This is a genomic window from Acidobacteriota bacterium (assembly GCA_009838525.1).
In the GTDB taxonomy this organism is placed as follows: domain Bacteria; phylum Acidobacteriota; class Vicinamibacteria; order Vicinamibacterales; family UBA8438; genus VXRJ01.
This window is the reverse complement of the sequence record VXRJ01000027.1, coordinates 30954-88624: the sequence shown is the minus strand read 5'-3', so window position 1 is coordinate 88624 and position 57671 is coordinate 30954. Positions and strand designations below refer to the sequence as shown.

Sequence of the window (57671 nt, the reverse complement as noted above, 5' to 3'; positions counted from 1 at the left end):
ATTATACCGGCCCGTACGGGCCGGAAGGGTCAGCCCATGAGACGCCCGATCACCGCCGTACCACTTCTCCCGACCGTTCCGGCAATGGCTATTCTCGCCACAACGGTCGTCTCCGGTCCGGCCTGGACGACACCCGCCGGTGCACAGGAACGAACGCTCACCGTCGCCGACCTGTACGACCCGGGGGGGCGTATCGACGTGGGCGGCAGTGCGGCTCGGGGCGCGTGGATCGACGACGCACACTACGTCGAACGGACTGCTCCCGGCGGCGCCGGCAGCCCCCTTGCCCGGGTGAACGCACTGAGCGGAACGCGCGAGGCGCTGTACGACACTGCAGCTTTCGAAGCGGCGATAGCCTCGCTCCCCGGCCTGACCGACGACGACGCGCGCGACATCGCACGGCGAGCGAACCATGTGATGAACGGCACCCGTACCGCACTCGTGTTCAGCTTCGCCGACGATCTCTACCACTACCGGCTGGAAACCTCCGACGTCCGCCGTCTGACACGGACGCCGGAGACCGAGATCGAAGTGTCGTTCAGTCCGGACGGCACGCTGGTCGCGTTCGTCCGCGACGGCAACCTGAACGTCGTCGACATCGATGGACAACGGGAGGTTCCGCTGACCACCGACGGGAGTGAGCGGGTTCGCAACGGCGAACTCGACTGGGTGTACCAGGAAGAAATCTACGGCCGCGGCAACTTCCGCGGCTATTGGTGGAGCCCCGACTCGTCACGCCTCGCGTACCTTCAACTCGACGACCGCGACGTACCGATCTTCACCGTGCTGGACCACATCCCTTACCGGCCGGAGGTGGAGGAGTGGGAGTATCCGAAGGCGGGCGACACCAATCCGACGGTCCGCCTCGGCATGGTTCGCGTGGCGGGCGGCGCCACCACTTGGGCCGACCTCGCACGCTACGCCACGGACGACCCGTTGATTGTCGAGGTCGGCTGGACCCCCGACAGCAGTCGAGTCGTTTTCCAGATCCAGAATCGGGAGCAGACCTGGCTCGATCTCGATCTGGCCCACCCGTTGGACGGCTCGGTTCAGCGCATTCTGCGTGAGACTTCCGAGGCGTGGGTGAACGTCACCGGTGCGCCCAGGTGGCTCGACGACGGCACATTCCTTTGGCGGAGCGAGCGGACCGGCTGGGCGCACCTCTACCACCTGGACCGCGACGGCAAGGTGCTGAGCACCGTCACCGGGGGAGAGTGGGAGGTTCGCGCCGTCCATGGGGTCGACGAAACGGCGGGCATCGTCTATTTCTCGGGCACCGAACGGAGCCCGATAGGTCTCGACGTCTACCGCGTCGGTCTCGACGGAACCGGGCTGCGCCGCCTGTCCGAGGCGCCGGGCACGCACAGCGCCGCCTTCAGCCCGGGGTTCACCCACTATCTGGACACCTGGAGCGACATCAACACACCGCCGCAGGTACGGCTCCACGCGGCAGCGGACGGCGCGGAGCTGCGCGTCGTGGCCGCGCGCGAAGCGCGCGCGCTCCGGGACTACGCTCTCCCCGAACCGGAGTTCGTGCAGGTGGAGAACCGCGACGGCTTCGCGATGGAAGGGTTGCTGATCAAGCCGCCCGACTTCGATGCTTCCCGGCAGTACCCGGTGTACCAGCACATATACGGTGGTCCTCACGTCCAGCGGGTCCGGAACGCCTGGAGCCGGGAGACGCTCTGGTGGCAACTGCTGGCCCAGCGCGGCATCGTCGTCTGGGTGCTCGACAACCAGACGGCGAGCGGCAAGGGGGCGGTCTCCGCCTGGCCAGTCTATGAGCGCTTCGGCGAACTGGAGCTGAAGGACCAGGAAGACGGACTCGACTGGCTGATTGCGCAGGGCTTCGTCGATCGGGAGCGCGTCGGCATTGAGGGATGGAGTTACGGCGGCTTCATGGTGAGTTACGCCCTCACCCACAGCGACCGCTGGGCAATGGGGATAGCCGGCGGGTCGGTCACTGACTGGCGCGACTACGACACCATCTACACCGAGCGCTACATGCGGATGCCGCAGCACAACCCGGAGGGCTACCAGCGCAGCTCACCCCGCTTCAAGGCGGACAGTCTCAGCGGCGCGCTGCTCCTGGTCCACGGCTCGATGGACGAGAACGTCCACATGCAGAACACGTTGCAGTTCGCTCATGCTCTCCAGCAGGCCAACAAGCCGTTCGAGATGATGATCTACCCAAGGTCGCGCCACCGCCTGGGCGGGGCCGACCTCGAACACCATCGCCGCGAGCTGATGCTCGACTTCGTTCTCGAGCATCTGCGTCCGGGTCATGCCGGCGCGGCGTCACGCTGACCCGACTCATTCACGCACCCACTGACACCAGGAGATCCCGATGCGCAACATGCTTCCCTTTGTTCTCGTTCTGGCGCTGGCCGCCGGTCACGGCGTGGCAGCCGCCCAGTCGATCGATGGCGGCCGCGGCGCCCTGCCGGTCACCGTTCCCGACAGCTACACCGGTGATACTGCTGCGCCCCTCATCGTGCTGCTCCACACCTACGGCCGGACCGGCGCGGTTCAGAACGAGTACATGGGGCTCAGCGACTTGGCCGACGACTATGGATTCATCCTGGTGGCGCCCGACGGGACACCCTCTCCCGCGCAGAACAACCCGCTCTACTGGGATGCCTCCACCGCGTGCTGCAACTGGACCGGTCCCGAGCTGGACGACTCCGGGTACCTCTCCGGCCTGATCGACAAGGTGAAGGCCGACTACCGGATCGATCCAAAGCGGGTCTACGTCATGGGCCACTCGAACGGCGCCTTCATGGCCTATCGCCTGGCGCACGACCACTCGGGGGCCATCGCGGCGATTGTCAGCATCGCCGGCGCTGACCAGTCGGAGGAGCGTCCGGCCCCGCCTTACCCGGTCCACGTGCTGCAGATCCATGGCGACGCGGACACCGCGATCGCGTACGACGGCGGCGAGATCCAGGGGGCGGCCTATCCGGGGGCGCGCGAATCAGCCGAGAACTGGGCGGCGCGGAACGGCTGCGACAGCAACGGCGAGGACGTCGCCATGCTCGATCTGGACCGTTCGATCGACGGGATGGAATCGACCGTGACCCGCTGGACAAGCGGCTGCAAGGCAGGCGGATCGGCCGAGCTCTGGACGATCGCCGGAGGCGCCCACATCCCCGAACTGTCGCCCCACTTCACGCGGCTCGCAGTCGAATGGCTGCTCGCCCACCCGAAGCCGTAGGGACGGAAGACGACTCAGCGAGGCGCCGCTTCCGCCTCGGCCTTGCGGGCGCCGGCCAAAATGTTCGGCATGGCGTAGTTGCCCTCGTGGCAGGCGTACTCGAACACCTGCCCGTCGAGCGGCCGCAAGGTCTGCACGGCGGTCCAAGGTGAGGTCCAGACGGTCGGGTCGTCGATCGTGAACGTGTACTCCAGGATGTCGGGGCTGACCCGCCGGAAGCGTTCCACGAGGCTCCGCGCGTTCGCACTGGCGCCAATGATGGTCAGCCGGCGACTGAGATTGGTCGTCTCGACCACCAGCGTATCGCCCTCCCAGCGGCCGCGCGAATCGCCGAGCGGCTGCCGGATACCCGTCGGAGGCCGGTCATCGAGTGGGATAATCCGGATCGATCCCATCATCTCGACGTACATCGCCACGTGATCGGGGGTCTGGAAGATCTGGACGTTGTTGTTGTACGCGGTCGGGTAGATGGGGAGCGCCATCGTGCCGATGCATCGGTCGAAGGAGTTGCGGTCGAGGTAGGTGTCGGGCGGCGGTTCCTGCCCCCAGGCGGGCGTGTTGCGCGCCGCCTCGATCGCCTCCGGGGTCATCGGGGGCCGGCGGCCATTGGGCGGATCGACGATGAGCGACGTGCGCCGGCTCTCGACTACCTGCGTGCCGAAGTCCATCCAGAACCAGTTGTAGGCGCCTACTGAGCCGCCCGCCTCGGTTCGTTCGGCCGGCTTCTCGTCCATCGCCCGATCCCGCTCGGCCGCTTCCTGCTCCCGGGCCGCCGCCTCTTCCTCGCTCAGGAATTCCTGATCGCCGAGTTCCTCGGGGCGCTCCAAAGGCGTGATGGTGCGGAAGTCCCAGACGCCTCCCAGAGCCGGATCGCCCCAGGACGTCACGGGCGGCTCCGCGGCGCCTCCCTGCGCCGTCGCGGCTACGGGCCCGAACAACGCCACACCGATTGCCAACGCCAAGAGTTGTTGCCGCATCAAGCTGCCTCCCGGGTCCGTTCCGTCACAGGTAGACCGGCACACGCGCCCCAGCATCAGGACCAGGTCAGGGCGCTGGTGCTCTGCGCAAACGCGTCGGTTTCCACGCCCATGTTCTGGAGCATGGTGACGAACAGGTTGCAGAGTGGCGCGTTCTCTTCGCCCTCGTGGACGATGTGATGGCCGTGGTTGAAACCGCCTCCGGCAAGGAGGATCGGCAGGTCGCTCGCGGTATGCGCGTTCGCGTTACCGAGATTGCTCCCGAAGAGGACCATCGTCGAGTCGAGCAGGCTGGCGCCGTCGGCGCCGGTGCGGCTCCGCAAGTCGGTCAGCAACTCGCCAAATGCGGAGACGAGTTCCCTCTCGATCAGCTTGAGCTGGGCAATCTTCGACTCGTCCTGCCCATGGTGCGAGAGGCCGTGCTGGTCGATGCTGACCCCGGGCACGTTCAGGACAGTGCCGTGGTCCTGGATCATCAGGCTCACGACGCGCGACGAGTCGGTCTCGAGAATAAGGGGAATCAGCCGGTACATCAGCTTGACACGGCCTACCAGGTCCGCCGCGTTCGGCAGGTCCTCGGGAGGTTCCTCCGCCACCACGGGCTTCGGCCGCTTCTGCCAGGCCTGCACCTCAGCCAGTTCCTGCTCGGCGGTGCGTACAGCGTCGAAGTAGGCGTCAAGCGTCCGCTGATCGGTCGAGCTGACGCGTCCCCGCAGCGCCGTGGTCTGCGACTGCAGACGATCGAGAATGCTGGCCCCCGCGTTCAGGCTGCGGGTCTCGCGTTCCACTTCCTCCGGCGTACCCTGCAGGAAGAGCTGCTTGAACACGCTGGCCGCGCTGGATTCGGCGGGCACCATCGCTCCACTGCTGGTGTACGACTGGCTCTGCGGCGTCGCCGTGCCGAGCACGACGGAGGGGAACCGCGTCACGTAACCGAGGTGGTTGGCCGCGACCTGGTCCACCGAGATGCTGTTCCGGAACCCATCAAGCCCCGGACGCCGGGCCGCCGTCAGCCAGGTGATCTCCGAGTTATGTGGTTGGCGGCCGGTCTGCTCTTCGTGCGAAAAGCCACTAAAGAGAGTGTACTGCTCTCGGTGGTGATCGATGAGCGACAGGTATTCGGTCGCCTCGTAACCGGCACCCGCCGCGGTTGGGAACCACGATGACGAATACAGGCCGAGCGTGTTGCAGATGTTCAGCATCCGCGGCGGCGCGGTAGCCGAGGCGCGCACCAGGGCCGGCGTCATCGACTCGAGCCATGGCAGGGCAAGCGCAACACCCGAAGCCCGGAGAAACGTCCGGCGGTCGAGCGGTCGGGGCAATGTCATGGCTACTGTCTCCTGAAGAGGTCGCTCCCGACGACCTCGTGAATCATGCTCCGGATCGGATATCCCTGATCGCGAAGACGGGCGACGATCTGATCCACTGCATCCCTGTCCGCGAACTCAATCTCCGCACCCGTCGAGAAGATCAGCAACTGGGACGCAAAGTGCCGGGCCACTTTATCAAGTTCCTGCTCGAGCAGGATCTGCTTGTACTCCACGATTCCGTCGAAGCGGTCGCCTTGGGGCGTCACTCCGGTCGTGTCGACGGCTGGGCCCTCGGCGAAACCACCGAACCTTCCCGTACCGCCGGAAACCCGGTAGTTGTTGCGAAATCCACCGATCGGATCGAACGACTCGAGCGCAAAACCGGGCGGATCTATGGACCGGTGGCAACTCGCACAGACGGGGTTGGCGCGATGCGCCGTCAACTGCTCGCGGATGGTCGTCGTGCCGCGAGTGTCCGGCTCGAGTGAGCCGACATCGGCGGGTGGTGGCGGCGCAGGTGTTCCGAGCAGGTTCGCCAGGACGTAGTTGCCGCGCGGGACCGGGGAGGTCGTCGTGCCGTTGGCGGTGATCTTGTGAATGCTCGCCTGCGTGAGAATTCCGCCACGCGGGCTGTCGGCCGGCAACTCCACCCTTCGCATGTACTGTCCCGTCACGCCTTCGATACCGTAGTGCTCCGCGAGGCGGCGGTTCACGAAAGTGAAGTCGGAGTCGACCAGGTGATCGACCCCGAGATTCCCGGCGACCAGTTCCTGCAGGAAGAGCTCGGTCTCCAGGCGCATCGCCTGCCCGAGACGATCGTCGTACTCCGGGTACAGGCTCGCGTCCGGGCTCGTCTGCCGGATCTCGTAGAGGCGCAGCGCCTGGCCGGCGTAGTCGGTTACGAAGCGCTGGCTCTTCGGGTCGTCCAGCATCCGGTCGACCTGCGCCGACAGCACCGCCGGATCGGTCAGCCGGTCTGCATGCGCCAGATCCGTTAGCTCGGCATCCGGCATGCTCCGCCAGAGGAAGTACGAGAGCCGGGTCGCCAGAGCGAAGGCGTCCAGGCCTCCCGCGCTACTCGCGTGGAAGAGAAACGGCGGTGCGGACAGGACGGCGCGAAGCGGTACCCGTATCGCCTCGCTGAACGGCTGGCCATCGCCGAGGAACGGCTTGGCCAGCCCCGCGTAGGCCTCCAGCTCGCCCTCGACCAGCGGCCGGCGGAACGCTAGCGGCGCGAAACGCGCCACGATGTCCTTGACGTGCTCGTACGGCTCCTTCGTCAGCCGTATTTCGCCTGTGTCATCAAAGTCGACACCCGTCAAGAGTTGCCTCGTGCTCTCCGGCGGCCAAGTGTCAAAAAGCGGCCCCTCGATCGTCAGAGACCTGAGCGCGATCCCTTCGCCCATCCAGTTGTCGACGTTCTGATCCGGCGCGAAGTGATTGGGAGGGGGAGCGTCGACCGGGGGAAGCAGTTCCGCCACCGACGGCGCGATCAACTCGCCCGGGCGCATGAACGTCTCCAGGATGATGGTACGACCCGCTTCATCGAGCAGATCGAAGACACCGATCAGGTTGTCCAGCGACGCCGTAATCCCTGCCATCTTGCCGCGGTACACGGTAAGCGTGACCGGCGTGCTGGCCTGGTACGCATACGCATCCAGCGTGACGCGGTACCGGCCCGGAGACGGCACCCCATAGCCCTCGCTGGCGCTGTGCAGCGTATAAGTGGACCCGGTGTCGTAGAACGCGACGTACGCGTCATCGAGCTTCTTCACGATCCCCGCGCCCAGGAACTTGCCGGAGCTGATCATGTGAAGGTACTCGGAGGCCGCGTAGTCGATCCGGCGGGTCTCGGACACCGGGCGCGGCCCGACCTGGAGCGCCGCATCAAGGGCGCGGTCGGCCGCGTCGAGATAGCTCCGCACATGCAGCGACGACATGGTCTGATTGGCCGCCACCGTATCGAATCCCCCGGAATCCGCCTCGGCCGGCAGCATCTGTCCCAGGTCGCGGGCGACGTCTTCATCGATCCCCAACAGGTCTTGCAGGGTGTAGGCGTACTCGAGCCGCGTCAGCCGCCGCAACGGTGTCCGTTGCGGACCGCGGGCGGCGAGACTGGCGCCGACGAGACCGCCGCGCAACGCGTCAAGCGCCTTCTCCGCGATCGCGGGATCCGGGCGCGGAGCGCCTCGCGGCGGCATCTCGCCCGCCTCGACCCGCTCGAAGACCCGCTCCCACTTGCGGTGGGTCTCGCGGTTCGTCAGATCGAAGTCGATTTCTTCGAAGTTGAGGGGCGTTACGGTGCGCGCACCGTGGCAGGCGATGCAGGATCCCTGGACCAGCGCCCTGACATCGGCTTCGATGGGCTGGGCGGACGCCAACGCCGGAACGAGCGCCAGCGCTGCCACCGCGATGGCACGCATGTTGAGCATCGTCTTAGTCCCCTGCCACGCTCCGTGTGCCGGTCGACCGGTGCAGCCAGGGGCCGCCAGCGGCGGCGCCCATAAGTTAGTGACTACTAACATGCCTACGCTAACACAGCGGATACACCCATTGCAATGCGAAAGCCGGAGGTCGTTTCGGGCACGCTACCGAACATGCCGGCCACCATCGACGCGGACCGTCTCACCCGTAACGAAGTCGGATCGGATGAGGTCGAGCACCGTGCTGGCCAGCGCCTCAGGCCCTCCCCAACGGCCGAGCGGCGTAGCCGCCTCAACCGCCGCCACCTCTTCGGCATCCAGTTCTTCCGGAGGAAGCAACGGACCCGGAGCGACCGCATTCACGAGGATCCTGTCTCCTGCGAGTTCCAGCGCCAGCGCTTCGGTCAGGGCGATGACGCCACGTTTGGCGACATAGTAGGGCAGGTAGCCCGCGTATCGGGGCCGGCCGCTAGCCGCAGTCCAGTCGGAGACGGTGACGATCCGCCCGCCGCCCGCCGCGCGAAGGTGCGGCACCGCGGCCCGCGCCAGGCGGAATGCGGCCGTGAGGTCGATGTCGAGCGCCTTGGACCAGTCGTCGTCACCCAACTCGTCGAACGGCGTATGACGGTACGTGGAGGCAAGGTGGACCACTATGTCCAGGCGACCCAAAGCGGCGGCGGACCGATTCACCAGCGTGGCCGCAGCCGATGGAGCGGAAAGGTCTGCTTCCAGAGCGATTCCCTTCCGGCCCTTCTGCCGCACTGCCTCCGCGGCCTGATCCGCTTCTTCGCGAGATCGTCGGTACGAGAAGGCCACATCGACGCCAGCGGTCGCGAGGCACGCAGCGAGCGCCACTCCCATACGCCGGCCGCCGGTGAGGAGCGCGGCCTTCCCTGTGAGATCCATCAATCCTGCGGTCGCCGGCATGCGCGCCGGCCACCACCGCAGCTAGGTCTGCTGCGGCTCTGTGGATCGATCGGGCGGTGGCGGAACGTCAGCCGGAACTCCAGGCGCAGGCTCAGGCTGCACGTGCGGCGCCTGTGGCGCGTCCGGACGGAGCATCTCGTCCACGAGGAATACGTCGGTCAGCAACGCCCGAACGTGAATCATGCCGTTCAGGTTATCGACCATCTGTGACGTAATGCCGGGCTGCGCCAGCACGAGGTCGACCGCAGCTCGCGCCGATTCCGCGTCGCGCCGAAGCACCTCGATGAATCGCCGGTAATCTCCCCGGCGCGACTCGTCCCGTTCGCCCGCCAGGTTCAGAAAGGCGTCGCTCAGTTGCGGAAGGGCTTCCGCCAACTGCTGTAGCTGCCTGCGTACCTGCGTGTCGCCGGCCTTGGCCATCTGCGGAGTGACTCCGCGGGCCGCGTACGCAAGACAGAACTCGTAGCTTTCTTCGACGACGTCGACGAGCGCCTTGAGGGTAACGGCGCTCAACTCTTGGACGAGTCCCGCGACACGACCCAGCGGTCGGGATCGTGGTGCGACAAATAGTTCTCACGATCGACCGAGCCGAAGATCATGGCCTTCGTAAGCCACAGCTTGTCAGGTCGGACCGCGAAGTAGATGTGCGTGATCGTCAGCATCACGAACAGCACGGCACCCAGACCGTGGAGCACGTACATCAGCCCCCAGGTCTCTTCAGCCAACAGGTACGCGTTGTGCGCCACCAGCGGGTTCTCGATCCGGAACATCATGACAAGCCCGGTCGCTATCACGGCGAAACCCGCCAGCATGACCGCAGTGTGATACAGCTTGTGATCGAGCGGGTACTTGCCGTGCTTCGGTACCGGTCCCGCATCCTGCCCCAACTGCCGCTTCACCCGGGCGATCGCTTCCTGCAGGTCAGCCGGCAACAGCCAGATCGACCAGAAGTCCAGAAAGAACGTCGAATGGATGATGTGGTAGAGGATCGAGATCGTCAGGACGACGCCGGCAATCCAATGGATCGTGACCCAAGGGAACTGAATGCCGACAATCGGGAAGAAACCCGTGACGAGCAGCACGAGCATCGCGACCGCCATGATCCAGTGAAACAGCCTCGCAGCGAGCGTGTGCCGCTCGATCTGGGCCGGTACGGCTCCGCCTCCCGCGCTACCACCCGCATCGCCACCGTTCGCGCGGGCGAGTTTCGGCAGCCATACAGCCGCGTAGGCGACGTGAAAAACGCAGAATGCGACGCCGAGCCAGAAGGAGAGATAGAGCAGGTCCCAGGAGACCCTGATCAGGATCTCCTGGCCCCAGGGGTTGGTACCCCACTGAAACAACTGCATCTACGCCTCGACGCCTCGGACTGACCGCACGACGAGGTTGCGCAGCAGCGTCACCTTGTAGCCGTTGTGCGCCAGCGGACGAACCCCGTTGATGGCGATCTCGCCGGCACGCGACGCCGTCGCTTCGCTCACCTGCTGTCCACGCACCGCGTTCTCCGCGGCGATGAAGCGGACGGGATACGGTGCGACGCCGTTGGCAACTATGCGGATGTCCTCGATCGTTCCGTTGCTGACTCTCGCCGCCGACGCGACGTTTGCCAGCGGGAAGTCCCAGACCGCCCGGTCGCGCGCCTTCTCGAAATAGAAGCTCGCACCCGCGAAGGTCGACGGGATCCGGATGGACGTCAGAATATCGCCCGGTTGCAGCGCGGTCATCCGCATGATGTCGACGGCTGGACCGATGAAGAAGTCCTGCGCCGGGATGACCCGCTCGCCGCCGCTGTTGCGCACCACCATCTCGGCGTCGAGCGCCACCAGCACGGGCGCGGTGTCCGAGGGGTTGACGGCGACGCACCGGCTCGCGCCCAGGATCGCATGCTCGCGATTCATGGCAGTCGGTGTGTCGGCATAGCAGATGTTGCCGCCAGCTCGGTAACAGCTCCACCCGTCACGGTAGTACCAGCAACGAGTGTCCTGGACAACGTTGCCGCCGATCGTCCCCTGATTCTGAATCTGGGGCGACGCGGCCTGCGACGCCGAGTCGGCCAGCATGCTGTACTGACTCGCCACCTCGGGGTGCCGAATGACCTCGCGCAACGTGGCCATTGCCCCGATTTCAAGTCCGTCACCGGTGGAGCGGATCTCCCGCAGCGACTCGACGCCGCCCAGGTCCACCACCGCCGCCGGCTTCTTGACGCGGTCCTTGAGCCAGTCCCAGGTGTCGAGTCCACCTGCAAGCACCCACGCCTCGGCTCCATACTGATCGAGCACCCCCAGCGCCTCTTCCGTGCTGGCAGGCTGGAAGAGCTGGAATGCCGGCATCTTGTCGCGAATCACGGCCATTGGATCTTCTCCCTCTCCAGATGTTCCAGTTCGGCGCTACACGTGCGTCGTCAGCTTGTTGTGGGCCTCGGTCAGCTCAGGATTGAGCTTCGTGAGGATCATGTCGCGCATGATCGGCGAGCGATTGAAATCTACATCGCCACCCAGGGCATCCGAAATGGCGTTCAGCACCGCGCCGGTGCCGGCGCCGACGGGCGCCTCACCGATACCCTTCGCCCCGATCGGGGAGAACGGATCCGGCTCGTCGGCATTGAGCCACCCCATCTCCGAATCGTGTGGAGAATCCAGAATCGTCGGCGGACGGTTCGAGTAGAACCGCTTGGCGACGTGCAGCCCCCACTGCGGGTCCATGACCCACTTCTGTCCAAGGGCCACGCCGAAGCCCTGGATGCCACCACCGTGCACCTGGCCGCCGAAGTTCTGCGGATGCAGGATGGTCCCGGCGTCCGAGGCCACCTTGTAGTCCTTCAACTCCACCGCCCCGGTCTCGATGTCCACCTCGACCTCGGCGAAGCCGATGCAGAAGGAGATGTTCCGGCCGCCGGTCTCGAAGTTGTCCTTGGCGGCAACCACGAGACCCTGCCCCTGCAGCCCAGTTGCGGACCGGGTGGTCATCTCGTTGAGGTCCTCCGGCAGAACCGAGCCGTCATAGACGCCACCCATTTCGATGGCGCGCTCGGACGCCTGGGCGAAGGTCATCCCCTGACCCCGGTTGCCACGCCGGTAGACGCGGCCGTCCGACACCTCGAAGCTGTCGGGCGATCCGCCGAACCGGTCTGCCGCAATCTCCTGGAGGCGCTTCTTCGCCTCGAGGCCGGCGGCCCAGTTCGACCTGGTATGGCCATGGGTCGTCTGGCTGCCACCCTGAATGGCGCTCCAGGGAAGGTGCTTACTGGTGTCGCCCCAGACCACTTCGGCCTGCTCCCACGGCGTGTCGAGCGCCTCCATCGCGGCGCGCGACGTGTCGGAGAACGACTCGGTGCCGAGGTTGCCGACGCCGGTATGAATCTCCACCATCCCGTCGGGACGGATGACCAGCAGGCCGTCGACACCCGATGTGCCGGCCGAGTAGGAACTGATGGCCGCACCGATGCCGGTCACCTTGGTGCCGTTGCGCTGACCGCTCCGCGCCATCATGCCTGCCCAGTCGAACTCGGTGCGAGCCTTCTGGATGGCCTCCTTCGGGAAGGCGCCCGAGACGTTGCTCTGCTGTCCCTGCCGCGGACGCCCGAACAGGGCCTGGCCCTCCGGCGCGTTCAACTCGATGATGTCGAGCCGGTCCACACCGAGTTGCCGGGCCGCCTTGTCGACGATCGGGGCATACATCGCCACCGCCTGCACACCGCCCGGCGCCCGTTGCGCCCCGCGTGGCGGCGTGTTGGTGTAGACGGTGATGCCGCGAACCCGCGCGTGCTCCGGCATATACATGAGCGACGCCTGATCGGCGCATGACATGTAGTCGCCCGAACGCCCGTAGGGACCGCCATCCTGAACGAGGGCCAGATCCATCGCCAGGATCCTGCCGTCGCTCCGGAAACCGAACTTGGCGCGGCACTGGATACCCGGTCGCGCGCGACCGAAGAAGTTCTCTTCCTGCCGCGTCACCCGCATCATGACGGGCTTGCCGATCTTGCGGGACAGCAGCGCCGGGATCCGCGACTGAATCGACGCGGCGATCTTGCTGCCGAAGCCCCCGCCACAGTACTCGGTGAGGAGCACCAGATCGGTCGGGTCGACGCCTATCCAGCGAGCCATGCCGGCCTCGGTCCGGGCGGTGCTCTGGGTCGAGGCGTGCATGTAGCACTTGCCGTTCTGCCAGTAGGCCATCGCCGTCCGGGTCTCGAGCGGCTGGTGCGACAGCGACGCCGAGAAGACCGTTTCGTCAAGCACCAGGTCCGACGCCGCGAAGCCCGCCTCCACGTCGCCCACCTGCCACTCGTCGGTCATCTCGCCGTTGGTCGGCAGGATGCCACGGTCGATCTCGCTCCAGTCGACGTTGTCCCACTTGATGGTCGACAGGTCGCGACCCACCATCGTGTTGCCGTCGAGGCGCGCGTTCGGACCGCCCGGCCGCAGGCTCTCGAGCGGATCGAGAACGAACGGCAGCGGCTCGAAGTCGATGTCGATCGCTTCGATAGCCTCGGCCGCGGTCTCCTCGTCGACCGCCGCAACAGCGAGAATCGGCTCGCCCTCATAGAGCGGCTCGTTGGTGAGACCCGCCTCCTGAGGAGCTTCCGCCGGCTCGAGGTCGTCGGCCGTCAGGATGCCCTCGACTCCCGGCATCGCCAGCGCCGCGCTGGTGTCCATCCGCCGGACCCGCGCATGCGGCATCGGGCTGAGGAGCAGCTTCGCGAAGACCATCCCCTCCGCACGGAAATCCTCCGCGTACTTCGCCCGTCCCGTCACCTTGGCGAGAATGTCGGGCGTCGTGTAGTTCTTGCCGATCAGCTTGAAGTCAGCCATCGTCAGCTCCTCATCCCGTTACGCGTGTACTCGCACGCCTTCTCTGCGACGTTGAGGATCTTGTTGTAGTCGATGCACCGGCAGATGTTGCCGGCCAGGTGGTGGGCCGCCTCGCCACGCGTAGCGTTCGGGTTCTCCTCGGTGAGCGCGACCATGTTCATCACGAACCCCGACATGCAGAACGCACACTGGAAGCCCTGCAAGTCGACCACCGCCTGCTGCACCGGGTGCAGCGTCCCATCGGCGCTCTCGAGGCCCTCGATCGTCAGAACCTCGCGCCCGCGCACCTGATGAGTAAGCGTCGAGCAGGAGTACTGCGGGACCCCATCGACCAGAACGGTGCAGGCGCCGCACTCGGCACGGTCGCAACCGATCTTCGTGCCGGTGAGCCCCAGCTTGTAGCGCAGTGTCATCGCCAGCGTTTCCTGCGGCATGACGTCGACGCGCCGCTGCTGCCCGTTGACGTTGAGCGTCACGAGCCGCTCGACCGCGCCCGGCGCCTGCGCCAGCACAATGCCGTTGTTCCGCAGGACGTAGCCGGACGCCGACACGCTTGCGCCGGTCGCGATAACGCCCTTGATAAAGCCCCGTCGCGAGACGCCCGGCTGTTGGGCCTGGCACTCCTCACTACTCATGTGCGTGTGAGCCGCGTCTCCCATGAGACGACCTCCTCAGTGGCGCGACCATCGCGCCTGGAACCAGCGGGAGAAAGTCCTCCCGAGGTGGTGAGTGTATCACCAGACAACGTCGATGCCAAGCCCCGGCACCAAGTTTTCTAGACTCCGGCGGCTCTCCCATAACTCACTTTTTTTCAACAACTTATAGAGACTGGTGCCGGATTGTCCAGTGTCCGGTAACTACTTGGCGAGAAAATTCCCGCGGGCCATCGCCCAGACAGGACCACGAGCTCTCCAAATACGGGGTTGAACTTCCCCGCGACTCCAACGTATGATTGAAACAACTGTTTAATCATGGCAACCGGCACCAAGGAACGGATCCTGGACGCGGCGGAGCGACTGTTCGGCGAGCGGGGCTTCGCCTCGACGTCGCTTCGCGACATCACCGCCGGGGCGGGCGTCAACGTCGCCTCGGTGAACTACCACTTCGGATCCAAGGAGGCGTTGCTGGAGGCGGTGCTCGAGCGGCGGTTCCGGCCAATCAATAGGGAGCGCCTCGCGATGCTGGACGCCGTGAATGCACGCGCGGGAGAAGACCCGCCGCCAATCGAAGAAGTGGTGCGCGCGTTCCTGTTGCCACCTTTCGAGCGGCAGCGCGCATGGAGCGCCGACGCGCAGGTGTCGTTCCTCCGCCTGGTGGGGCGGATTCACGCCGAGACGAACGAGGCCTTCCGCGCGATGCTGGTGGAACAGTTCGATGAGGTCCGCCAGCGTTTTCAGGCGGCCCTCCAGCACGCGCTGCCCGACCATCCCGACGTGAACTGGCGGATGCTCTTCATGATCGGCTCCATGTCGTTCACGATGTCGTGGGGGCCGATGCTCATCGGGCGGGAAGACGCCGGGCACGTTCCCGAGAACGTGCTCGAGTCGCTCGTCCGGTACACCGCCGCCGGCATGACGGCGGCGTCTTCCCATGCCGCGGCGCCGGCCCGGGTGGTTGCCGGCGCGGGTGCGAGGCGATGATGATCCGAACGGCGCTACGGCTCTTCCTGTTTGCGGCCGCAACGCTCGCGGCGGGGTGCGCCATCACCGCGCCTCCGGTCGAACGACCGGAGATAAGCGTGAGCCTGCCCGACGACTGGACCGCCGGCGAGATCCCGGCCGGCCAGGTGGCGCCCGACTGGTGGACGGCGTTCAGCGACGAAGAACTCTCACAAGCGATCCACAATGCGCTCACTCGCAATCTGGACCTGCAAGCGGCGGCCGCGCGCCTCGAGATAGCCGCGGCGGACGCCCGCGCGGCAGCGAGCGCACTGAACCCCAGCCTGCAAGCTTCATACAGCGGCATCCGCCGGAAGCAGAACTTCATCGGGTTCCCAATCCCGGGAGCTGGGGATCGCGTCCTGAGCACCGTCTTCACGAACCACGGAATCTCCCTCGACACGGTCTGGGAAGTCGATCTCTGGGGTCGCCTTCGCACTTCCGAGCAGGCGGCCCTCGCCGACCTGCAGCGCGTCGGCGCCGATCTGCGCGGCGCCCAGCTGTCGCTCGCGGGTCAGACTGCCAAGACCTGGTTCGCGATCGCGGAGGCACGCCAGCAGGTACTGCTGTCAGAGGCAACCGTCGACAGCTTCCGCGAGTCGGTCGACGTCGTTCAGCAACGTTTCGAGGCGGGCGTACGTCCCGCCCTGGATCTCCGGCTGGCCCTGCTCAACCTATCGAACGCCGAAGCGCAACTCGCGGAGCGGCGGCGGCAGCTCGATGCCTCGCTGCGCCAGCTCGACCTCCTGCTCGCCCGGTATGCGTCGGGGGACATCACGCCGCCGTCGGAACTGCCCGCGATGCCGCCGCCGGTGCCGGGCGGCGTACCAGCGGACCTGGTGGCGAGGCGTCCCGACCTCGCCGCCGCCGAACGGCAGGTGGCCGCTTCCGAGGCCCGGCTGCATGTGGCGCGGCGTCAACTCCTTCCCGGCATCAGCCTGACCGCAAACACCGGCACCGCCACAAACTCGCTGCTTTCCCTCCTGAACGGCGATTTCGGCGTCTGGGGCATCGTGGCGAACGTCGTCGCGCCACTCTGGCAGGGCGGCCGGTTGCGCGTGGACATCGACCGTGCTGAGGCACAGGTGGCCGAAGTGCTCGCGAACTACGTCAACACGGCACTTACGGCGTACAGCGAAGTGGAGACCGCGCTCGCGGCCGAGGAGTACCTGGCGGACCGCGTCACCCACCTCGCGACCTCCGTCGAGCAGTCCCGCGCCGCGGAACGCCTTGCCGACGAACGGTACCGGGCCGGTCTCGACACCTACATCACCGTCCTGGACTCGCAGCGGTCGGCCTTTCAGGCGGAGTCGGAACACATCGCGGCCCAGCGCCTCCGCCTGGAAAACCGTGTGGATCTCTACCTGGCCCTCGGCGGCGGCTTCGAGCAACTCGAGGCGCCGGTCACCATCGCCAGCCGCGGCGACAGCACCACCAGTGAGCCGGAAACGGCATCGAATGGAATAGCCCCATGAAACGCCTACACCTTCGCATCCTCCAGGCCCTGCTGCCGCTGATCATCCTTGCCGCGGCCGGCTTCATCGCGCTCACGATGTACTGGAATCGGCCTCCGGTGGAAACACTGGCGCCAGTGGTGACGCCGCCGGGCGTTCGCGTCCACGAGGTCGCCCTGACCGACGCGCCGCTTACCGTCATGAGCCAGGGAACGGTCCGGCCACGTACCGAGAGCCAGCTCGTTTCCGAGATCGACGGCCGCGTGATCTGGGTCGCGCCTTCCTTCGTCGAGGGCGGGTTCTTCGAAGCGGATGACGTGCTCGTTCGGATCGACCCGTTCGACTACGAACAGCAGCTCGTCAGCGCACGGTCGCAACTCGCGCAGGCACGTCTTCGCCTTGCCGAAGAAGAGGCCGAGGCGGAGGTGGCGCAGAGGGAATGGGAAACGCTCGGCCGTGGCGACCCGCGCGAACTGGCGTTGCGCAAGCCGCAGCTCGATGACGCACGCGCGGCCGTGGCGGCGGCGGAAGCGGGTGTCGAGCGAGCCGTACGCGATCTCCAGCGGGCCGAGATTATTGCGCCGTATGCCGGCCGCATGCGAGCCAAGAACGTCGATATCGGCCAGTACGTTCGGAGGGGCGACTCGGTCGCCACCGTCTATGCGGTCGATTTTGCGGAAATCCGGCTGCCGCTTCCCGATGACGAGCTCGCTTATCTCGACCTTCCACTGTCGTATCGCGGCGTCGAACAGCAGGCGCAGCCGCAGGTGACCCTGCGCGCGACGTTCGCTGGCCAGACACACTCGTGGAACGGGCGCATCGTCCGCACCGAAAGCGAGATCGACTCGGTGAGCCGCATGGTCCACGCCGTCGCCGAGGTCGCGGATCCGTACGCCCAGGGCGCGAATCCGGACCGCCCCCCGCTTGCGGTCGGTATGTACGTGGAGGCCGAGATCAGCGGGCGCACGGCCCGCGGCGTTGCCGTGCTTCCGCGCGAGGCCCTGCGCGGCCGTGACCGGATGCTGGTGGTCACGCCTGACGACCGGCTCGAGTTCCGCACCGTCGACGTGCTCCGAACCTCGGCGGAATCGGCGATTGTGGAAACTGGACTGGTGGCGGGTGAACTCGTCGTAGTCTCACCGCTCGACGCGCCGACCGACGGAATGCTGGTGCAGCTTGCCGCTGCGGATCCCGCCCTGCTTGCGCGAAGGAACGGAGCGGCGATGGACGCGCGACCGGCTTCCAGTGCTGACCCTCCGGCCGACGGGGCCGCGCCCGCCGCCGTCACGGCTCCGGACCGCGCGGAACCCGCAACCGGCGCTGCGGCGCCGACGGCTGCTCCCGCGGCGGCCCCGGCCGCCCCGGCCGCCCCGGCCGAAGGATCCGACCAGGAATCAGCCCGCGTTGAGGCACTGCCGCAATGGCTGGAAGCGATCCTGGATGAGACCCCGCCGGCCGGAGCAAACGGCCGTCCAGCGAGGAACGAACGGGCATCCGCATCCGCACGAGAAGCTCCGTCCGTTGATCGGTCCGTCGACCCGGGAGAGGTGGCGGCCCGCGCGGAGACTGTTCCTGCTGCGCCAAGGGACACGGCGCGAGACCGGCGGCGGGCCGCAGCATCGATCAGCGCGCTCTCGGTGTTGCCGTTCGATGACCTGAGCTCGGGTCGAGAGGCGGGACTGGACGTGGACCTCGGTGTCGTCATCACGGAGGCGGTGACGGCGCGACTCGCGGCGCTGCCCGGGGTCGGGGTGATCGCGGGTGGCGACGACGCGATGTGGGTGGTTGGTGGCGGCATCCAGCGCATCGGGTCCATGCTCCGCGTGACGGCGCGACTGACCGACGCGCGTAACGGCGCGGTCATCTCGGCCGTCAAGGTCGACGGCACGGTTGAGGCACTGGCCGATCTTCAGGAGCGCGTCGCGGACGCGATGGCCGACAGCGTGCGAGACGCGCTAGCCAGCGAGGCGGGGCGGGCCAGCGGCGGAGGCGCGGATGCCGCCGCTCCGCGTCGGGATGGGGGGCAGGCATGAAGAGCGGCGGAATCGCCTGGTTCGCCCGAAACCCCGTCGCCGCCAATCTGATGATGGTCTTCATCATCACGAGCGGCCTTATCGCCACTACCGCGGTTACGGAAGAGGTTTTTCCGGAAGTGGACCTCGACCGCATCAGCATACAGGTGCCCTACCTCGGAGCCGCCCCGGAAGAGGTGGAGGAAGGGGTCGTACTTCGGATCGAGGAGGCGATTCAGGGCATCGACGGCATCAAGCAGATTGTGTCGACCGCCTCCGAGGGCAGCGCGTCGGTCATCGTCGAGCTCGAGCTCGGCGCCGACTCCCGCCGGGTGGTCGACGAGGTCAAGAACAACGTCGACGCGATCACGACGTTTCCGCTCGAGACCGAAGAGCCAATCATCCGCGAGTTGCTGGCGCGCAACCAGGTGGTGGACATCTCCATCGCCGGCCAGATGGACATCTTCGCCCTCAAAGGGGTCGGCGAGGAGGTTCGGGACGAGTTGTCGGCCCTGCCCAGCATTACGCAGGTCGACCTGGTCAGCGCGCCGCCTTACGAGATCTCGATCGAAGTCTCCGAAGTGGCCCTGCGCCGGCACGGCATGACGTTCGACCAGGTGGCGGACGCGGTGCGGCGATCGTCGCTCGATCTCCCGGGCGGCTCCGTTCGCACCGACGGTGGCGAAATCCTGCTGCGGACGATCGGTCAGGCCTACCGCGGCAACGAGTATGAGGATCTGGTCCTGTGGACGCGTCCGGACGGCAGCCGCCTGCGTCTTGGCGATGTGGCAAACGTGATTGACGGGTTCGAGGAAACGGATCAGTTCGCCCGGTTCGATCGGGCCCCAACGGTCATGGTGTCGGTCTTCCGGACTGGAGATCAAAGCGCGCTGGACATCGCGGAGGACGTCACGCGCTACGTGGAGGACAAGCAGGCCCAACTGCCCACCGGCGTTTCGATGGTGATCTGGCAGGACCAGGCCGAAGTGCTCAATGACCGTCTCGTGCTGATGCTGCGCAACGGCGCGACCGGGTTCGTGCTGGTATTCGTAGTACTTGCGCTCTTCCTGCAGTTCCGCCTCGCGTTTTGGGTGAGCCTGGGCATTCCGATCTCGTTCCTGGGCGCCATCGCACTCATGCCGGGGTTCGACGTGACGGTGAACGTCATCTCGCTATTTGCCTTCATCCTCGTCCTCGGGATCGTGGTGGACGACGCCATCATCGTCGGCGAGAACATCTTCCGGCACCAGGAGAACCATGGGGATGGCCTTCGGGGGTCCATCGAAGGCGCGCGAGAGATTGCGAAACCGGTCGTCTTCGCGGTGCTGACGACAGTAGCGGCGTTCATGCCGCTGATGTTCGTCCCGGGCATGATGGGGAAGATCTTCCGGGTCATTCCGCTCATTGTCGTCCCATGCCTGCTTTTCTCGCTCGTGGAGTCGCTGGGGATCCTCCCGGCTCATCTATCGCACGTGTCCAAACGGCGTCGTTCGGGCGCTTGGCACTCGTTCCAGCAGGTGTTCGCGAACGGGCTGAAGTCGTTCATCCGGAACGTCTACCAGCCGCTCCTGGAGACGGCCCTCAAGTGGCGCTACGTCACCGCCGCCACCGGGGTGGGCACTCTGATCCTGACCGGCGGGATGGTCGTCGGCGGATGGACCAACTTCCAGTTCTTCCCGTCGATCGAAGCCGACTTCATGGCGGCGTCGGTGACGATGCCGCAGGGCACCCCGGCCGATGTCACCTCGCAGGCGGTAGAGAAGATGGAGGACGGCGCCGCGCGGCTCCGCGCGCGACTCCTGCAGGAAACCGGAATGGACTACTTCCGCCACGTGTCCACGTCGATCGGCGATCAGCCGATGGCGGCACGCGGTCCCGGGCCACTCGGCCCGGTACAGAGCGTGAGTGCGTCAAACCTGGGTGAGGTGACTATCGAACTCGCTCCTGCTGAGACCCGTTCGTACACGAGCGAACAACTCGGTGGCATGTGGCGGGACGCCACAGGAGCGATCCCGGAAGCCGTCGACCTCAATTTCTCCATGTCCCTGATGACTCCGGGTGACGACGTTGATGTCCAGCTCGCCGGGCCGGATGTCGACCGCCTGCGCGCCGCGGCGGAAGCGGTCAAGGGCCGGCTGGCCGAGTACACCGGCGTGTACGAGATCTCGGACTCCTTCCGCGCCGGGAAGGAAGAGATGCAACTCGGCATCAGGCCGGCGGCGGAAACTCTCGGTCTGACGCTGCAGGATCTCGGCCGGCAGGTCCGGCAGGCCTTCTACGGGGAGGAAGCGCAGCGGATACAGCGGGGACGAGACGACATCCGCGTCATGGTGCGTTATCCGAGGGACGAACGAAGGTCACTCGGAGACCTGGAGAACATGCGGATTCGAACGCCCAACGGCGGCGAGGTACCGTTCAGCCAGGTTGCCCAAGTTGAGCCGGGCCGCGGCTTCGCATCGATCAAGCGCGTCGACCGGAACCGCGCTGTGAACGTCACCGCCTCGGTCGATCCGGCGGTCACCTCCGCGAACGCAGTCATTGCTGATCTGGACAATCGTATTCTCCCGGAACTGCTCCGCGATTACCCGGGGGTTTTCTACACGTTCGAGGGCGCTCAAGCCGAACAGGTGGACGCCGTTTCCGGCCTGCAGCGCGGGTTCGTCCTCGCGCTGCTGATGATCTTCGCCCTGCTTGCGGTGCCGCTCCGTTCCTACGTGCAACCGCTCATCATCATGGGAGCCATCCCGTTCGGGCTGGTGGGCGCCATCTGGGGACACATGATTATGCGGCTCGACGTCACGATGATGTCGATGTTCGGCCTCGTCGCCCTGACCGGGGTGGTCGTCAACGACAGCCTGGTCATGGTCGATTTCATCAACCGCGCGCGAGCCGTGCACGCCGACGTGGGCCGGCGCGTTCGCAAGGCGGGTGGCGCCCAGCCGGACCGCGACGAGTTCGACTCCACCGGCCTCAAGCTCGCGATCCGCGAAGCGGGCAGCAACCGTTTCCGACCCATCCTGCTAACGTCGCTGACGACATTCTTCGGCCTGGCGCCATTGATGCTCGAACGGAGCATGCAGGCGGCTTTCCTCGTGCCGATGGCTGTCTCCCTCGCGTTCGGCGTGCTGTTCGCGACTTTCATCACGCTGATCCTGGTGCCGACCGCCTATCTCATCCTCGACGACATCCAGCGGGGGCTGCGATGGATGTCCGGGCGCGGCGCCTCCGTGGTGACCGAGCAGGCCGATCTGCCGCTCTCCGCGGATGGCGTCGCCGCACCCATCGCCAGGACATCTTCCTGAGCGCGGCGGGAATCGGTCAGGAATCGCCGGGGAAGCTCACGGCAGCCGGAGCGGGCGCCCGGAGCGAGAGTCAATTCGCGCCGGCGATCTCCGCGATTACCCGCTCTACGATCGGCGGCGAGATGTCGCACGCCGCGTCGTTGATCCGGCACTGAGCCAGCGTCAACTGGCAACCGCACGGACAGCCGTCGCTGTTCAGCCGGCGGAGCGCCTCCTCTTTCTGGGCAGGACTCAGGACTGACAGGTCGACCCCGGGAATCTCCGTCGCCTGTGCCGCGTTCGCCAGGAGGATCTGTGTGTTCGGTTCAACGAACTCAACGGTTGCCTGATTCGGCAGGGACGTCAGATAGCGCGCCTCCTGCTCCAGCAGCACGGGACTCACCAGGCCGACGTGGGTCTGCACGATCTGCCCCTCGGTATCCACGATGAACGACGTGGGCAGCGCGAAGACACCAGGAAACGCCCGCTTGATCTCCGGTGTCGACATCACGAGCGGATAGTTGACGCCGTACTGCGAGGCAAACGCCTTGACGACACCGGCGCCGCCCGCGTCTTCCGAGACGCCGATTACGGTCAGGTGATCGGGATAGCGGGCGGCCAGTTGCACAAGGTACGGCACCTCCTCCCGGCAGGGCCCGCACCAGGTTGCCCAGAAGTTGACCAGCACCGCCTTACCCCGCTGATCGGCCAGGGAAATAGTCTCGCCGTCGAGCGTTTCCATCACCAGGTCGGGAACCGGAGCCGGTGTGTCGACGAACTGGAGCGTCACCTCGGGCGGCGCTTCGAAGAGCGCGGGCGGCTCGCCGGAGGCCGTCCCGGCCGGTGCGGAAGGATCGCCGCTCGGTCCCGCGCACGCCGCTACGAGCGCGAGCAGGGCAAGCATCGAGACGGCGGCGCGAGGGCGGTCGACGCGGAGAGCGTGGTTCGGCATGGCTTCCTCTATATAGATGGCCGACTCTGATTGACGCCCACCGACGTGGGAACGCCGGCAGACGCTCTCATTGTAGCCAGACTAGTCGTAGCCGAACTGAACCGCCACGACGAGCGCGACGGCGGCAACCAGATAGAGCTTGACGAGCAGCGGCGCCACGAACGCGAGCCAGCGCTGGTACGGGATCCGGCCAAGGGCGAGCATTCCCATCAGCAGCGCATTGGTCGGAATCAGCATGTTGGTGAAACCGTCACCGAACTGGAATGCCAGGACCGCCGTCTGCCGCGTCACGCCGGTCAGATCGGCGAGCGGCGCCATGATCGGCATGGTCACGTAGGCCTGGCCCGAGCCGGACGGAATGAAGAAGTTTGCCGTCGTCTGGACAGCCAGCATGCCGAGTGCGGCGGCGTGCGACGGGAGGGCGGCGAGCGGCTCCGCCAACCCGTAGACGATGGTGTCGATTACGCGCGCGTCGGACAGCACCACTTCAATGGTGCGTGCGAAACCGATCAGGAGTGCGGTTGCCGTCATTTCGGACGCGCCACCAAGAAACGCACGCGCCGCACGATTCGGCGCGACACCGGCGACCGCCGCGCAGATCAGGCCGATGGCCAGAAAAACCGCGGAGAGTTCCGTGAGATACCAGCCGCGCGCCGCCACGCCCCAGACGAAGAGCCCGATACCGCCGGCGAGTATCGCGAGCACCGCCCGGCGACGCGCCGTGAAGCGCTGATCTTCCGGTAGCGCGAAACCGTCGGAATAGTCGACCCCTCGCACCAGGCTGGCCGCCGGTTCCGCCCGGACGCGCGCGGCGTAGCGCATGATGTGATGGACGCCGACCGCGCCGCAGACCAGCAGGAGCGCCCAGCGCGGGGCTTGCCCCGACGTGAGCGTCACTCCAGCTATGTCCTGCGCGATCAATACGGTGAACGGATTGAAAGCGGCGCAGGCATAGCCGACTCCGGCGCCGACGTAGATGATGCCAACCGCAACTATCGCGTCCAGTCGAAGGGCCAGGCACATCGTCACCAGGATCGGGACGAACGGCATGTACTCCTCGGCCATCCCGATGGTGGAAGAGCCGAGGGCAAACAGGCCGACCGCACCGCCTATCAGCCACGCCGGCCGCCCGCCGAGCCGGACAATCGCCGCGCCGATCGCCGCGTCGATGGCGCCGGTCGCGCGGACGACTCCGATCACGCCACCCACCAGGAAGACGAAGAAGATGATCTCCTGCGCCGCGCCCAGCCCCGCCGGAATCGACGTCAGGAACGCGAGGGGCGGGAGGGGCTCGGCCTCGACCGCATGGTAGGTGCCCGCGACAACCCGCTGGCCCTCGCGTTCGAACTCCCCCGCCGGAAGGACCCAACCCGCCACCTGGGCCAGCAGGATGAGGGCAAGTATCAGGACGAGGGAATCGGGAAACCGGCGCACCCTAGCAGCCCGTGGTGTGCTGGACCTACCGCGTCGGGTCTTCGGCCACCCGAACCAGCAGCTTGCCGAAGTTCTTGCCTTCAAGCAGACCGAGGAAGGCGTTTATCGCGTGGTCAATCCCGTCGACAATGTCCTCACGGTAGCGAATCCGCCCCTCGCGCAACCAACCGGAGACGTCGCGCAGGAAGTCCGGCTCGCGATCGCGGTGGTCGAAAACAATGAACCCCCGGAAAGTAATCCGGCGAACCAGCGTCAGCCCCATCAGCTTGGGGACGCCATCCGGACCGGGGGGTGGAGCCGACAGGTTGTAGTTGGCGATCCGGCCGCAGACGGGGACACGCGCAAACGTATTGAGCAGCGGCAACACCGCTTCGAACACCTTGCCCCCGACGTTCTCGAAGTAGACGTCGATACCGTCGGGACATGCCGCCCGCAACGCACCGGACAGGTCATCGCCCCGGTGACTCACGCACGCGTCGAAACCGAGTTCGTTGACGACGTACTCGCATTTCTCCTGCGCGCCCGCGATACCAACGACGCGGCATCCCCTGATTCGCGCGATCTGCCCCACGACCGCGCCGACCGCACCGGAAGCGGCCGAAACCACAACCGTTTCCCCCGGCCGCGGCCTGCCGTGGTCGAGCAGACCGACGTACGCCGTCATGCCGGGCATTCCGAGGACGCCGAGCGCGGTCGAGGTCGGCGCCGCGGCCGGGTCGAGCTTCCGCACCCCGGTGCCGTCCGAGAGCCCGAACTGCTGCCAGCCGTTCCCGTTCAGGACGATGTCGCCCGGCACGTAGCCGTCGAGGTTGGAGTGAACCACTTGTGAAACGGTTCCTCCCACCATGACCTCCCCGAGCCCTACCCCGGGGGCGTATGACGGTCCCGGGTTCATCCGGCCGCGCATGTACGGATCGAGCGACAGATAGATCGTCCTGCACAGCATCTGGCCGGCGCCCGGTTCCGGGACCGGGCCGTCGGCGACGCGGAAATCCGACTCGCGCGGGAATCCGCTCGGATGGGCGGCAAGACATACCTGGCGGTTGACGATTGAAGTCATCGGCGTGGCTTGAGTCGGTCGGGCAGTATACTGCGCCGATGATTCAGCACCTCCTCTTCGTCTACCAGTTCAATCTCGATCGCGCCCGGACGCTCGTCGCCGATCTGTCCGACGCGCAGATGGTGCAGCAGGCGGAGGGGGTGGTAAACCACCCCGCCTGGACGCTTGGACACCTCGCCTTCGTTGCGCACCACCTGGCGGTAACGCTGGGCGCTGACTCAACGTTGCCCGACGGGTGGAACGATCACTTTCCGACCGGCGGCACGCCGAGCAGCGACGCGGCCGACTATCCGTCGAAGGAGGAGATACTGGCGCAGTTGACGGCGCAGCACGAACTCGCGGCGCAGGCGGCCGCCGGCGCCGATCCATCGGTCTTCGAGCAGCCGTTTCCGAACGAAAAGATCCGGACACGCTTCCCGACTATTGGTGACTTCGCCGCGTTCCTGATGACGTCGCACGAAGCGAGTCACCTGGGGCAGATCGCCGCCTGGCGGCGCGCCGTGGGCCTGGGCCCGGCAACCTGACGCGCGCGCCCTGGCGAACGTGTTGGAAGTCTCGCTACCGCTTGACTGCTGCGTTACGGACGGCGTTTCGCTTCCCAGGTTCCTTCGCCGACGCCGCCGTAATCGCAGGTCCCTTGCATCGTGTCACCGTCTACCGTCCCGACGTAGACCGCCCGGGCCGCCTCGCCGCCGAAGCGAAACTCGATCCGGTTCCCGGTTACGGTGCCGGTGACATCCGCCGTGCCGAACGTACCCTGGTAGGTGCCGGTCAACTCTTCACCGTCCTGCTCGAAGACGAAGACCGGCTCGCCGCCACCGATGTCCAGTTCGACGACGAAGTCCCAGGTGCCGGTTATGTCCACTTGCACCGCGGTCGCGCGCGTGCCGAGAAAAGCCGGAACGAGCAGGAGGGCTATGGCGGCCGAAACCAGACGGCGGGCCGCGCTGCCGGACCTGCCGGGGACGTTCCGACAGGTCCGGCCGGATCCTTGCATCGTGCCAGCAGCGTAACCTCTTGCCTTCCGGATGGCAACGGGGCCGTTGCTTTCTCCCCCAACAGGGAGTAGGCTGAGTCGGACGACGGTTGCGACCGCTCGCTTCAACCGAGATCGAGAGCAGACGAGACCCATCGAGTTCGCCTTCCCTTCTTCGGCTGATCCCGCGGCGATGCGCTTCCCGATACCGGTAACCACGTGACGTGACACAGGTCAAGGCAAGGAGTGACGGATGGGTCAGCGTTTGTACGTCGGAAACATTCCATTCTCGGCAGGCGAGGACGACCTTCGCGAACTGTTCGGCCAGTTCGGGGCGATTCAGTCGGTCTACATCGTGAATGACCGCGCGACCGGGAGACCGCGCGGTTTCGCATTCGTCGAAATGGCGAACCAGGCCGACGCAACGAAGGCGATTGAACAGCTCGATCAGAACGAGTTTCAGGGTAGGCGGTTGACTGTCAACGAGGCACGTCCTCGTGAGCCGCGGCCCGCAGCTCCGCCGGGTGAAGACTTCCGCGGCGGCCGCCGCGAACCTCGCTGGTAAGCCGGCCGCGCGTGCGGACGTCGTCAGTCGTAGAATCGAACGACGATGGCCGCCATTCAACCACGCACTGAAATCCATGACGTCGTCGTCATCGGCTCCGGCGCCGGTGGCGCGACCGCGGCGCACGTTCTGACCCGCGCCGGCATCCGCGTCACGCTCCTCGAAGCGGGGCCGATGCTCGATCCCCAGGCAGAGTTCAAGGAACACCACTGGCCGTACGACTACGGCCACCGTGGCGCCGAGGAAGGAGGCGCAGCCTACTTCGGCGAGGGGAAGTCGTTCGGTTTCTTCACCACCACGAGCGGCGGCTGGGAACTCGACGGCGAGCCCTACACCGTCGCCAACGACACCGACGACTTCTGGTGGTTCCGTTCCCGAATCGTCGGCGGCCGGACCAACCACTACGGGCGGATGTCGTTCCGTTTCTCCGACTACGACTTCTTCCCGCGCGACCGTGATGGGCTGGGCTGGAACTGGCCGATCCGGTACGAGGATCTGGCTCCGTACTACGATCGCGCCGAGGCGTTCATCGGCGTCGTCGGCAGCCATGAGGGGATTCGAAGCGCACCGGATGGGGTGTTCCACGAGCCACCGCCGCCGAAGGCACACGAACTGTTGATTCAGCGCGCCAGCCAGCGCATGCGCATTCCGTGCATACCGAACCGGCGCGCGGTGATCACGCGGCCCATCAACGGACGTCCGGCCTGCCACTACTGCGGGCAGTGCGGGCGCGGCTGCCTGAGCGGCTCGAACTACTCCGCCAGCCAGACCCAGATCTTCCCCGCGATGGAGACCGGGCGCCTGACGGTGATCGATCTCGCCATGGCACGCGCAGTCACGACTGCACCCGACGGCAAAGTCGACGGTGTCCTCTACATCGACAAGCGAACAGGGGAAGAGCGGAGGATCCGCTGCCGCGTCCTGGTGGTTGCCGCGAGCGCCTGCGAATCGGCCCGGCTGCTGCTCAACTCCAAGACCGCGGAGCATCGGGACGGCGTCGCCAACGGCTCGGGCGTGGTCGGCCGCTATCTGATGGACACGGTCGGCTTCGACATCAGCGGCCACGTTCCGGCGCTGGAGGGAATGCCCCGGTACAACAGCGACGGCGCCGGCGGCGCACATCTCTACATGCCGTGGTGGGGCTGGGAAACGCAGGAGGCGCTCGGGTTCCCGCGGGGCTATCACATCGAGATCGGAGGCGGCTATCAGATGCCCGGCGTCGGCGCCTTCGGCGGTGCGGCCCGGCGCGGCGGCTACGGCGTGGCGATCAAGGAGGAGGCGCGCCGCGATTACGGAACAACTCTGTCGTTCGCCGGCCGCGGCGAAATGATCCCCAACGAGCGGAGCTGGTGCGAGCCCGACCCCGACGTGGTGGACCGCTGGGGGATTCCGGTGCTCCGTTTCCACTTCCAGTGGAGCGACTACGAGCGGCGGCAGGCGCGGCACATGCGCGAGACGTTTGCCGAGTTGTTCCACCTGATGGGGGGCGAGCCCAACCCACCGGGGCAGCGGGACGCGGCAGGAATCTCGATCGGCGGCAGCATCATCCACGAGGTAGGCACGGTACGGATGGGCGACAACCGTCAAACTTCGGCGCTCAACAGCTTCTGCCAGGCTCATGATGTGCCCAACCTCTTTGTCTGCGACGCCGGCAGCTTCGTCAGCAACCCGGACAAGAACCCGACGTTGACGATCAACGCACTCACCTGGAGGGCGTCCGACTATCTGGCCGATGCGATGCGGAGCGGGGAGATTTAGAGGGGTGGGCGACAAGCCGACGCGACGCGACGTCCTGCGGCAATTGGCGCTCGCCTTCACTGCGGCGGGCGCCGGCGCGTTCAACCTCGAAGCCGCACGGGTCGTGCACGGTCTAGCCGGCGAGGCGCGCGCACAGCCCGGCGGGTACACGCCCCAGGCGCTTGACGCTCACCAGTACGGGACCGTGATGCGGCTGGCTGAGTTGATCGTCCCGGCGGATGCTGGCGGAGGGAATGGCGTCGATGCCGGAGCGCCGGAGTTCATCGACCTTCTTTGCAGTCAGAACGAGCGACTTCTCACGATCTACGCTGAAGGCCTGGCCTGGATCGACGAACAAATGCGCGACGACCACGGTGGGACGTTCATCGAGGCAGATGCGTCCCAGCAGACCGGCTTGCTGGATCGGCTGGTGGCGGCCGAGCGCGGCGATACGCCGCGCGGGTGGCGCGACGGCGTCCGCTTCTTCGATTGGATCCGCCGGATGACGGTCGACGCGTACTACACGTCCCCGATCGGCATTGCCGATATCGGGTACCGGGGCAACCGGGCGCTCAGCGCGTACGAAACGCCCGCCGAGACGATTGCCTTCGTCAACCGTCGCGCGGACGAACTCGGCCTCTGACACACCGCGCTTCCGGCTCTCTGGTAAACTGAGAGTCCCAGTTTGGGCGCTGCGCGCGCCCGCCCCTTTTCCGGCTTCGAAGGAGGCATATGGCAAACAGAGGTCGTCCCACCCAGACGAAGCGACAGCGGGAACGCGCCAGGCAGGAAAAGGCGCGCATGAAGGCCGAGCGGCGAGCCGAAGCCAAACTGCGCCGGCAGGAAGCGGCGCCGCGTCCCGCCGACCGCGATCCGGACCTCGAGGGCATGGTCCCCGGTCCTCAGGAAATGCCGGACTGGCAACGCGAGTTCTTCGAAGAAGAAAAGCGCGCCGCGGAAGAGGCCGAGAAGGCAGCCGCCAAAGCAAAGTAGGGCAGCGGCCCGTCACCGCGTGCGTCCGACTCCCCCTCGGGATTGCGCTGGGGGAACGGGACGGCGCGCGCGAGGCCCACCCCGTTCCCCCGCCGACCCTTGCGTCCCGACGCGGCGCGCAGGCGGCTGTCTGCGCCATCAGGCGGCGTCGACCGTCTTTTCCGCAGCGCCGTTGATCGAGATCCGCCGCGGCTTCGCGGCCTCCGCCAACGGAAGCGTCAGCGCCAGCATCCCGTGCGTGAAGTCCGCGCTCACACTCTCCGCATCGACGTTGGCCGGCAGCGTGAACGACCGCTCGAAGCGGCCGTAGTGGAACTCGGACGTGCGCTGCCCGTCCCCCTCCGAACGGGTACGCTCCCCCGTGATCGTCAGGGTACTCCCGTGGAGGTCGACCTGGACCGCGTTCGGGTCGATCCCTGGCAGCGCCATCCGCAGCGTCCAGCCATCCTGGCCGGCGCTGATCTCGGTAGCCGGCACCCACTGAGACCTCCCAACGTCCGGCTCCTCGTCGGCAACGAAGCGCCCGAACACACGGTCCATCTCGCGATGCAGGCTGTTCAGTTCAACGAACGGGTTCCAGCGAGTCATGCTCAACATCTTTCTCCTCCTCGTCCATTCAGCCGGGTCCATCCCGGCTTGGTTTTCGATGTCGAGACGATGATCGCACGGTATATGCCTTCTGTCAAGTAAGAAAATATGACTGTTATACACTCATATAATAAACCTCCGTACGGACCAGCGGCCTGTGTTGAGCCCCGCGCATTCATCACTGGCTGCCAGGGAACACACGTAGCTTCGGTTTGCCGAAAGGATGCTGAGACGCCTACCGTCCGGACGGCGAGGCCTCAGTGCGCACGACGGGAGAACGTTCGAGCCCTTACCAAGGCATCGTGCGGTTGGTGTGCCGTCTCCCCCGGTCGGCGGCGTCCGCTCCCGGGTTGGAGCCAATCATCACGCCCTCGTCGAGCATCGCGATGATGTTGTCGCCGTTCATCGAGTTGAGGAACGGGATGCCGGCCTGGCGTGTCGCCTCGAACACGCGGGCTCGCGCGTCGGTGAGCACACTCGGCATCGCCGCGCCGCCCCGGTTCACGTTGTACGACATGGACATGTCGCCGGGCCCCCACTCTGCGAACCCGACGCCGGGCACGCTCACGCTCGCCTCGGAGTTCTCCAGGGCGTGGCGATCCTCGATCTTCAGGCCGACCAGAATCTCGCCGTTCGGGTTGAGCGGCCAAGGATCCGCCAGGCGCTGGTACTCAGCGTTGGAGACGCCCCAGATGCGGGCGGCAAAACCCTGGCCGCCATTGCCGCGCAGACCCTCGCCGGTGCCGGCGGCGGCCAGCGCGTGGGGATAACGCGACGACTGCACCAGAACCCGAACCACCTCCGGGGTGCGCGCGTGGGCAAGCAGCACGCCATGCACGCCCGAACCGAGGACCTGCTCGACCATCCAGTAGTTGCCCCACATCACCTGCTCGTTGATGCCGCCGAACGGCAGGACCGCGACAACCGTCGGTGTCCGGTGGCCGCTCTTCGTCGGGCCACCATCGACGAGCCCCTGCATGAAGGCGCGGAGGTTGTCCATGTTGAAGGGACTGTGCTCCATGTTGTAGGTGATGTAGTCAGCCCAGGTATGGGCCAGCTCCTTGCCCTCTTCGTAACCTCCCCCGTTTACCTGCGTGTAGTAGACGGGCTGATCCTGTTCGAACAGCTCGATCACCTTGTTGATGCGCTTTGGGACATAGGTGTCGCCCGACTGGGCGGCCGGAAGGCTGGCGAACGCGACAACGGCGACGAGTCCGGCGGCGACGAGCGTTAGTCCGAATCGGGTCTGCTTGCGCATGGTCTGTCCCCTCCTGCCGGCATGATAGCGCATCGACTGCGTAGCGCCGATAGTAGAATCCCACGGTTTCCATGCCTTCCCACAGCGATTCACCAACCCGCCGGATCGACGGAATCACCGCCCGAGAGGGCCGGGGTGACGGCTCGGGGCTGGATGAACTGGTTCCGCTGGTTTACGACGAGTTGCGCCGGCTGGCGCGGGGCTACCTGCGCCAGGAGCGGCGCGCCGTCACGTTGCAGCCGACCGCGCTGGTAAACGAGGCGTACCTCAGATTGCAGAAGGACCGGAAGCAGGAATGGCAGTCCCGCGCGCAGGTAGTGGGCATCGCCGCGCGGGCGATGCGGCAGATTCTGATCGAGGCGGCGCGGGCGCGCGGGGCGATGAAGCGGGGTGGCGGGGCGGCGCAGGTGACGCTGGACGAGGGGCTCCTCGCCGGGAATGCCCGGACCGTCGATCTGCTGGCAGTGGACGACGCGCTCCAGCGCCTCGCGCATCTGGACTCGGAGCAGGCAAAGCTGGTGGAACTCCGGTTCTTCGGCGGCCTGACGATCGAAGAATGCGCCGAGGCGCTGAGTATTTCGCCGGCAACGGTCAAGCGGCACTGGACCGTTGCTCGGGCGTGGCTGCAGCGCGAGATCAGCCGAGACCAGGCCGATGGATGTTGAGCGCTGGCGGAGAATCAACAACCTGTTCCACGCCGCGTTGGATCAGGAGCCGCAGGCACGCGACGCCTACCTCGACGAGGCGTGCGGCGGCGACGGAGCGCTACGCGAAGAAGTGCAGTCGCTGCTCGACGCCCACGCCAAGCCCAGCGTCGTCGACCGCCCCGCCCTGGAGGCGGACCCCGGCCTGTTGCGGCACGACGAGGGGAGTGCGCATGACGCGCCGGGCATGCAGGATGTGGCCGGCGCCGACGACCCGCTGATCGGTCAGAGCCTCGGACCATACGAAGTGACCGGCCTGCTCGGTCGCGGCGGCATGGGCGTCGTCTATCGCGGCTTCGACACCCGCCTTGGACGCCTCGTCGCCATCAAGGCCCTGCCGCCGGCATTCGGCGACGATGCGGTCCTGCGCGCGCGGCTCCGCCGGGAGGCGACGTCCGCCGCGGCGCTGTCGCATCCCGGGATTGCCACCGTCTACGCGCTGGAGGAGTTCGAACGCCACCTGTATCTCGTGTACGAGTACGTCCCGGGCCGGACGTTGCGCGACACGCTGCGCGACCGAGACGCGCTACTGTCGATCGATGACGTCCTCGCGATCGCGCGCGCGATTGCCCGCGCGCTGGCGGCGGCGCACGCGGGAGGGGTAGTTCACCGCGACCTGAAGCCGGAGAACGTCATGCATCTGCCGGACGGCCAAACGAAAGTGGTCGACTTCGGCATCGCCTGGGTCGAGACGAACGAGGGCGAACGGCTCACCCGCCCCGGCGAACCGCCCGGCACACCGGGTTACGTCGCGCCCGAGATCCTGCGGGGCGAACCGGCCAGTCCCCGGGCCGACCAGTTTTCGTTCGGCGTCGTGTTATACGAACTGTTGACAGGAAACCACCCGTTTCTGGGGTCGGACGGAAGTTCGACCATCGCACGCATTCTGGAGCACGAGCCCCCGGCCATCGACCCGGAGCGGCCCGATTGCCCGAGGGCGCTGGCGCGTATCGTCATGACCTGCCTGGCGAAGACGCCGGGCGACCGCTACGCCGCGACGGACGATCTGGTAGCCGCCCTGGAGGGCGCGGTGTCGCCCGCGCAGGCCCAGGCGGAGGCGCAGGCCCAGGCGCCGAAGCTACCCGCGCCCGACCCCAAGCCCACCCTCCGGTCAGCCCGGTGGTGGTGGCAATTTCACCAGGTGGCGGTAACCGCCGTGTACGGTTTGGCTCTCTACCCGATGTGGCGCGCACGCGAATGGGTGCCGGACGGATGGGGACTGCTCGTCTTCATGGCGGCCGTCGCGATAGTGTTCGTCGCCATCAATCTCCGCCTGCACCTCTGGTTCACCTCACGGGTCTACCCAGCTCAACTGGCCGAGCAGCGCCGGCGGTCGGCAGTATGGAAGCGGCTGGCGGACAGCGCGTTCGCTCTGCTCACGCTCGGCACCGCAGCGGGCATCGCGCCAGGGTATCCGCGCTGGGCGGCGCTGCTGATCGCGCTCGCGATCTCCAGTGTGTTGAGTTCGCGCGTGATCGAACCGACGACGGAGCGCGCCGCGTTCCCCTCCGATTGATCCGGCGTCTGGTCGCCGGTCGGGCCGCGGCTATTCGGCGGCCGGCAGTTCCAGCGGCGCGCGCTCCTGCAGCACGTCCGACATCGAAGTGAGGGTCGCCGTCAATGTTTCACGCGCCGTCCGGTTGATGATGGGACCGATCATCCATCGGAGCATCGCGGGAACCGATCGGCTCAGGCTGACCGACTCGCACTCGACGATCACGCCCTCGTCCACCTGCTGATAGCGCCAGTACGAATTGAGTCGCCAGAGGAAGCCCCGATCGTTGCCGATTGGCTTCTCCCGCTCGTCGGCCGTCTCGGCGTCCTCCAGTTCCGCGATGCGCGTCGCGACGCTGAGGCTCGACCACCTGCCGTCACCACGACGGGTGAAGAGGACATCGTGCTCGGTGTGGTAGTGGACCGTGAACATCGCCTCGCGCCGGAGCCGCAGAAACACGCGCCGGCTGTTCCCTTCCTGCTCGAGGATGCGCGACTCGAGCACGTCCGGCTGCAGCTCGTGCGGCGGGACGGCGCCCATGACCGCGTGCATCAACTGATCGAGGGTGACGCCGGGAACCAGCACTCGGCCGAGCCAATGGTGGATTGCCCCTTTCGGAACATCAGGCTGATCGCCGTCCGCATCGCGTGTCTGCAGACGGTCGATGCGTACCGCGCCCGTCAGCAGGGCACGGCGCGCCTCGGCCGCGTCGTCGCGGAAGTCCTGCGCCAGGAACCGCTCGTCCCCCTCCAGCGCCAGCTCGGCATCAATGCGCGCTTCGGTCAGAGCGATGTAGTGTTCCCAGGCGACGATCGTCTCCGTGTGCAGGTCCGCCTCCATCGCCGCGGCGCGGGACCAGCCGGTAGGCGCTACGCCGGCCAGGGCGAGCAGGAATATCAACGCGCCCCACCAGCGGACAGGCCCTCCATGTGCCGTCACGGCCATGACTTCCATGGTGTCATATTTCCCCGCGAACGCCGACACCGGTCGGCGCGAACGCCCGCACCAGTCGGCGCCGATTGCCAGCGCTACCCGGAAGTGCGCGGAGAAAGGGAAAACCGGCTCAGCGGATACCGGCAGGGAGATCTACTGGGGCTTCCTCTACCCATGTCGGCTTCGGCAGAGGACGCTCGCGTGGCCAGCGTTCGTCGAGCGTATCCCCGTCGTAGAGGCGGCCGTTCTTCATGACGTAGCGGATGCGCGACGACTCCCGGATGTCGTCGAGCGGATTTCCTTCGAGCACGACGAGGTCGGCGAGCTTCCCCGGCGCGATGGACCCGAGATCGTCACCCAGCCCAATCGACTCCGCCCCCAGAATCGTTGCGACGCGAAGCGCGTCGTGCTCCGAGAGCCCGCCGGACTGCACCGCCCACAGCTCCCAGTGGTAGCCGAGCCCCTGAAGCTGGCCATGGCTGCCGACACCGGCGAGGCCACCCGCCTCGACGATCGCCTTCAGTCCCTCGGCATGCTGGCGGAAGACGTACTCCTCGTCGCGGAACCAGCCGCCCGGCCCGGCGTCTACACCCTGACCGCGGCGGCGTGTCAGGCGGTCGAGCTCGCTGTGGGGAGTGAAGCGCTGCAGCTTCGGATCGTCGTGCGGGTTCTCACGCGTAAAGAACCAGTTCTCACCGAACGGGCCGCCGTACGAAACCAGGAGCGTCGGCGTGTACGCGACGCGAGTGTGGGCGGTGAGCTGCACGACGTCGCGGTAGAGCGGGAAGATGGGGAACGAGTGTTCCAGCCCCGGGTAGCCGTCCACGATCATCTCAAGGTCGTACTTCATGTCGAGGGCGCCTTCCGTGGTCGGCAGCAGCTCCTGCTCCCTTGCCGCCATGACTATCCACTGCCGCTGCTGGCGGTTGCCCGACATGTACATCTTGATCGTCTTCGTGTCGTAGTAGTCGCTGTAGCGGCGCAGGACGTTGCGCGCGTGATCGAGGTCCTCGATGTCCTCCGCACTGAAAACGCCGGGGCCGGTCGAGTAGATCCGCGGCCCGACGATGTCCCCCGTCTCCACCAGATCGCCGTAGGTAAGGACGTCGGTCGTGCCGGTCTGCGGATCCCTCGTCGTCGTGACGCCGTACGCGAGGCTGGCAAGGTACGCCCACGGCTGCACCTTGTGGACACCGAAACTGGGGCGAAGGTGAGCGTGCGTATCGACGAAGCCGGGCACGATCGTCGTCCCGGAGAGGTCGAAGATCCGAGCGAAGTCGGGAAACTCGACGGTGCCGCGCCGGCCGAGGGCCAGGATGCGGTGGCCCTGCACCACCAGGTCGGCGTTCTCGACTACCTCGTTTCCTTCCATCGTGATCACGCGGGCGCCGCGGAGAACGCCGTAGCCATCCGGCAGGTCGCGGGCCGCCTCGACGTCGACGCGGATCTCCACCGGTTCGTAGCCCGGCGTGGCGGCCGCTTCAGCTTCGGCGTCCTCGTCGACGTCCGCGTCGACGTCATCGGCATCGGTTTCCGCGCCGTCAGCATCACCGTCGGCATTCGTTTCATTGGCGGTCGCGGCCGGCGTGGCGCGCTCGGCCGCCTCCGCCGCACCCAGGTCGTATATGAAGTGCGCCGGACCTATCGACCAGTGGACGCGCGCGCCGGTGGCGTCCCAGGCCGGGAACTGCCCCCCTACGTCCGTCAGCTTCCGCGCCGGCACGCTCGCCCGCCGGGGATTGGCGACGGAAACCGTCGGAGCGTCGCCTCCCACCATCGGCACGGCGACGACATATAGATCGTGATTGACCTGCGCGAGCGCCCGGTCGCCGGCCGGCGACATCAGAATCACGGATGCCTCGGAGGGCTCCGACAGTCCGGGGGGCGTCGGGCCGGTTACTTTCAGGTGCGCCTCTTCGTCGGTGCCGTCCCACCGGATTGACACCAGGCCTTCATCGCTATGGTGGAGATAGATCCGATCGGGGTCGGACGGCACGACATGCGGCGCCCGCCGGCCGTCCGCCGGAGAGACCAGCGTCCACTCGCCGCCGTCCGCAGGCAGGGCAATGATGTTCTGGTTGGCCCCGGCCGCGAACGAACGCGCCGACTCACGGAAGACGCGAGCCGGTCCGTGGATGGCGACGAGGCGCTCGCCGTCGGGCGACCAGGCCGGCTGCTGGAAGATGGCGGGCACCGTCGTCAGCCGCACGGCCGGCGAGCTGCCGTCGGCGCGTACCTTGTAGACGTGGCCGCCATCGGGCGACCAGGTAACGAATGCCACCCAGGCGCCGTCGGGCGACCAGGCCGGCTGCGCTTCGACGAGCTCGAGGTCGGTCAGGCGCCGCGCCTCGCCTTCCGGCAGCGGACGGATCCAGAGCCGGTCGAACGCGGCGAACGCCAGCCGCGAACCGTCGGGCGACGGCACGGCGTCGCGGATCTGCCGCGCCATCAAGGTCGGGCTGTCGTCCACGTCGTACCGGAACGCAAGCTCCGGACCGAGCTCCAGGTCGGCCCGGACGCGGAACGGGACCGGTACCGGCTCGGCCCCCTTCGCGATCGGCACGCGCCAGATCCCGCCGCCGTACGAGACGACCAGCTCCGAGGAATCCGGCGTGAACGACATGCCGGGCAGAACATCACTGCTCGCCACCGACTCCTGATCGTCGCGGGTTACGGGATAGGCGAGCCACCGTTCGTCGCCGGTCGCCAGATGGCGAAGCCGGAGCCCGGTCGCATCCTCGTGCCGCGTCCCGTAGACGAGCCATTCGCCATCGGGCGAGATCGTCGGGCGAAACGCCGAACCGTAGCGCGCACTCCGCGTGTACTGCTCGCCAGTCACCCGGTCGTAGTAGGCAAGCTGGTACTGCGGGAGTATCGCGTTGTACTGCCAGAGGCGGGTGCGTTGCGCGTACCAGATGCGCCGGCCGTCCGGCTCGGCGACCGGCCCGGTTATCCGCCGCGAACCCGGTTCCCTAATCAACTGCACGCCGGTACCGCCGTCGACGTGCCACATCCAGAGCTTCGGATTGCGCGCATCGCCGCGCGCCGCCGCATGCGATGCGGTGGCGGCGATGACGTAGTCTCCGTCCGGCAACCAGTCTGGCGACTCGTAACTGTTGGCGTCCGCGTTGGTCACCTGCCTCGTCCGCCTCGTCGCCACCTCGATCAGCCAGAGGTTCTCCGCCCCATCCCGGTCGGAAACGAAGACGACGCGCTCGCCATCCGGGCTGTAGCGGGGCTGGCTATCCCACGCCAGGCCGCTCGTCAGCGGGGTGGCATCGCCTCCCGCGAAGGGAAGCGTGTACAGGTCGCCCAGCAGATCGAAGACAATCGTCTCCCCATCGGGACTCACATCGACCGAGATCCAGGTGCCCTCGTCGGTGTCCAGTGAGAAGACGCGCGTTGGTTTCAGCGGCAGGTCGTCTTCCGCCTGGCTCAGGAGTGTCGCCGTCCCGACCGCCAGCGCCGCCGCGCCACCCGCCAGACCGGCGGTGAATCGGGTCATCCGCATGGCCGGGCATCGTAGCATGTAGCCGAAACGCGCCATTCTGCACGATCGAGAGATGGTTGACAGCCTGACGTTCCGCCGGTTCGAGTCCCGGGAGGACTACGCGGCGTGCGTTGCGCTGCAGCGCGACGTGTGGGGAGACGACTTCGTCGACGTGGTGCCGGCAACCATCCTGATGGTGTCGCAGCGGGTGGGCGGCGTCTCGGCGGGTGCATTCGATCCGGACGGGCGCCTCGTCGGCTTCGTCTTCGGCATTACCGGTTTCGACGGCGGCGGACCCGTCCACTGGTCCGACATGCTGGCGGTTCGTCCGGAAGCGCGGGGCCGCGGCATCGGAAAGCGGCTCAAGCTGTTCCAACGCGACCTGTTGCTTGCACAGGGCGTCCGGCGCATGCACTGGACGTACGATCCGCTCGTCGCCCGGAACGCCAACCTGAATCTGAACGGCCTCGGCGCGCGTGCCGTGGAGTACGTTCCCAACATGTACGGCGATACGCGCAGCACGCTCCATGCCGGCCTGGAAACCGACCGCTTCGTCGTCGAATGGGAGCTCGACGAGAAGACGACGTCCGGTCGGGCCGGTGGCGGGACCGGCGACGAGAATCCCGTCGTCGACGTCACGTTCGACGACGGCGCGGGACTCCCCGACGATCCAACGGTGCGCATCGCCGTCCCGGCCGATATCGACGCGCTCAAGTCGACCGATCCCGAGCGTGCCCGAGCGTGGCAAGGAACGCACCGCCGGGCGTTCGGCTGGTACCTCACGCACGGCTATCGGGTCGCCGGCCTGACCTATCGTCCCGCGCCGGGAGATTCCTGGTACCTCGTCACCTCCGAACGATGAGTATCAGCCTGTCGCGGATCACGCTCCGCGAGATCCGGATGCCGCTACGCGAACCGTTCGAGATCTCGTCCGGACGGACCATCGAGCGGCGCATCCTTCTGCTGACGCTGGAAGACCGTGACGGAACGACCGCCTGGAGCGAGTGCGTCGCGGGCGAACGTCCCAACTACTCCGCGGAGACGATCGACACCGCGTGGCTCGCGATCCGCGACTGGATCGCCCCGCGCGTTCTCGGGACCGGGATCGCCCACCCGAGAATGCTCGACGAAACGTTGCGGCGGGCGTTCCGCGGCCACCCGATGGCAAAGGCGGCAATAGAGATGGGCGTCTGGGCACTGTGGGCGGAACGCGAGGGCGTCAGTCTCGCGCGCCTCCTGGGCGGCACGCAGTCGACCATCGCCACCGGCATCTCGATCGGGATTCAGGAATCGCCGGCGGCTCTGGTCGACCGGGCACGCGCCGCCCTCGAGGAGGGTTACCGCCGCATCAAGGTCAAGATCCGGCCGGGCGCGGACATCGAGTACATCGGCGCCGTCCGCGAAGAGCTCGGTGCGGCCGCACCGCTGATGGCGGATGCCAACAGCGCGTACACGCTGGCCCATGCGGACCACTTGGCCGACCTCGACGCCTTCGGTCTGTTGATGATCGAACAGCCCCTCGCGCAGGACGATCTCCGGCGTCACGCACAGTTGCAGGATCGCCTCTCCACGCCAATCTGTCTGGACGAATCGATACCCCACGCCGCGGCCGCCGAAGACATGCTCGCCCTCGCCGCCGGACGAATCGTCAACATCAAGCCGGGCCGCGTCGGCGGCTTCTCCCAGGCGAAGGCGATTCATGATCTCTGCCGGCGACAGGGCGTTCCCGTATGGTGCGGCGGCATGCTGGAAAGCGGGATCGGGCGGGCGCACAACGTCGCGCTCGCCTCGCTTCCCCACTTCCTCATGCCGGGCGACCTGAGCCCGAGCGCGCGCTACTGGACGGAGGACATCGTCACGCCCGAGTGGACTATGGACGCGGCGGGCCGCGTGACGGTGCCGCTCGACGCTACGGGCCTGGGAGTGGCCGTCAACGTCGACCGGATCGACAACCTGACGGTTCGTAGCCGAACCCTCGCCGCAAACCGCTGATCTGCCGGCGCCGGCGGGTGCGCCCGCACCGTGGCGGGGTTTCGCTCTACTGCGAGCGGGACTGGTCCGTGAACCGCCAGAGGTGGGATCGGGTGCGGATCAAGAGGCTGCCCCGAACGATGGCGGGTGTCGACATCGCCACTTCCTCGAGCGCATTCGTGGCGACGACGCGGAACTGGTCATTCGCATCCATCACGAAGGTGTCGCCATCCTCGCTCAGCGCGAAGACCATCCCGTTGTAGGCCCAGGGCGACGCGGTGAAGCCGGTGGCGCCCGGCGCAATACGGCGCCGCACTTCCTGGGTCTGGACCTGCTGCTCGGTGAAGTAACGCTCTTCCCCGGTGAGGGCATCGTGCACGGTGAAGAATCCGCGGTCGTGCAGCGTGATGTAGTGGTCGCCGTAGACGAGGGGTGTCGGGTGATACGGTCCGGCGCTGTCGTCGTACCAGGCCACCGCATCGCTGCTGTTCTCGCCGTCCGCCAGCGTGATGTCCCCCGTGGCGCCGGGTCGGATGGCGTAGACCGGCCGCACCTGGTCGCCGACGTAGCCCGACGTGACGTACAGCAATCCGTGCGCACTGAACGGCTGCGGGATCGTGATGGAGTTCATGCCGCGGAAGCGCCACAACTCGTTGCCGTCGAGGTCGTACGACCGGACCTGGTCGCTGCCGGTCGTGATCAACTCCGTCCGCCCGTCGTGCTCCCAGATGTACGGCGTCGACCAGTTGGTTCCCTCGTCGCGCGCGACGTACCACCGTTCCTCACCGGTCGCGGAATTAAGCGCCACGACGAACGACTCCTCGTCGTTGTCGTTCACGACGAAGAGCGTGTCGTCGTACAGCACCGGCGAGGCGGCCGGTCCCCAGCCGAGCCGGGTCTCCGCCGGCTCGAACGGCCGCTCCCAGACGACGCGGCCGTCCATGTCGAGGGCATAGACGCCGACGTTGCCGAAGTAGACGTAGACCCGTTCGCCGTCGGTCACCGGCGTCGATGACGCGTAGGTGTTCTTCAGGTGCCGGTCGAACAACGGCGGTCCGGCGTGCACCTCCGTCGTCCAGACGACGTCCCCGCTCTCGAAGTCGACCGCCACCACGAGCCAGTGATGCGCCGCCGGCGAGCGCTCCAACAGATCGCCCGGTTGCGGATCGGGAAAGCGGCCACCTGGCATGTGCTGGGGCGAGCCGTAGGGAAAGTAGAGGCCCATGCGCGGCTCCTCTTCGTCGCCATCGCTGACCACCGTCGTCAGGAAGATGAGGTCGCCCCACACAACGGGCGAAGACCACCCGAGCCCGTCGATGGGCGTCTTCCAGACAACGTTCTCCGTCGTGCTCCAGGTAATGGGCAGCCGCGGGTCGTCGTCCGCCACCGACAACGCGTCCCCGCCCCGAAACGCGGGCCAGTTCTCCGCCGCCGACAGCGCGACGGCTCCAAGCACGATTAGTCCGAACGTTGCGATTCCCGCGCCGGAGCGGGGTGTCTGCCAATGACGTCTCACTTCTCGTCCTCCTCGAAGCTCACCCGGGTGTCGCGCGAAGCATACACGCGCGGCACGATAGTTGCGGCACGGCCTGCGCGTCGACGCGGTGGCCTATTCCAGCTCGGCGAGGTCGATTCCACGGCTCCTGAGCGCTTCGGTCAGCAGGCGCCCCGCGTTCACGGCGGGAGGCCAACCGGCGTAGAACGTGATGTGGAGGACAACCTCCGAGAGCTCCTGCGGCGTAACGCCGTTCTGATCCAGCGCACGGTCGATGTGCAGGCGGAGTTCGTTCGTGAAGTACCGCGACTGATTGACGGCTACTGTGATCAGGCTCCGGTCGCGCTTCGAAAGCAACGGCCGCTCCCAGACGTCGCCGTAGAGGAGGCTGTTTCGGAGAGCGCCCAGGCGAGGCACCGCGGCGTAAGCGTCGCTCAGCCCGGCCGGGGTTTCGACCTCCGGCATCGGCGGCGCACCGGTTAGCTCGCCCAGGGTGATGCCCCTCTCCGCGAACACATCGATGGCCGCAAGCGACGCGTCCACGCCGGACGGCCAGCCCGTGTAGAAGCTGACGTGCAGGATGATCTCGGAGAGTTCCTCCGGCGTCAGGCCATGGTCGAGGCCGCGCCCGAGGTGGATCCGGAGCGCCGTGTCACGGCCCAGCGCCTGCAACACGGCGATCGTAATCATGCTCCGGTCGCGCTTCGAGAGTTGCGGACGCTCCCAGATCTCGTCGTAGATCGGCGAGTCCGCCAGCGTGCGCATATAGGGCGAGGCGGCGAGCCGGTCGACGGGCTGCGCCGGAACGACGTCGCCTTCCTGCGCCGCTCCCGCCGACTCGGTCCCGGCGGCGCACGCGGAGAAGCTCCCCGCCATCAGGGCAACGGCGACAATCGCGAACGGCATCAACAGGCGTGGCCTCTGTAGCGTCATGATGACTTCCCTCGGCGACGGTGTGCCTGCCCAGTCTACATGCGACACGGCGGCCCTGACTCAGGGAAGGCGATAGGCGACTAGCGAGGGCGACTCGCCACCCACGGTGAGTGCAATATACTGCCGCCCGTCGAGCAGGTAGGTCATCGGTGTTCCGATGGCGCCGCCCGGCAGATCCACCCAGGCGAGCGCCGCCCCAGTCGCCTTGTCATAGGCCACGAGGCGCGGGCCGTCGCGGGTGCCACCGGCCGTCAGCGCGTGCACCAATAGCGTCCGGGTCAGCAACGGCCCGCTTCGGCTGTGGTCTCCGCCGAGCGGCGGAAGATCAAGGTGGCGCAGCAGTGGATGGTTTCGGTAGCGGTCGCCATCTCCCAGCGGGGCCATCCACAGATGCTCGCCCGCGTTCATGTCGACTGCCGTCATGCGGGAATACGGCGGCTTCCAGAGCGGCAGGCCTTGCGGCATCCGCGGCGTTCGCTGCGGATTACCGCCGTCCAGAAAAGGCGCATCGCCGCGGCTCAGGATGTACCGGAGCGTCGAGTTCTCGCCAGGGGCCGGCTCGCGGAAGCGCATTACCGAGTGGCCGTTGGTCGACGGGACGTACAGGACGCCGGTCTCCGGATCGACTGCCGCGCCCGACCAGCTCGCGCCGCCCCCGGCGGGGGGCCGGAAGATCGTCCCGCGGAGCGAAAGGGGCGTGTAGAGCGGTCCGAGCCGGAACCCCGCCACCGCCTCCACCGCCATCTCTCGCACTTCCGGCGTGAAGTCGATCAGGTCGTCAATCGCAACCCCCTGGTACTCGAAGGGCGGCGGCTTCGACGGAAACGGCTGGGTCGGCGCCAGCACTTCACCATCCAGATCGGTATCGGTAGCCACCGGACGTTCCTCGATCGGCCAGATCGGCTCGCCCGTCACGCGGTCGAAGGCGTAGACGAAGCCTTGCTTCGTCACCTGCGCCACTCCCCTTATCGCGCGGCCATCCACCGTCACGTCAATCAGGTTCGGCCCGGTCGGATTGTCGTAGTCCCAGACCCCGTGATGCACGAGCTGGTAGTGCCAGATGCGCTGTCCGGTCGCGATGTCGACGCAGATGATGCTCTCGGCGAACAGGTTGTCGCCGACGCGGTGGCCACCGTAATAGTCGGATGTGGGCGTGCTGCTCGCGAGGTAGACATATCCCAACTCCGGGTCCGCGGTGATGTTTCCCCAGATGTTCGTGTTGCCCGAGTAGCGCCACGCCTCGTCGGCCCAGGTGTCCGCGCCGTACTCGTCCGTGCTCTGCGGGACGGTGTGGAAGTCCCAGAGATGCCGGCCCGTCCGCGCGTCGTAGGCGCGCGCGAAGCCGGGCGCGTTCTCCTTCATCGTCAGGTAGTCGTGGACGGACGATCCGACGATGATGGTGTCGCCCACCACCAGCGGCGGCGACCGCGATGGCGGCGGCAGACGGCTCGGGTTCTCGCGCGCCCGCGGAATCCCCGCCTCGAGGCTGACTCGGCCGCCGTCACCGAAATCGGACGCCAGAATGCCGGTCCGGGCATCCACGGCCGTCAGATAGCCGTCGCCTGTCCCCCAGATGATCCGCGCCGCGCCGGTCGCCGGATCCGTCCAGTACGCGACGCCCCGGTGATTCCAAGGCATCGGCAGCGGCGGGCTGCCCGCTTCGTAGACCCGCGGATTGTGGATCCAGAGCGTTTCGCCGGTCCGCGCGTCTATCGCAGCGGCCTGATACAGCGGCGTGGCGAGATAGAGGACACCATACACCATCAGGGGCGTAGCGGAAAGGCGCGAGATCGTGGGGCGCGTCTGCCACAGATCGGGATTGGCGGCCTCCAGTCGATCGAACAGCGTCGCCGCGGGAACCAGCGAGATGCCGTGTTCGTCTTCGTGCGGCAGGTGCGTGTCGGCACTTCGCCACCGCCAGGCGAGCTGCAGGTCGTCGAAGTTCTCCGCCGTGACCTGATCGACGGGCGCGTACTTGGTTCCCCAGGCATCGGCGGCGTACGAACGCCACTCGCCGTCTTCGGCTCCCTGCTGCGCGACCGCCGGTACGACCGTGAGGCACCCCGCCGTCAGCCACGCCGCCAGCGCCCTCGTGCTCATCGCGTTTTCAACTGGTACCAGACGTTCAGGCCCTGATCGCGCAACCGGTCGAAGATCCGCGCCCGGTCGGACCAGACCCGCCGTCGCGTGACGTCGATCCCGGCCCGGTCCAGAAAGACAAGCGCGAACGCCGCTGCGTACTGCGGCGGAATGCGCGGGCCGGCAATAGCCTCTTCCATCGAGCCGTAGTCGGCGTCGCCGTCCGCGATCCAGACCGCCGCCTGTTCCACGACGTGGGTCCGGGGCGGATAGAGCGTCGGCGAATTGGCGACCGTGTACGTGCCGACCTGCACCTCGCCGAGTACCGAGGCGAGGCGGGGAATCGCCGACGGCGGTTGGAGGCGAAGGGGCTCGTCCGGGCCGGGCGGCTCGCGGTCGCGCTGTCGGCCGACGGCGCGCAATGTCCAGTCGTGCCAGCCGTCGTCGCGCAGGACGATCCAGCCGTCACGGCGGGTGATCATGTCGCGGGCTCCGTCCGCCTCCAGCAACGTGGCCACGGGCGACGTGACGACGAGTCGCCCGCCGCCCGTCCGGCGGATGCGCAGGTTGACCGCCTCGCGGCCTGCGCCTCGCGGATCCACCTCGACCAGCCCGGCGTCGATCGCGTCGAACAGGTCGCAGTCGACGACAGCGGACCCTGCCGCCGCCGTCACGTCGCTGGCGGAGACGCCGGCGCAACTCCCGGCCGCGCCCGCCGCCGCCCGGAAGAAGAAGAGATGCTGGCTCGGCAGGAAGTCGTGCAGCTCCACCAGCTCGAAGCCCGCCGCCTGCCATTCGGCGAGAACCTGTCGAACCGACATCGTGTGGTCGGCCTTTATATTGTCGCCGCTGCCGTCCTCGACGCGGTACTCCAGCAGGGCCACGCGTCCGCCGGGGGCAAGCGCATCGCGGATGCCGGCGAGCATCGGCTCCGGCTCGGACATCTCATGGTAGACGTCGGCGATAACCGCCCAGTCGATCGCACCGGCCGGCAGCCGCGGATCGGTGGGCGTACCGAGCACCGGCTCAATGCCGGTAACGCCCTCGTCGGCCGCCCGCTCGCGCATTATCTCGAGCATCTCCGGTTGAATGTCCTCGCAGTAGACCCTGCCCCCCGGCTGTACGCGCCGTGCAATCCGGCGAGCGTAGTAGCCGGAGCCGCAACCGACGTCCGCCACCACGTCGCCCGCGCGGAGCTCCATGGCGTCGAGCACGCGTTCAGGCTGTTCCTCGTCAACGCGCTCGGCCCGTTCCAGCCAGTCGGCGCCGAGGTAGCTCATGAACTCGGCAGGGACCCGGTGCCGCACGTCGGACGCGTCCTGCGCTTCCGCGGCCGGGGCGAGCAAGTGGAATACTGCCGCGAGGCACAATGAGGTGAACATGGGGCGTCTCGTCATGGCGTCTCCGCCTCAAGCATATAGGAGGGCGTGGCGCGTGATATTCTGCGCCTTTTAGGCCTGTGTCGAGGCTCCGAAACCACGGGAGGCCGTTCGTGCACCACACGCGCAACTTCCGGGCCAGCGTCACGCTCGCCGCCGCCACATGGCTGCTCGTTGCCGCCACGGGGCTGGCGTCTGCGCAGGCGCCGGCGTCCGGCTACGGCATCACGCCGCCGGCGGAGTTCTTCGGCTTCGAGATTGGGACGGACGGTGAGCTGGCGCGGTATCCGCGGGTTCTCGAGTACCTGCAACACCTGGCCGGTCGCTCCGACCGCGTCACCTACACACCGCGCGGCACGACAACCAACGGCAACCCGTACGTCCTCGTCACCATCAGCGCCAGAGAGAATCTGGACCGGCTCGACCGGCTCATCGCGATCAACCACCAGCTCGCCGACCCGCGCGGTCTGACGGAGGAGGAGGCCCGCGCCCTAACCCGCGAGGGAGTTCCCTTCTATTTCCTCTTCGCCACGATTCACTCCACCGAGGTGGGGACCGGGCAGGTGATTATCAACATTGCGCACCGTCTGGCTACCGAGGAATCACCGGAAATACGGGAGATTCTCGACAACGCCGTGGTGCTGCTGGTGCCGTCGCAGAACCCGGACGGCCAGTTGCTGGTGATCGACCACTGGTACGACACCAAGGGCACTGGCTACAACCGGGTCTATCCGGACCTGTATCACCGCTACACGGGTCATGACGACAACCGTGACTGGTTCATGTTCACGCAGAAGGAAACGCGGCTCGCCATCGACATTCACCGCGACTTCAAGCCGCAGATCACGCACGACATGCACCAGATGAGCAGCCGCGGCGCGAGGATCTTCGTTCCGCCGTTCCGCGACCCGCACGATCCGAACATCCACCCGCTCCTCCTGGAGGGGCAGGCGCAGATCGGCCGCGCGATGACCGCGGCGCTCACCGCGGCCGGCAAGAAAGGGGTCATCAACAGCGACCAGTACGACCTCTGGACGCCAGCGCGACAGTACATGGTGTACCACGGGCAGCCGCGCATCCTGACCGAGATCGCGAGCGCCAACCTGGCCGATCCCTACGTCAACCCGGCGGGCCCGAACCGGCCGCTCGGACCACAGCAGGTCAGGACCAATTTCCCCACGCCGTACGACTCGGCGGTGTGGCGCCTGGGTGACATCGTCGAGTACAGCGAGATCGTTGTCTACGCCGCGCTGGAACACATGGCGAAGTACCGCACGCGCTGGATGGAGAACTTCCACCGCGTCCATGTCGACTGGGTGAACCGCGACGAAGCGCCGTACGCCTTCGTCGTCCCGGCCGATCAGCGCGACCCGTTCGCGGCCTACGAGCTGCTCGAGATCCTGCACTTTGGCGAAGTCGAGATCGATCGCGCGCGGGCGCCGTTCAGCGCCGGCGGCGAGCGCTACCCGGCCGGCTCCTGGGTGATCGACCTGGCGCAGCCGTACGGGGCGTTCGCGAAGACCATGTTGGAGCGGCAGGTCTACCCCGATCTGCGTTATTACGACGGCGGTCCGCCGATCCCGCCGTACGATGTCACGGCGCACACGCTCGGCCTGTTGATGGGTGTCGATGTCGACCGGATCGACGAGCCGGTCCGGGCCGACCTTGAACGTCTGGAGACCATCGAGCCGCGCCGGATGCCGATGCCTCCGACGCCGGCGTGGGGCTACGCGATGCCGCCCGGTTCGAACGCCGGGTTCCTGGCGGCGGCGCGGCTGCAGGCGGCAGGGGTTCCCATCTACCGCGCCGCCGAATGGTTCGAGGTGGCCGGTCGCGATCATCCTCCCGGCACGTGGCTGGTGCCGCCTACGCGGGAAGCGGCATCGGTACTGGAACGGACGGCGGAGGAGACGGGCCTCGTGGTGGCAGGACTCGACGTGGCGCCGCCGGTCGACGGCCACCGGCTGCGCGAGCCCACCCGCGTCGGCCTCTGGCGCGCCGCGAACAACATGCCGGGCGGTTGGATGATGTGGCTCTTCGAGAAGTACGAACTCGACCATGCGGTCGTTTCGTCGGTCGACTTCGACGGCGACCTCGAGGAGAAGTACGACGTCATCGTTCTCCCGGCCGGCACGAGCCGCGCCCGGATCGTGAACGGCCTCAATCCGCGGCGTCACGATGAGAGATGGCGCTGGGCGTACGGCATCGGGCGCGACGGCTGGCGCCGGCTCCGGCAGTGGGTCGAGGACGGCGGCACACTCGTCGCGCTGGGGTCGTCCGTAGAGACGGCGCGTGAATTGCTCGACCTGCCGATCGAGCCGGTGCTGCCGATGGGGAGCACGCGCCGCGCCCCGATCCGTTCGAACGTTCGGCGCCCGCCGCGGGTCACGGCGCAAGAAGCGGACGAACGATTGCGCGACGTCTTCCGCAGCCCCGCGTCGCTCGCCACCGCGCTGCGCGACCGGATCGTCGATCCGACCTCACTCTTCTATTCGCCCGGCACGCTGCTCAAGCAGGAGCACAATCCGCGGCATCCGGTCGGCTACGGGATGCCGGACGACTGGCCGGTCTTCTTCCGTTTCGATCAGGCGTATCGCCTGCTGCCCAGCTTCGATGTCGACGCCGAAGTGATCTCGCGCTATCCGGACGACGATGACATGGTGGCGAGCGGTTGGCTGCTCGGCGACGAGTTCCTCCGCAACCAGGCGAACGTCGTCGCGTTCCGGGTCGGGCGGGGCGCCGCGGTGACGATGGGAAGCCAGATCGCGTTCCGCACGCAGACGCGCGGGACGTTCAAGCTGCTATTCAACGCGATCTTCCACGGGCCGGCGGAGCCGGTCAGCGCAAGCGAACTGGCGACCCTGCGGTAGCAGAACGACGGCCTGCCGCCCGCGGGGCGGGCTCGCGAATCCTGCCGGCGTGGACGCCGGCGCGCCACTTACGCCAGCAGCGGATCCAGCGGCAGCTTGCCGGTGGCGTGGCCGAGCGAATCAACCGGCACGCCCAGTTTGTCCAGCAGACTGACGTGCAGGTTCGCCAGCGGCGTGTCCTCCGGATAGCGGATGTGGTGACCGCCCGTCCCCGCACCGCCGCCCGCCAGCAGGATCGGCAGGTTCTGGGAAGCGTGAGCGTTGCTGTCGGCCATCCCGGCGCCGTAGACGATCATCGAGTTGTCCAGCAGCGTCCCGTCGCCATCCGGCGTTGCCGCCAACCGCTCCAGGAAGTGCGCGAAGAGCTGCACGTGGTACTGGTTGATCTTCGTCAGCTTCGCCAACTTCGCCGGGTCCTTCTGATGGTGCGAGATCGGATGGTGTGCATCCGGCACGCCAATCTCGGCGTAGGTGCGGCCGGTGATCTCGCGGCCCAGCATGAAGGTGGTCACGCGCGTCAGGTCGGTTTCCCACGCGAGCGCCTGCAGGTCGAACATCAGCTCCACGTGCTCGCCGAACGTCGACGGAATTCCCGACGGCTGATCGACCACGGGAAGCTCGCGATCGCTCTGTGCCTCGGCCATCTGGATCCGGCGCTCGATATCGCGGACCGCATCGAGGTACTGCCCCAGCTTCGCCCGGTCGCCAGCTCCGAGTTCGCGCGACAGATCGGCGGCCCGCTCGGTGACTGAATCAAGCAGGCTGGCGTCCTTCTTCAGCCGGGCCCTGCGGATCTCCGGGTTGGTGGTGCCGGTGTCGCCGAAGAGACGCTCGAAGACGACCCGCGGGTTGTTCTCCATCGGGAGCGGTGTCGTCTCGTTCGCCCAGGCGACGGTATTGGTGTAGGCGCACGAAAAGCCGTCGTCGCACGAACCGGCGAAGTCGCGGCCGTCGATCGCCAGCTCCAGCGTGGCGAGCTGCGTTTCCTGCCCGAGCACGCGGCCCGCGAGCTGATCGGCGGAAACCGCCGCCAACAGGTTCGACCCATCGTCCTGCTTGGACGGCACCCCGGTCAGGAAGCGCGTCGACGAGCGGGCGTGCGGCCCTTCGCTCTCGACACCATGCATGCCGGAAAGCACCTGCACGTACCGGCGGAACGGCTCAAGCGGCTGCATGATGGTCGGGAACTCGAACCCGGCTCCCTCGGTCTTGGGCGTCCAGTGGGGCATCATCATGCCGTTCGGAACGTAGACGACGCCGTAGCGCTTGACCGGCGCCGCCGCGGTTCGGCGGATCGCCGCAAATGCGGGAACCATGCCGTCGAGCAACGGCAACGCGACCGACGCGCCAAGGCCGCGCAGGACGGTGCGGCGTGGAATCGCCTTCCTGGTGATCATCATGACTCTGCCCTCCGCATCCGGAACGGCGTGCTCTGTACGATGCCGACAATGATATCCGACCACCGGTAGCCACTGGAAGCCGCCGCCCGGCCGATCGCCCGAATCGTCGGCCGGTCGTAGTACTCCGGGGCCCGCCCCAGCGCATACGCCAGCAACTTCTCCGTCAGCGTCCCGACGAACTGCTCCCTCCGCTCCAGCAGCAGCGACCGCAGCCCGATCGGCCCGTCGAAGGCGGTACCGTCCGGCAGCTGGCCCGATGCATCTATCGGTAGTTCCGCCTCTCCAGTCGTCCGCCACGTGCCGACCGCGTCGTAGTTCTCCAGCGCCAGCCCGAGTGGATCCATCGGCGCGTGGCAGACCGAGCAGGCGGGGCTCTCACGGTGGACGGCCAGCCGATCCCGCACGGTCGCGGCGCGGCCGTCCTCGCCCCGGTCCGGAAGGTCCGGCACATCGGCGGGTGGTGGCGGCGGCGGCGTTCCGAGAATGTTGGTGAGCACCCATTTGCCGCGCAGCACTGGCGAGGTGCGGTTCGGATACGAGGTCACGGTCAGCAGGCTGCCGTGACCGAAGATACCGCCACGCAGCTCGGCCACCTCCGGGGCGAGCGCGACCCGCCGGAAGTGGCTGCCGTAGATCCCCGGTATGCCGTAGTGCCGAGCAAGCCGCTCGTTGACAAAGGTGTAGTCGGCGCCGAGTAGATCGAGCACGCTGGTGTCCTCGCGCACCAGGCTCTCGACGAACAGCTCGGTCTCCTGAAGGAATGCGTCGCGCAGGTTCTCGTCGAACTCCGGGAATATCTTCGCGTCCGGTACGACGCCCCGCAGGTTGCGGAGATAGAGCCACTGCCCGGCGAAGTTGCGCACGAAGGCCGCCGCCTTCGGGTCGGCCAGCATGCGGCGAGCCTGGTCGGCCAACACCTCCGGATCGTTCAGTCCACCCTGCGCGGCCAGGTCGAGCAGGACATCGTCCGGGCCGCTCGACCAGAGGAAGTACGACAGGCGCGAAGCAATCTCCAGATCGTTCAGCGCGTAAACCGTCCCGGGCTCGGCGTCCACCGGATCGCGCTCGACGCGGAAGAGGAAGTCGGGAGAAATGAGCAGCCGCTCGAGGGCAAGCTGAATGCCGGCGTCGAAGCTGCCGTCGTCGCGCCCGGAGCGGTAGAAGTCCATCAGCGTGGACAGGTCGGCCGTGTCAATCGGCCGGCGGTACGCGCGCCGCGCCAGGGACGCGAGGATCTCCTCCGCGCACGCGTCCTCCTCGTCCACCGCCGCCTCCTCGTCCGGCCGGCAGATGAAGATTGCGCGCCGGCTGGGCGTATCGCCCGGACCCGTGCTGACGTACGGCCCGCCGACCGCCATGTACTCCACCGCGGCGTCGCCGTCGCGCATCTCGTTCACCGCGACCGCGAATATGCTCTGGCGCGGCTGCAGCACCCCTTCCGGCTCCGTGAACCGCCGGACGAACGAGACGCTCACCACGTGTGGACCCGCCGTCGCCTCGAACCGCACCCGCATGTTGGCGTCGGCGTAGAGCATGTACTCTTCCCACTCCGGGTCGCCGAACTGGTTGCCGGCGTAGCTGGCGGGCGCCTGCGTGACGTCCGGTTCCTCGCCCCCGAACGTGAAGGTGCGAACCAGTTCACCGTCCAGGCGCACCTGTAGCTGATGACGTGATCCCATGCCGCGGACGTAGTTGACATAGTTCCGGTGCAGGACAATCTCCAGGTCGTACTCGCCATCGGCCGGGAAGTGGTGCCGAACGCCGATTCCGCCGCGCGATCCGAACGGCAGGTCGTCTCCCATCCGGTCGTCCTGGGTCAGGAGGATGGGCACCTTGTAGGTCTCGACGGCCGGCCCGAGCGGCACTTCGCCGACGGCGGTTCTTCCGATCTTCCGGGCGGCCGACAGGTAGCGTTCCATCAGCGCGGGCGATACGGTCAGCACATCCGCCATGTTGTCGAAGCCGTACTGATCGATGTTGTCGGCGGGAAGGAGCGCGGCGACGTCCACGTCGAGTGCGAGCAGGTCGCGGATGGCGTTGGCATACTCGGCCCGGTTCAACCGGTGGAACGCCTCTGTCCGTCCCGGGCTGGGGCGGGACGCGGCGTACGCGTCCACCTCCGACTCGAGCCAGGCCGCCAGGGTGTCGTATGTCTCGATGTCGGGGCGCGGCCGGCCGACCGGCGGCATCGTCCGGGTCCGAAGCTTCGAGATGACCTTCTCCCAGGTCTCCGCGTGGGCGCCTACCTGGGCGAGATCAACACCGTCCAGCGAAAGCTCCGCCGTCCGAAGCCGGTCGTTGTGGCACGTGACGCAGTAGCGTCCGACCGTCTGCTGCAACAGCTGCGCCTCGGGCGGCGCCTCCTGGGCAAGCGCGGCGGGCGGCGAGGCGAGGAACGGCCCCGCGGCGAGGGCAAGCGCCAACACGCCGCATGGCATCAACCGGACACGAACGCCGTGAAACATGGTCCGTCGGCCTCCTCGGATGCCGGATTGCGGGTCAACCCCACCTTATACCACGTTCGTGCTCGTTCGGCGGCTTCACCCCCGTCGCGCGGGCAGGTGGCGGCGCAACAACTCCATGTTGGCCCGATAGCCGCCGCCGGGTTCGTCCCGGACGACCAGATCCATGTCGATCAACACTCTCAGATCCCGGAGCAGAGTAGTTTCCGTCAGCCTGGCGTATTCCCGCGCCAAGCCGAGAGTCAGCATCGGCAGCCCGTCGAGCGTGACTGTCTTGTTCAGCGGAAAGTTCAGCATCAGCTCCCGCCGACGTCTGAACACGGGCTTCTTGCGGTAACTCTGCCCGGCGAAGCGATCATGGATGAGTGTCCGCCAGGCGATCTCGAACTGATGCTGCTGAATAGTGTGCAGCCTCTCCAACAGACCGTCGCGATAGCCCTCTACCGCGTAGGCGATGAACGCCCCGAGGTCTCGGCTAATGCATGCCTGGTGGATCTGCCGGTAGTACTCGGGCCGCGTCAGGTTGTAGAAGTTGGACAAGATGTGCGACGCGATGTCTGGATTGCCGGCCCGCAGGAGCAGGTAGAACTCCAGCATCCGGCCGGTCCGGCCGTTTCCGTCTCCGAAGGGATGGATCCACTCGATGTAGACGTGAGTTACGACCGCCTGAATCACCGCATCCGAGAAAGCTGGCGCATTCCCGTTCGCGGGGAAGTCCTCGCTTAGCCATCGACACAGTAGGTTGACAAGCTGCGGAACGTCGGCCGCACGGGGGCACCGGTACGGACCGACAACCCGTTCGTCCGTTCGGAATTGTCCGGGCACCGCGTCGAAGTGCTCGCCCAACTCGGTTCCGATCTGGCGGTGGAAGTTCCGGAGGAGCGCCGGAGAGACCCGTGGGATCTCCCGCCGGCCAGCAATGTCCTGCACGATCTTGTTCATGGCGTCGAGGACGTTGCGAACCTCCCTTTCCTGGTATTCCTTGCTGGGCGGCAACGATTTACCCGCTGCCACCTGCTGCACCTCGAGGTCGGTCAGCGTGTTGCCCTCGATCGCGGTAGTCGCCTGCGCACCCTTGATCAGGGCCACCTGCTTGAGTTCACGGTAGCGATCCGGGCTGAGCGGAGTTTCCTGGATCGCACGGATGATGGTGTTGCACTGGCCGAGTTGATAATGGACGTCCGGACCGATCTCCCAATGCCGGCAGAACCGCAGGTGGGGATAGAGCTCTCTCAGCGGCCTCGGGACATCTACCATTACAAATACATCATAGTATTTGTCTGAGAATCTGCAAGCGGAATTGCTCTTGCAGCAACTGCAGCCAGCGCGGCTGCTCCACCCGCCGCATAAGGCGGGTAGATTCGGATGGCGTCCTGCGGTACGATTGGGCTCTCGCCGCCGGGCGGGAAGGACCGCTGGGCGGGAAGCCCTGTGAGGAACAGATGCGACAAGCCGGCAGCTTGACTGTTTACATGTTGGCGCTCGCCGTGCCCCTCGCGCTGCCACTCGCCGCGGCGGCGCAGTCGGGGGCGCCGACGCCCGGCGCCCCGGCGCTCGTAGAGGCGGCGCGTGCGGACGACGCGCAGGGCGTGAAGGCCCTCATCGACGCCGGCGCCGACGTCAACGCCCGCCAGGGCGACGGGGCCGGTGCGTTGCACTGGGCGACGCATCGCGACAATCTCGCCATTGCGCGTTTGCTCATTGACGCGGGCGCCGACCCCAACGCCGCCAATGACCTGGACGCGACGCCGCTCTGGCTGGCCGCCGAGAACGGTAGCGCCCCCATCACCGAACTGCTCCTCGACGCCGGCGCGAATCCCGACCTGACGCTGGCGATGGGTGAGACGCCGCTGATGATTGCCGCCCGCTCGGGCGCGGCGGAGACCGTCGCCCTGCTGCTCGACGCGGGGGCCAGCCCGAACACCGCCGAGCGCGAACGCGAGCAGACGGCGCTTATGTGGGCCGCCGCGCAGGGGCACGCCGACGTAGCGCAACTGCTGCTCGACGCGGGCGCCGACCTGACCGCCCGGAGCCGTGTCTGGGATCAGTTGGAGAACACGGCGGGGAATACCAACACCAGCGGCAATTTCCGGATGTCCCACGGTGGTTCGACGCCGCTGCTGTTCGCGGCGCGCGGCGGAGATGTCGAAACCGCGCGCGTCCTCATCGAGGCGGGAGCGGACCCTAATGAGACCGCCGCGGCCGGCACCAGCGCGCTCGTGATCGCGGCGCACAGCGGCCACGGTCCCCTCGGCATCTTCCTGCTGGAGGAGGGCGCAGACCCGAACGCGGCCGCGGCGGGCTATACGGCGCTCCACGCGGCAGTTCTCCGCAGCCAGGCGGCGTTGGCCGAGGCGCTCCTGGACCACGGCGCCGAAGTGGACGCGCTGGTCGAGCATGGGACGCCGGGCCGGCGTTTCAGCGCAGATTTCAGCATCCGCCACCAGTGGATCGGCGCGAACGCGTTCTGGCTCGCGGCACGCTATGGCGAGCCCGAGATCCTGCACATTCTCGCGGAGCATGGCGCCGACCCGCACGTCATGCCGGCCAACCGGATGTCCGCGCTACAGGCCGCGATGGGCATCACGCGGAACGCCGCCGAGAACCGCCGCAACCAGGTCGACGCGCCGGAAATCGACCCGGACCAGCTGGAGCAGCTCACCCTCGACATCGTCAGGAGAGTCCTCGAGATGGGCGTGGACGTGAATCTGTCGGACGAGCGTGGAGATACTGCCCTGCATCACGCGGTTCGGATCGGCTTCGCGTCGGTAGTGGACCTGCTCGCGTCGAACGGCGCCCGCCTCGACGCGACGAACGAACGGGGTGAGACGGCGCTCGCGCTGGCGGAAAGCCAACTTCCCATTCCCGGATCGAACGGTCTCCGCGCCAGCCGTCCGGAGATCGCGGACCTGCTCCGCCGGCTCGGCGCCAACTGACGATTAGAGACTGAGCGGCGCCGTGTTCAGCAGGCCCGTGCTGTCGCCCAGCTTGTCCGCCGGCACTCCCGCCTTGTCGAGCACCGTCAGCAGCAGGTTCGACATCGGCGTATCGGCCGCGTAGGCGCGGTGACGCCCGCCGTTGAGGCGTCCGCCCCCACCGCCCGCCACGAGGCACGGCAGGTTGGTGTGCTCGTGCAGGTTGCCGTTCCCGATGCCGCCACCGTAGACGATCATCGACTGATCGAGCAGGGTGCCGTCGCCGTCCGGCGTCTCGCGCAGCTTGCCGAGGAGGTCGGCCAGCAGCGTGATGTGGTACGTGTCGATCTTCGCCTTCTTGGCGATGTACTCCGGGTCGTTCCGGTGGTGTGACACGGTGTGGTGCTGATCCGGAACGCCAATCTGCGGGTACGGCCGCGGGCTCGCCTCGCGCGCCATCATCAGCGTGAAGACCCGCGTGACGTCCGCCTGAAACGCCAGCACCTGCAGATCGAACATCAGCTTCGCGTGATCCTCGAACTGCTCCGGGATGTCCACCGGGCGCTCCGGCAGCTCGACGAACGCGTCGGGACCGCGCGCCTCGGAGCGCTGAATCCGCTGCTCGACATCGCGAACCGCATCCAGATACTCATCGAGCTTGTTCCGGTCGGACGGGCCGAGCGTCCGCTCCAGCCGCGCCACCTCGGCGGTGACCGAATCGAGGATGCTGCCCGTCTGGCGCATCACCGCCAACCGGTCGGCAGCGCTTCCGCCCTCCCCGAACAACCGCTCGAAGACGACGCGCGGATGCGCCTCCATGTCGAGCGGAGTCGTCTCGTTGCGCCAGGTGATGGTGTTGGAATAGAAGCAGTCACCGGTGTCGCAGGCGATCGCGGACGGCTGCTCCAGGGCCAGCTCCAGCGACGGGAGCGGCGTTTCCTTGCCGAACTCGCGCGCCGCGATCTGATCCGCCGTCACTCCCAGCTTGATCTCGGTGGGCCCTTGCCGCCCGCGGCGCTCCCAGGCATGGACACCGCTCAGCCAGACGGCAGTGGCGCGCGGATGGTCGCCGTTGCCGTCGCCGAACGAGTCGGCCTGCCGGTGCGCGAGGCCGCTCAGAACCAGCAACTGATCGCGGAACGGCTCGAGCGGGCTCAGGATCGGCGAGAACTCGAAACCCCGTCCGACCTGCTCCGGCACCCACTGCTCCTGAATCACGCCGTTCGGGACGTAGATGAACCCGAGCCGGCGGACGGGCGCCGTCACCTGCCGCGCGAGGGCGGAGGCGGCCGGTGTCATCGCATCGAGGAACGGCAGCGCGAGGGTCGCGCCAACGCCGCGCAGGAACGTCCGACGGGGAAGCGCTTTCTGGGTGATGATCATGATGGTGCCAGCCTCATCTGGAACGGAATGCTCTCGGCAATCCCGACAACTATCGACTCGAAACTGTAATCGTTCGCCTCGGCGTCGCGGACTATGGCCCGCACGGCCGGCATGTCGAACGACTCGACGTTGCGACCGAGCGCATAGGTGAGCAGCTTTTCGGCGATGGTGGTGACGAATCGCCGCTCGTCGCGCAACAGCGCCTCCCGCATGCCGGTGGGGCCCTCGAACGCGCTGCCATCCGGCAGGATGCCGGACGCGTCGATAGGTTCGTTCGACTCGCCCCGGTCACGCCAGCGGCCAATGGCGTCGAAATTCTCGAGGGCAAAGCCGAGCGGGTCCATCTGCGCGTGACAGCTTGCGCACGCCGGGTTCGCCCGGTGCTGCTCCATCGCGGCGCGCATCGAAAGCGCCGCGCCGTCGTCGGCCGTCTCGGGCAGCCCCGGCATGTCCGGCGGGGGCGGGGGCCGGTGCGCGGCCAGGAGGTTGACCAGGAACCACATTCAGCGGAGTAACGGGGAAGGGGGCG

Annotated in this window: 43 protein-coding genes and 1 pseudogene (2 of these 44 cut by a window edge); 17 read left to right on the top strand and 27 right to left on the bottom strand. The window is 67.1% G+C overall.

Features of this window, described 5'->3' with window-relative positions; all coding sequences use genetic code 11:
* A protein-coding gene (locus F4Y45_11840; protein MXY25198.1) for a S9 family peptidase crosses the window boundary here: on the top strand, positions 1 to 2307 show its 3' portion. Its footprint begins 171 nt before the window's first position; the window shows 2307 of its 2478 coding nt (coding positions 172-2478); the start codon falls outside the window, past its left edge; the stop codon is at positions 2305 to 2307.
* Between the two features lie 40 nt (positions 2308 to 2347).
* Positions 2348 to 3214 (top strand): hypothetical protein, encoded by an 867-nt coding sequence (locus tag F4Y45_11835; GenBank protein MXY25197.1) that lies wholly within the window; start codon positions 2348 to 2350, stop codon positions 3212 to 3214.
* Between the two features lie 14 nt (positions 3215 to 3228).
* Here the strand turns inward: F4Y45_11835 and F4Y45_11830 are convergent, their stop codons facing one another.
* The 9 genes from F4Y45_11830 to F4Y45_11790 form a co-directional block, all read right to left on the bottom strand.
* A complete protein-coding gene (locus F4Y45_11830) occupies positions 3229 to 4191 on the bottom strand; it encodes a hypothetical protein (GenBank protein ID MXY25196.1) in 963 nt (320 codons plus the stop codon).
* A 56-nt stretch (positions 4192 to 4247) separates the two neighbouring features.
* A complete protein-coding gene (locus F4Y45_11825; protein ID MXY25195.1) occupies positions 4248 to 5519 on the bottom strand; it encodes a DUF1552 domain-containing protein in 1272 nt (423 codons plus the stop codon).
* A 2-nt stretch (positions 5520 to 5521) separates the two neighbouring features.
* Positions 5522 to 8026, bottom strand: a complete 2505-nt coding sequence (locus F4Y45_11820) for a DUF1592 domain-containing protein (protein ID MXY25194.1) — start codon at positions 8024 to 8026, stop codon at positions 5522 to 5524.
* A 63-nt stretch (positions 8027 to 8089) separates the two neighbouring features.
* Entirely contained in the window at positions 8090 to 8851 is a 762-nt protein-coding gene (locus F4Y45_11815) for an SDR family oxidoreductase (protein ID MXY25193.1), read from the bottom strand.
* A gap of 21 nt (positions 8852 to 8872) precedes the next feature.
* On the bottom strand, positions 8873 to 9364 hold the full coding sequence (locus tag F4Y45_11810) for a hypothetical protein (GenBank protein ID MXY25192.1): 492 nt from the start codon (positions 9362 to 9364) through the stop codon (positions 8873 to 8875).
* Positions 9361 to 10200: a cytochrome b/b6 domain-containing protein gene (locus F4Y45_11805; GenBank protein ID MXY25191.1), complete on the bottom strand. Its 840-nt coding sequence runs from the start codon at positions 10198 to 10200 to the stop codon at positions 9361 to 9363. Before F4Y45_11805 ends, F4Y45_11810 begins: the two co-directional genes overlap by 4 nt.
* The gene (locus tag F4Y45_11800) at positions 10201 to 11202 is read right to left on the bottom strand and encodes a xanthine dehydrogenase family protein subunit M (protein MXY25190.1); all 1002 of its coding nucleotides are present in this window, start codon (positions 11200 to 11202) and stop codon (positions 10201 to 10203) included. It lies immediately after the preceding gene.
* A gap of 36 nt (positions 11203 to 11238) precedes the next feature.
* Positions 11239 to 13665 carry a xanthine dehydrogenase family protein molybdopterin-binding subunit gene (locus F4Y45_11795; GenBank protein ID MXY25189.1) on the bottom strand — a complete coding sequence of 809 codons (2427 nt, stop codon included), beginning with the start codon at positions 13663 to 13665 and terminating at the stop codon, positions 11239 to 11241.
* A 2-nt stretch (positions 13666 to 13667) separates the two neighbouring features.
* Positions 13668 to 14300, bottom strand: coding sequence for a (2Fe-2S)-binding protein (locus F4Y45_11790; GenBank protein MXY25188.1), 633 nt, complete (start codon positions 14298 to 14300; stop codon positions 13668 to 13670).
* Positions 14301 to 14636: 336 nt separating this feature from the next.
* On the opposite strand from F4Y45_11790, the gene F4Y45_11785 reads away from it, so the two are divergent.
* The 4 genes from F4Y45_11785 to F4Y45_11770 are packed head-to-tail and all read left to right on the top strand — an operon-like array spanning position 14637 to position 22091.
* The gene (locus F4Y45_11785; protein ID MXY25187.1) at positions 14637 to 15305 is read left to right on the top strand and encodes a TetR/AcrR family transcriptional regulator; all 669 of its coding nucleotides are present in this window, start codon (positions 14637 to 14639) and stop codon (positions 15303 to 15305) included.
* Positions 15302 to 16798 (top strand): efflux transporter outer membrane subunit, encoded by a 1497-nt coding sequence (locus tag F4Y45_11780; GenBank protein MXY25186.1) that lies wholly within the window; start codon positions 15302 to 15304, stop codon positions 16796 to 16798. Before F4Y45_11785 ends, F4Y45_11780 begins: the two co-directional genes overlap by 4 nt.
* A complete protein-coding gene (locus F4Y45_11775) occupies positions 16795 to 18810 on the top strand; it encodes an efflux RND transporter periplasmic adaptor subunit (protein ID MXY25185.1) in 2016 nt (671 codons plus the stop codon). Before F4Y45_11780 ends, F4Y45_11775 begins: the two co-directional genes overlap by 4 nt.
* Positions 18807 to 22091 (top strand): efflux RND transporter permease subunit, encoded by a 3285-nt coding sequence (locus tag F4Y45_11770; protein MXY25184.1) that lies wholly within the window; start codon positions 18807 to 18809, stop codon positions 22089 to 22091. The genes F4Y45_11775 and F4Y45_11770 overlap by 4 nt, the downstream gene beginning before the upstream one ends.
* A gap of 70 nt (positions 22092 to 22161) precedes the next feature.
* Here the strand turns inward: F4Y45_11770 and F4Y45_11765 are convergent, their stop codons facing one another.
* From F4Y45_11765 to F4Y45_11755, 3 genes are all read right to left on the bottom strand, one after another.
* Positions 22162 to 23022, bottom strand: coding sequence for a TlpA family protein disulfide reductase (locus F4Y45_11765; GenBank protein MXY25183.1), 861 nt, complete (start codon positions 23020 to 23022; stop codon positions 22162 to 22164).
* An 81-nt stretch (positions 23023 to 23103) separates the two neighbouring features.
* A complete protein-coding gene (locus F4Y45_11760; GenBank protein MXY25182.1) occupies positions 23104 to 24456 on the bottom strand; it encodes a YfcC family protein in 1353 nt (450 codons plus the stop codon).
* Between the two features lie 25 nt (positions 24457 to 24481).
* Positions 24482 to 25516 (bottom strand): NADP-dependent oxidoreductase, encoded by a 1035-nt coding sequence (locus F4Y45_11755; protein ID MXY25181.1) that lies wholly within the window; start codon positions 25514 to 25516, stop codon positions 24482 to 24484.
* A gap of 38 nt (positions 25517 to 25554) precedes the next feature.
* On the opposite strand from F4Y45_11755, the gene F4Y45_11750 reads away from it, so the two are divergent.
* Entirely contained in the window at positions 25555 to 26040 is a 486-nt protein-coding gene (locus F4Y45_11750; protein ID MXY25180.1) for a DinB family protein, read from the top strand.
* A 53-nt stretch (positions 26041 to 26093) separates the two neighbouring features.
* Here the strand turns inward: F4Y45_11750 and F4Y45_11745 are convergent, their stop codons facing one another.
* Positions 26094 to 26513 (bottom strand): hypothetical protein, encoded by a 420-nt coding sequence (locus F4Y45_11745; GenBank protein ID MXY25179.1) that lies wholly within the window; start codon positions 26511 to 26513, stop codon positions 26094 to 26096.
* 232 nt (positions 26514 to 26745) lie between these two features.
* On the opposite strand from F4Y45_11745, the gene F4Y45_11740 reads away from it, so the two are divergent.
* The 4 genes from F4Y45_11740 (at position 26746) to F4Y45_11725 (ending at position 29787) form a co-directional block, all read left to right on the top strand.
* A complete protein-coding gene (locus tag F4Y45_11740; GenBank protein MXY25178.1) occupies positions 26746 to 27057 on the top strand; it encodes an RNA-binding protein in 312 nt (103 codons plus the stop codon).
* 45 nt (positions 27058 to 27102) lie between these two features.
* Positions 27103 to 28815 (top strand): GMC family oxidoreductase, encoded by a 1713-nt coding sequence (locus tag F4Y45_11735; protein ID MXY25177.1) that lies wholly within the window; start codon positions 27103 to 27105, stop codon positions 28813 to 28815.
* Entirely contained in the window at positions 28790 to 29437 is a 648-nt protein-coding gene (locus F4Y45_11730; protein MXY25176.1) for a gluconate 2-dehydrogenase subunit 3 family protein, read from the top strand. The genes F4Y45_11735 and F4Y45_11730 overlap by 26 nt, the downstream gene beginning before the upstream one ends.
* An 89-nt stretch (positions 29438 to 29526) precedes the next feature.
* Positions 29527 to 29787, top strand: coding sequence for a hypothetical protein (locus F4Y45_11725; protein MXY25175.1), 261 nt, complete (start codon positions 29527 to 29529; stop codon positions 29785 to 29787).
* A gap of 138 nt (positions 29788 to 29925) precedes the next feature.
* Here the strand turns inward: F4Y45_11725 and F4Y45_11720 are convergent, their stop codons facing one another.
* Positions 29926 to 30417: an Hsp20/alpha crystallin family protein gene (locus F4Y45_11720; GenBank protein MXY25174.1), complete on the bottom strand. Its 492-nt coding sequence runs from the start codon at positions 30415 to 30417 to the stop codon at positions 29926 to 29928.
* Between the two features lie 247 nt (positions 30418 to 30664).
* On the bottom strand, positions 30665 to 31633 hold the full coding sequence (locus tag F4Y45_11715; protein MXY25173.1) for a hypothetical protein: 969 nt from the start codon (positions 31631 to 31633) through the stop codon (positions 30665 to 30667).
* 71 nt (positions 31634 to 31704) lie between these two features.
* On the opposite strand from F4Y45_11715, the gene F4Y45_11710 reads away from it, so the two are divergent.
* Both F4Y45_11710 and F4Y45_11705 read left to right on the top strand, forming a co-directional pair.
* Positions 31705 to 32298, top strand: coding sequence for a sigma-70 family RNA polymerase sigma factor (locus F4Y45_11710; GenBank protein ID MXY25172.1), 594 nt, complete (start codon positions 31705 to 31707; stop codon positions 32296 to 32298).
* Entirely contained in the window at positions 32288 to 33853 is a 1566-nt protein-coding gene (locus F4Y45_11705) for a serine/threonine protein kinase (GenBank protein MXY25171.1), read from the top strand. The genes F4Y45_11710 and F4Y45_11705 overlap by 11 nt, the downstream gene beginning before the upstream one ends.
* 30 nt (positions 33854 to 33883) lie before the next feature.
* Here the strand turns inward: F4Y45_11705 and F4Y45_11700 are convergent, their stop codons facing one another.
* Together F4Y45_11700 and F4Y45_11695 are read right to left on the bottom strand one after the other, a co-directional pair.
* Positions 33884 to 34786, bottom strand: a complete 903-nt coding sequence (locus F4Y45_11700) for a hypothetical protein (protein MXY25170.1) — start codon at positions 34784 to 34786, stop codon at positions 33884 to 33886.
* Positions 34787 to 34895: 109 nt separating this feature from the next.
* Positions 34896 to 38312, bottom strand: a complete 3417-nt coding sequence (locus tag F4Y45_11695; GenBank protein MXY25169.1) for an amidohydrolase family protein — start codon at positions 38310 to 38312, stop codon at positions 34896 to 34898.
* Between the two features lie 16 nt (positions 38313 to 38328).
* Between F4Y45_11695 and F4Y45_11690 the strand changes: the two genes are divergently transcribed.
* Both F4Y45_11690 and menC read left to right on the top strand, forming a co-directional pair.
* Positions 38329 to 39117, top strand: coding sequence for a GNAT family N-acetyltransferase (locus F4Y45_11690; GenBank protein MXY25168.1), 789 nt, complete (start codon positions 38329 to 38331; stop codon positions 39115 to 39117).
* Positions 39114 to 40247: an o-succinylbenzoate synthase gene (gene menC / locus F4Y45_11685; protein MXY25167.1), complete on the top strand. Its 1134-nt coding sequence runs from the start codon at positions 39114 to 39116 to the stop codon at positions 40245 to 40247. The genes F4Y45_11690 and menC overlap by 4 nt, the downstream gene beginning before the upstream one ends.
* Positions 40248 to 40293: 46 nt before the next feature.
* Here menC and F4Y45_11680 read toward each other — a convergent pair whose 3' ends face one another.
* The 4 genes from F4Y45_11680 to F4Y45_11665 form a co-directional block, all read right to left on the bottom strand.
* The gene (locus F4Y45_11680) at positions 40294 to 41703 is read right to left on the bottom strand and encodes a PQQ-binding-like beta-propeller repeat protein (GenBank protein ID MXY25166.1); all 1410 of its coding nucleotides are present in this window, start codon (positions 41701 to 41703) and stop codon (positions 40294 to 40296) included.
* Between the two features lie 132 nt (positions 41704 to 41835).
* Positions 41836 to 42654, bottom strand: a complete 819-nt coding sequence (locus F4Y45_11675) for a carboxymuconolactone decarboxylase family protein (protein ID MXY25165.1) — start codon at positions 42652 to 42654, stop codon at positions 41836 to 41838.
* 60 nt (positions 42655 to 42714) lie between these two features.
* Positions 42715 to 44754 (bottom strand): PQQ-binding-like beta-propeller repeat protein, encoded by a 2040-nt coding sequence (locus tag F4Y45_11670; protein ID MXY25164.1) that lies wholly within the window; start codon positions 44752 to 44754, stop codon positions 42715 to 42717.
* Positions 44751 to 46130 carry a methyltransferase domain-containing protein gene (locus tag F4Y45_11665; protein ID MXY25163.1) on the bottom strand — a complete coding sequence of 460 codons (1380 nt, stop codon included), beginning with the start codon at positions 46128 to 46130 and terminating at the stop codon, positions 44751 to 44753. Before F4Y45_11665 ends, F4Y45_11670 begins: the two co-directional genes overlap by 4 nt.
* 62 nt (positions 46131 to 46192) lie before the next feature.
* Between F4Y45_11665 and F4Y45_11660 the strand changes: the two genes are divergently transcribed.
* On the top strand, positions 46193 to 48982 hold the full coding sequence (locus F4Y45_11660) for a hypothetical protein (GenBank protein MXY25162.1): 2790 nt from the start codon (positions 46193 to 46195) through the stop codon (positions 48980 to 48982).
* Positions 48983 to 49050: 68 nt separating this feature from the next.
* On the opposite strand, the gene F4Y45_11655 is transcribed toward F4Y45_11660, so the two are convergent.
* The 3 genes from F4Y45_11655 to F4Y45_11645 form a co-directional block, all read right to left on the bottom strand.
* Positions 49051 to 50382 (bottom strand): DUF1552 domain-containing protein, encoded by a 1332-nt coding sequence (locus tag F4Y45_11655; GenBank protein ID MXY25161.1) that lies wholly within the window; start codon positions 50380 to 50382, stop codon positions 49051 to 49053.
* Positions 50379 to 52847: a DUF1592 domain-containing protein gene (locus F4Y45_11650; protein ID MXY25160.1), complete on the bottom strand. Its 2469-nt coding sequence runs from the start codon at positions 52845 to 52847 to the stop codon at positions 50379 to 50381. Before F4Y45_11650 ends, F4Y45_11655 begins: the two co-directional genes overlap by 4 nt.
* 75 nt (positions 52848 to 52922) lie before the next feature.
* Complete coding sequence (locus F4Y45_11645) at positions 52923 to 54101, bottom strand: Fic family protein (GenBank protein MXY25159.1); 1179 nt, start codon at positions 54099 to 54101, stop codon at positions 52923 to 52925.
* Between the two features lie 185 nt (positions 54102 to 54286).
* Between F4Y45_11645 and F4Y45_11640 the strand changes: the two genes are divergently transcribed.
* Entirely contained in the window at positions 54287 to 55780 is a 1494-nt protein-coding gene (locus F4Y45_11640; protein ID MXY25158.1) for a hypothetical protein, read from the top strand.
* Positions 55781 to 55783: 3 nt separating this feature from the next.
* Here the strand turns inward: F4Y45_11640 and F4Y45_11635 are convergent, their stop codons facing one another.
* The 3 genes and pseudogenes from F4Y45_11635 to F4Y45_11625 form a co-directional block, all read right to left on the bottom strand.
* Positions 55784 to 57142: a DUF1552 domain-containing protein gene (locus tag F4Y45_11635; GenBank protein MXY25157.1), complete on the bottom strand. Its 1359-nt coding sequence runs from the start codon at positions 57140 to 57142 to the stop codon at positions 55784 to 55786.
* Positions 57139 to 57645 (bottom strand): DUF1585 domain-containing protein, encoded by a 507-nt coding sequence (locus tag F4Y45_11630; protein ID MXY25156.1) that lies wholly within the window; start codon positions 57643 to 57645, stop codon positions 57139 to 57141. The genes F4Y45_11635 and F4Y45_11630 overlap by 4 nt, the downstream gene beginning before the upstream one ends.
* Positions 57431 to 57671: pseudogene (locus tag F4Y45_11625) on the bottom strand (DUF1592 domain-containing protein) (it continues 2054 nt past the right edge of the window). Before F4Y45_11625 ends, F4Y45_11630 begins: the two are co-directional and overlap by 215 nt.

What these genes read in the sequence shown, in the direction of transcription:
- F4Y45_11700 (MXY25170.1), bottom strand. Translation starts at nt 34,786, where the DNA reads ATGGAAGTCATGGCCGTGACGGCACATGGAGGGCCTGTCCGCTGGTGG.
- F4Y45_11720 (MXY25174.1), bottom strand. Translation starts at nt 30,417, where the DNA reads ATGGACCCGGCTGAATGGACGAGGAGGAGAAAGATGTTGAGCATGACT.
- F4Y45_11655 (MXY25161.1), bottom strand. Translation starts at nt 50,382, where the DNA reads ATGATGATCACCAGGAAGGCGATTCCACGCCGCACCGTCCTGCGCGGC.
- F4Y45_11665 (MXY25163.1), bottom strand. Translation starts at nt 46,130, where the DNA reads ATGACGAGACGCCCCATGTTCACCTCATTGTGCCTCGCGGCAGTATTC.
- F4Y45_11775 (MXY25185.1), top strand. Translation starts at nt 16,795, where the DNA reads ATGAAACGCCTACACCTTCGCATCCTCCAGGCCCTGCTGCCGCTGATC.
- F4Y45_11805 (MXY25191.1), bottom strand. Translation starts at nt 10,200, where the DNA reads ATGCAGTTGTTTCAGTGGGGTACCAACCCCTGGGGCCAGGAGATCCTG.
- menC (MXY25167.1), top strand. Translation starts at nt 39,114, where the DNA reads ATGAGTATCAGCCTGTCGCGGATCACGCTCCGCGAGATCCGGATGCCG.
- F4Y45_11705 (MXY25171.1), top strand. Translation starts at nt 32,288, where the DNA reads ATGGATGTTGAGCGCTGGCGGAGAATCAACAACCTGTTCCACGCCGCG.
- F4Y45_11675 (MXY25165.1), bottom strand. Translation starts at nt 42,654, where the DNA reads ATGACGCTACAGAGGCCACGCCTGTTGATGCCGTTCGCGATTGTCGCC.
- F4Y45_11635 (MXY25157.1), bottom strand. Translation starts at nt 57,142, where the DNA reads ATGATCATCACCCAGAAAGCGCTTCCCCGTCGGACGTTCCTGCGCGGC.
- F4Y45_11750 (MXY25180.1), top strand. Translation starts at nt 25,555, where the DNA reads ATGATTCAGCACCTCCTCTTCGTCTACCAGTTCAATCTCGATCGCGCC.
- F4Y45_11645 (MXY25159.1), bottom strand. Translation starts at nt 54,101, where the DNA reads ATGGTAGATGTCCCGAGGCCGCTGAGAGAGCTCTATCCCCACCTGCGG.
- F4Y45_11795 (MXY25189.1), bottom strand. Translation starts at nt 13,665, where the DNA reads ATGGCTGACTTCAAGCTGATCGGCAAGAACTACACGACGCCCGACATT.
- F4Y45_11715 (MXY25173.1), bottom strand. Translation starts at nt 31,633, where the DNA reads ATGCGCAAGCAGACCCGATTCGGACTAACGCTCGTCGCCGCCGGACTC.
- F4Y45_11835 (MXY25197.1), top strand. Translation starts at nt 2,348, where the DNA reads ATGCGCAACATGCTTCCCTTTGTTCTCGTTCTGGCGCTGGCCGCCGGT.
- F4Y45_11800 (MXY25190.1), bottom strand. Translation starts at nt 11,202, where the DNA reads ATGGCCGTGATTCGCGACAAGATGCCGGCATTCCAGCTCTTCCAGCCT.
- F4Y45_11690 (MXY25168.1), top strand. Translation starts at nt 38,329, where the DNA reads ATGGTTGACAGCCTGACGTTCCGCCGGTTCGAGTCCCGGGAGGACTAC.
- F4Y45_11830 (MXY25196.1), bottom strand. Translation starts at nt 4,191, where the DNA reads ATGCGGCAACAACTCTTGGCGTTGGCAATCGGTGTGGCGTTGTTCGGG.
- F4Y45_11770 (MXY25184.1), top strand. Translation starts at nt 18,807, where the DNA reads ATGAAGAGCGGCGGAATCGCCTGGTTCGCCCGAAACCCCGTCGCCGCC.
- F4Y45_11825 (MXY25195.1), bottom strand. Translation starts at nt 5,519, where the DNA reads ATGACATTGCCCCGACCGCTCGACCGCCGGACGTTTCTCCGGGCTTCG.
- F4Y45_11815 (MXY25193.1), bottom strand. Translation starts at nt 8,851, where the DNA reads ATGCCGGCGACCGCAGGATTGATGGATCTCACAGGGAAGGCCGCGCTC.
- F4Y45_11670 (MXY25164.1), bottom strand. Translation starts at nt 44,754, where the DNA reads ATGAGCACGAGGGCGCTGGCGGCGTGGCTGACGGCGGGGTGCCTCACG.
- F4Y45_11730 (MXY25176.1), top strand. Translation starts at nt 28,790, where the DNA reads ATGCGATGCGGAGCGGGGAGATTTAGAGGGGTGGGCGACAAGCCGACG.
- F4Y45_11650 (MXY25160.1), bottom strand. Translation starts at nt 52,847, where the DNA reads ATGTTTCACGGCGTTCGTGTCCGGTTGATGCCATGCGGCGTGTTGGCG.
- F4Y45_11640 (MXY25158.1), top strand. Translation starts at nt 54,287, where the DNA reads ATGCGACAAGCCGGCAGCTTGACTGTTTACATGTTGGCGCTCGCCGTG.
- F4Y45_11740 (MXY25178.1), top strand. Translation starts at nt 26,746, where the DNA reads ATGGGTCAGCGTTTGTACGTCGGAAACATTCCATTCTCGGCAGGCGAG.
- F4Y45_11765 (MXY25183.1), bottom strand. Translation starts at nt 23,022, where the DNA reads ATGCCGAACCACGCTCTCCGCGTCGACCGCCCTCGCGCCGCCGTCTCG.
- F4Y45_11725 (MXY25175.1), top strand. Translation starts at nt 29,527, where the DNA reads ATGGCAAACAGAGGTCGTCCCACCCAGACGAAGCGACAGCGGGAACGC.
- F4Y45_11820 (MXY25194.1), bottom strand. Translation starts at nt 8,026, where the DNA reads ATGTTAGTAGTCACTAACTTATGGGCGCCGCCGCTGGCGGCCCCTGGC.
- F4Y45_11710 (MXY25172.1), top strand. Translation starts at nt 31,705, where the DNA reads ATGCCTTCCCACAGCGATTCACCAACCCGCCGGATCGACGGAATCACC.
- F4Y45_11735 (MXY25177.1), top strand. Translation starts at nt 27,103, where the DNA reads ATGGCCGCCATTCAACCACGCACTGAAATCCATGACGTCGTCGTCATC.
- F4Y45_11630 (MXY25156.1), bottom strand. Translation starts at nt 57,645, where the DNA reads ATGTGGTTCCTGGTCAACCTCCTGGCCGCGCACCGGCCCCCGCCCCCG.
- F4Y45_11695 (MXY25169.1), bottom strand. Translation starts at nt 38,312, where the DNA reads ATGGCGCGTTTCGGCTACATGCTACGATGCCCGGCCATGCGGATGACC.
- F4Y45_11790 (MXY25188.1), bottom strand. Translation starts at nt 14,300, where the DNA reads ATGAGTAGTGAGGAGTGCCAGGCCCAACAGCCGGGCGTCTCGCGACGG.
- F4Y45_11745 (MXY25179.1), bottom strand. Translation starts at nt 26,513, where the DNA reads ATGCAAGGATCCGGCCGGACCTGTCGGAACGTCCCCGGCAGGTCCGGC.
- F4Y45_11785 (MXY25187.1), top strand. Translation starts at nt 14,637, where the DNA reads ATGGCAACCGGCACCAAGGAACGGATCCTGGACGCGGCGGAGCGACTG.
- F4Y45_11780 (MXY25186.1), top strand. Translation starts at nt 15,302, where the DNA reads ATGATGATCCGAACGGCGCTACGGCTCTTCCTGTTTGCGGCCGCAACG.
- F4Y45_11755 (MXY25181.1), bottom strand. Translation starts at nt 25,516, where the DNA reads ATGACTTCAATCGTCAACCGCCAGGTATGTCTTGCCGCCCATCCGAGC.